The 56,697-nt window shown below is 65.4% G+C and carries 51 protein-coding genes, 1 pseudogene and 1 riboswitch; of the genes and pseudogenes, 31 read left to right on the top strand and 21 right to left on the bottom strand.

The window, feature by feature from the left end; translation table 11 throughout:
- The first annotated feature begins 59 nt into the window (after positions 1-59).
- Positions 60-281 carry a hypothetical protein gene (locus VE092_RS00970; RefSeq protein WP_324872920.1) on the top strand — a complete coding sequence of 74 codons (222 nt, stop codon included), beginning with the start codon at positions 60-62 and terminating at the stop codon, positions 279-281.
- 145 nt (positions 282-426) lie between these two features.
- On the opposite strand, the gene VE092_RS00965 is transcribed toward VE092_RS00970, so the two are convergent.
- The 4 genes from VE092_RS00965 to VE092_RS00950 all read right to left on the bottom strand — a co-directional run bounded on the left by VE092_RS00965 (position 427) and on the right by VE092_RS00950 (position 2,869).
- Positions 427-657, bottom strand: coding sequence for a hypothetical protein (locus tag VE092_RS00965; RefSeq protein ID WP_324872918.1), 231 nt, complete (start codon positions 655-657; stop codon positions 427-429).
- Positions 658-921: 264 nt separating this feature from the next.
- Positions 922-1,350 carry a DUF4399 domain-containing protein gene (locus VE092_RS00960; RefSeq protein WP_324872916.1) on the bottom strand — a complete coding sequence of 143 codons (429 nt, stop codon included), beginning with the start codon at positions 1,348-1,350 and terminating at the stop codon, positions 922-924.
- A gap of 91 nt (positions 1,351-1,441) precedes the next feature.
- Complete coding sequence (locus VE092_RS00955; protein ID WP_324872914.1) at positions 1,442-2,026, bottom strand: hypothetical protein; 585 nt, start codon at positions 2,024-2,026, stop codon at positions 1,442-1,444.
- A 9-nt stretch (positions 2,027-2,035) separates the two neighbouring features.
- Entirely contained in the window at positions 2,036-2,869 is an 834-nt protein-coding gene (locus VE092_RS00950; protein WP_414653380.1) for a ZIP family metal transporter, read from the bottom strand.
- A gap of 511 nt (positions 2,870-3,380) precedes the next feature.
- Between VE092_RS00950 and VE092_RS00945 the strand changes: the two genes are divergently transcribed.
- The 3 genes from VE092_RS00945 (at position 3,381) to VE092_RS00935 (ending at position 5,291) form a co-directional block, all read left to right on the top strand.
- Positions 3,381-4,283 carry a manganese catalase family protein gene (locus VE092_RS00945; RefSeq protein WP_324872911.1) on the top strand — a complete coding sequence of 301 codons (903 nt, stop codon included), beginning with the start codon at positions 3,381-3,383 and terminating at the stop codon, positions 4,281-4,283.
- An 88-nt stretch (positions 4,284-4,371) separates the two neighbouring features.
- Positions 4,372-4,884 carry a ferritin-like domain-containing protein gene (locus tag VE092_RS00940; protein WP_324872909.1) on the top strand — a complete coding sequence of 171 codons (513 nt, stop codon included), beginning with the start codon at positions 4,372-4,374 and terminating at the stop codon, positions 4,882-4,884.
- 29 nt (positions 4,885-4,913) lie between these two features.
- The gene (locus VE092_RS00935; RefSeq protein ID WP_324872907.1) at positions 4,914-5,291 is read left to right on the top strand and encodes a hypothetical protein; all 378 of its coding nucleotides are present in this window, start codon (positions 4,914-4,916) and stop codon (positions 5,289-5,291) included.
- 27 nt (positions 5,292-5,318) lie between these two features.
- On the opposite strand, the gene VE092_RS00930 is transcribed toward VE092_RS00935, so the two are convergent.
- Positions 5,319-7,259: a putative bifunctional diguanylate cyclase/phosphodiesterase gene (locus tag VE092_RS00930; RefSeq protein WP_324872905.1), complete on the bottom strand. Its 1,941-nt coding sequence runs from the start codon at positions 7,257-7,259 to the stop codon at positions 5,319-5,321.
- A 317-nt stretch (positions 7,260-7,576) separates the two neighbouring features.
- Between VE092_RS00930 and VE092_RS00925 the strand changes: the two genes are divergently transcribed.
- The gene (locus VE092_RS00925; RefSeq protein ID WP_324872903.1) at positions 7,577-10,537 is read left to right on the top strand and encodes a PAS domain-containing hybrid sensor histidine kinase/response regulator; all 2,961 of its coding nucleotides are present in this window, start codon (positions 7,577-7,579) and stop codon (positions 10,535-10,537) included.
- A gap of 12 nt (positions 10,538-10,549) precedes the next feature.
- On the opposite strand, the gene VE092_RS00920 is transcribed toward VE092_RS00925, so the two are convergent.
- Positions 10,550-11,410, bottom strand: a complete 861-nt coding sequence (locus VE092_RS00920) for an IclR family transcriptional regulator (RefSeq protein ID WP_324872901.1) — start codon at positions 11,408-11,410, stop codon at positions 10,550-10,552.
- The gene (locus VE092_RS00915) at positions 11,407-12,192 is read right to left on the bottom strand and encodes an IclR family transcriptional regulator (RefSeq protein ID WP_324872899.1); all 786 of its coding nucleotides are present in this window, start codon (positions 12,190-12,192) and stop codon (positions 11,407-11,409) included. The genes VE092_RS00920 and VE092_RS00915 overlap by 4 nt, the downstream gene beginning before the upstream one ends.
- Before the next feature lie 366 nt (positions 12,193-12,558).
- Here VE092_RS00915 and VE092_RS00910 point away from each other — a divergent pair, with 366 nt between their 5' ends.
- The 6 genes from VE092_RS00910 (at position 12,559) to VE092_RS00885 (ending at position 20,351) form a co-directional block, all read left to right on the top strand.
- Entirely contained in the window at positions 12,559-13,518 is a 960-nt protein-coding gene (locus tag VE092_RS00910) for an MBL fold metallo-hydrolase (RefSeq protein WP_324872897.1), read from the top strand.
- Between the two features lie 23 nt (positions 13,519-13,541).
- Complete coding sequence (locus VE092_RS00905) at positions 13,542-15,305, top strand: FAD-dependent oxidoreductase (RefSeq protein WP_324872895.1); 1,764 nt, start codon at positions 13,542-13,544, stop codon at positions 15,303-15,305.
- A 47-nt stretch (positions 15,306-15,352) separates the two neighbouring features.
- Positions 15,353-15,565 (top strand): DUF2783 domain-containing protein, encoded by a 213-nt coding sequence (locus VE092_RS00900; RefSeq protein WP_324872893.1) that lies wholly within the window; start codon positions 15,353-15,355, stop codon positions 15,563-15,565.
- Positions 15,566-15,627: 62 nt separating this feature from the next.
- Positions 15,628-16,986 carry an MFS transporter gene (locus VE092_RS00895; protein WP_324872891.1) on the top strand — a complete coding sequence of 453 codons (1,359 nt, stop codon included), beginning with the start codon at positions 15,628-15,630 and terminating at the stop codon, positions 16,984-16,986.
- Positions 16,987-17,247: 261 nt separating this feature from the next.
- Positions 17,248-18,993 (top strand): ABC transporter permease, encoded by a 1,746-nt coding sequence (locus VE092_RS00890; RefSeq protein ID WP_414653379.1) that lies wholly within the window; start codon positions 17,248-17,250, stop codon positions 18,991-18,993.
- 14 nt (positions 18,994-19,007) lie between these two features.
- Positions 19,008-20,351 (top strand): nitrate/sulfonate/bicarbonate ABC transporter ATP-binding protein, encoded by a 1,344-nt coding sequence (locus VE092_RS00885; RefSeq protein ID WP_324872887.1) that lies wholly within the window; start codon positions 19,008-19,010, stop codon positions 20,349-20,351.
- Between the two features lie 67 nt (positions 20,352-20,418).
- On the opposite strand, the gene VE092_RS00880 is transcribed toward VE092_RS00885, so the two are convergent.
- Positions 20,419-22,050 (bottom strand): methyl-accepting chemotaxis protein, encoded by a 1,632-nt coding sequence (locus VE092_RS00880; protein ID WP_324872885.1) that lies wholly within the window; start codon positions 22,048-22,050, stop codon positions 20,419-20,421.
- Positions 22,051-22,373: 323 nt separating this feature from the next.
- Entirely contained in the window at positions 22,374-23,834 is a 1,461-nt protein-coding gene (locus VE092_RS00875; protein ID WP_324872883.1) for an MFS transporter, read from the bottom strand.
- Positions 23,835-23,963: 129 nt separating this feature from the next.
- On the opposite strand from VE092_RS00875, the gene VE092_RS00870 reads away from it, so the two are divergent.
- The 3 genes from VE092_RS00870 to VE092_RS00860 are packed head-to-tail and all read left to right on the top strand — an operon-like array spanning position 23,964 to position 27,255.
- On the top strand, positions 23,964-24,905 hold the full coding sequence (locus VE092_RS00870) for a LysR family transcriptional regulator (protein ID WP_324872881.1): 942 nt from the start codon (positions 23,964-23,966) through the stop codon (positions 24,903-24,905).
- A gap of 35 nt (positions 24,906-24,940) precedes the next feature.
- The gene (locus VE092_RS00865) at positions 24,941-25,351 is read left to right on the top strand and encodes a VOC family protein (protein ID WP_324872879.1); all 411 of its coding nucleotides are present in this window, start codon (positions 24,941-24,943) and stop codon (positions 25,349-25,351) included.
- Positions 25,352-25,368: 17 nt separating this feature from the next.
- Positions 25,369-27,255 carry an AI-2E family transporter gene (locus VE092_RS00860; RefSeq protein WP_324872877.1) on the top strand — a complete coding sequence of 629 codons (1,887 nt, stop codon included), beginning with the start codon at positions 25,369-25,371 and terminating at the stop codon, positions 27,253-27,255.
- A gap of 131 nt (positions 27,256-27,386) precedes the next feature.
- On the opposite strand, the gene ilvD is transcribed toward VE092_RS00860, so the two are convergent.
- The 3 genes from ilvD to VE092_RS00845 form a co-directional block, all read right to left on the bottom strand.
- Positions 27,387-29,249, bottom strand: a complete 1,863-nt coding sequence (gene ilvD / locus VE092_RS00855; protein WP_324872874.1) for a dihydroxy-acid dehydratase — start codon at positions 29,247-29,249, stop codon at positions 27,387-27,389.
- 168 nt (positions 29,250-29,417) lie between these two features.
- A complete protein-coding gene (locus VE092_RS00850) occupies positions 29,418-30,872 on the bottom strand; it encodes an MFS transporter (protein ID WP_324872872.1) in 1,455 nt (484 codons plus the stop codon).
- Positions 30,873-30,907: 35 nt separating this feature from the next.
- The gene (locus VE092_RS00845; RefSeq protein WP_324872871.1) at positions 30,908-31,297 is read right to left on the bottom strand and encodes a hypothetical protein; all 390 of its coding nucleotides are present in this window, start codon (positions 31,295-31,297) and stop codon (positions 30,908-30,910) included.
- On the opposite strand from VE092_RS00845, the gene VE092_RS00840 reads away from it, so the two are divergent.
- Both VE092_RS00840 and VE092_RS00835 read left to right on the top strand, forming a co-directional pair.
- Positions 31,277-32,230 (top strand): 2-hydroxyacid dehydrogenase, encoded by a 954-nt coding sequence (locus tag VE092_RS00840; RefSeq protein ID WP_324872869.1) that lies wholly within the window; start codon positions 31,277-31,279, stop codon positions 32,228-32,230. The genes VE092_RS00845 and VE092_RS00840 overlap by 21 nt on opposite strands.
- Before the next feature lie 64 nt (positions 32,231-32,294).
- Positions 32,295-33,224, top strand: a complete 930-nt coding sequence (locus tag VE092_RS00835) for a LysR family transcriptional regulator (protein WP_324872867.1) — start codon at positions 32,295-32,297, stop codon at positions 33,222-33,224.
- 2 nt (positions 33,225-33,226) lie between these two features.
- Here VE092_RS00835 and mntP read toward each other — a convergent pair whose 3' ends face one another.
- From mntP to VE092_RS00815, 4 genes are all read right to left on the bottom strand, one after another.
- Entirely contained in the window at positions 33,227-33,799 is a 573-nt protein-coding gene (gene mntP / locus VE092_RS00830; protein ID WP_324872865.1) for a manganese efflux pump MntP, read from the bottom strand.
- An 11-nt stretch (positions 33,800-33,810) separates the two neighbouring features.
- Positions 33,811-33,984, bottom strand: a riboswitch (yybP-ykoY riboswitch).
- 102 nt (positions 33,985-34,086) lie between these two features.
- Positions 34,087-35,481 carry a hypothetical protein gene (locus VE092_RS00825; protein WP_324872863.1) on the bottom strand — a complete coding sequence of 465 codons (1,395 nt, stop codon included), beginning with the start codon at positions 35,479-35,481 and terminating at the stop codon, positions 34,087-34,089.
- Between the two features lie 320 nt (positions 35,482-35,801).
- Positions 35,802-36,764: a cation diffusion facilitator family transporter gene (locus VE092_RS00820; RefSeq protein ID WP_324872861.1), complete on the bottom strand. Its 963-nt coding sequence runs from the start codon at positions 36,762-36,764 to the stop codon at positions 35,802-35,804.
- Positions 36,765-36,847: 83 nt separating this feature from the next.
- Positions 36,848-37,048, bottom strand: coding sequence for a hypothetical protein (locus VE092_RS00815; protein WP_324872859.1), 201 nt, complete (start codon positions 37,046-37,048; stop codon positions 36,848-36,850).
- Between VE092_RS00815 and VE092_RS00810 the strand changes: the two genes are divergently transcribed.
- Positions 37,047-38,684: a FapA family protein gene (locus VE092_RS00810; RefSeq protein ID WP_324872858.1), complete on the top strand. Its 1,638-nt coding sequence runs from the start codon at positions 37,047-37,049 to the stop codon at positions 38,682-38,684. The two genes, VE092_RS00815 and VE092_RS00810, sit on opposite strands and share 2 nt — an antisense overlap.
- Before the next feature lie 79 nt (positions 38,685-38,763).
- Positions 38,764-39,162, top strand: coding sequence for a hypothetical protein (locus VE092_RS00805; protein WP_324872856.1), 399 nt, complete (start codon positions 38,764-38,766; stop codon positions 39,160-39,162).
- Between the two features lie 12 nt (positions 39,163-39,174).
- Here VE092_RS00805 and VE092_RS00800 read toward each other — a convergent pair whose 3' ends face one another.
- Positions 39,175-40,023 (bottom strand): LysR family transcriptional regulator, encoded by an 849-nt coding sequence (locus VE092_RS00800; protein ID WP_324872853.1) that lies wholly within the window; start codon positions 40,021-40,023, stop codon positions 39,175-39,177.
- 112 nt (positions 40,024-40,135) lie between these two features.
- Here VE092_RS00800 and VE092_RS00795 point away from each other — a divergent pair, with 112 nt between their 5' ends.
- The 5 genes from VE092_RS00795 (at position 40,136) to VE092_RS00775 (ending at position 43,691) form a co-directional block, all read left to right on the top strand.
- A complete protein-coding gene (locus VE092_RS00795; protein WP_324872851.1) occupies positions 40,136-41,164 on the top strand; it encodes a bile acid:sodium symporter family protein in 1,029 nt (342 codons plus the stop codon).
- A 136-nt stretch (positions 41,165-41,300) separates the two neighbouring features.
- Positions 41,301-41,672, top strand: a complete 372-nt coding sequence (locus VE092_RS00790; protein ID WP_324872849.1) for a VOC family protein — start codon at positions 41,301-41,303, stop codon at positions 41,670-41,672.
- 119 nt (positions 41,673-41,791) lie between these two features.
- Complete coding sequence (locus VE092_RS00785) at positions 41,792-42,490, top strand: YafY family protein (RefSeq protein WP_324872847.1); 699 nt, start codon at positions 41,792-41,794, stop codon at positions 42,488-42,490.
- Positions 42,491-42,612: 122 nt separating this feature from the next.
- Positions 42,613-43,059 (top strand): DUF2325 domain-containing protein, encoded by a 447-nt coding sequence (locus VE092_RS00780; protein ID WP_324872845.1) that lies wholly within the window; start codon positions 42,613-42,615, stop codon positions 43,057-43,059.
- Positions 43,060-43,187: 128 nt separating this feature from the next.
- Positions 43,188-43,691, top strand: coding sequence for a hypothetical protein (locus VE092_RS00775; protein ID WP_324872843.1), 504 nt, complete (start codon positions 43,188-43,190; stop codon positions 43,689-43,691).
- A gap of 96 nt (positions 43,692-43,787) precedes the next feature.
- Here the strand turns inward: VE092_RS00775 and VE092_RS00770 are convergent, their stop codons facing one another.
- The 3 genes from VE092_RS00770 to VE092_RS00760 all read right to left on the bottom strand — a co-directional run bounded on the left by VE092_RS00770 (position 43,788) and on the right by VE092_RS00760 (position 46,889).
- A complete protein-coding gene (locus tag VE092_RS00770) occupies positions 43,788-44,612 on the bottom strand; it encodes a diguanylate cyclase (protein WP_324872841.1) in 825 nt (274 codons plus the stop codon).
- Positions 44,613-44,829: 217 nt separating this feature from the next.
- The gene (locus VE092_RS00765; RefSeq protein ID WP_324872839.1) at positions 44,830-46,398 is read right to left on the bottom strand and encodes a methyltransferase regulatory domain-containing protein; all 1,569 of its coding nucleotides are present in this window, start codon (positions 46,396-46,398) and stop codon (positions 44,830-44,832) included.
- A gap of 47 nt (positions 46,399-46,445) precedes the next feature.
- Entirely contained in the window at positions 46,446-46,889 is a 444-nt protein-coding gene (locus VE092_RS00760) for a nucleotide pyrophosphohydrolase (RefSeq protein WP_324872837.1), read from the bottom strand.
- A gap of 155 nt (positions 46,890-47,044) precedes the next feature.
- Between VE092_RS00760 and VE092_RS00755 the strand changes: the two genes are divergently transcribed.
- The 4 genes from VE092_RS00755 to VE092_RS00740 all read left to right on the top strand — a co-directional run bounded on the left by VE092_RS00755 (position 47,045) and on the right by VE092_RS00740 (position 50,772).
- Positions 47,045-47,644 carry an attG domain containing protein gene (locus VE092_RS00755; protein ID WP_324872835.1) on the top strand — a complete coding sequence of 200 codons (600 nt, stop codon included), beginning with the start codon at positions 47,045-47,047 and terminating at the stop codon, positions 47,642-47,644.
- A gap of 365 nt (positions 47,645-48,009) precedes the next feature.
- Positions 48,010-49,653, top strand: coding sequence for a methyl-accepting chemotaxis protein (locus VE092_RS00750; RefSeq protein WP_324872833.1), 1,644 nt, complete (start codon positions 48,010-48,012; stop codon positions 49,651-49,653).
- A 179-nt stretch (positions 49,654-49,832) separates the two neighbouring features.
- A complete protein-coding gene (locus tag VE092_RS00745; protein ID WP_324872831.1) occupies positions 49,833-50,042 on the top strand; it encodes a protamine P1 domain containing protein in 210 nt (69 codons plus the stop codon).
- A gap of 103 nt (positions 50,043-50,145) precedes the next feature.
- A complete protein-coding gene (locus VE092_RS00740; protein ID WP_324872829.1) occupies positions 50,146-50,772 on the top strand; it encodes a trimeric intracellular cation channel family protein in 627 nt (208 codons plus the stop codon).
- A 572-nt stretch (positions 50,773-51,344) separates the two neighbouring features.
- On the opposite strand, the gene VE092_RS00735 is transcribed toward VE092_RS00740, so the two are convergent.
- The gene (locus VE092_RS00735; RefSeq protein WP_006461922.1) at positions 51,345-51,554 is read right to left on the bottom strand and encodes a cold-shock protein; all 210 of its coding nucleotides are present in this window, start codon (positions 51,552-51,554) and stop codon (positions 51,345-51,347) included.
- 449 nt (positions 51,555-52,003) lie between these two features.
- On the opposite strand from VE092_RS00735, the gene VE092_RS00730 reads away from it, so the two are divergent.
- The 4 genes and pseudogenes from VE092_RS00730 to VE092_RS00715 form a co-directional block, all read left to right on the top strand.
- Entirely contained in the window at positions 52,004-54,925 is a 2,922-nt protein-coding gene (locus tag VE092_RS00730) for an HD domain-containing phosphohydrolase (protein WP_324872824.1), read from the top strand.
- A 120-nt stretch (positions 54,926-55,045) separates the two neighbouring features.
- Positions 55,046-55,702, top strand: a complete 657-nt coding sequence (locus tag VE092_RS00725) for an alanyl-tRNA editing protein (RefSeq protein ID WP_324872822.1) — start codon at positions 55,046-55,048, stop codon at positions 55,700-55,702.
- 26 nt (positions 55,703-55,728) lie between these two features.
- Positions 55,729-56,124: an alternative ribosome rescue aminoacyl-tRNA hydrolase ArfB gene (arfB, locus tag VE092_RS00720; RefSeq protein ID WP_324872820.1), complete on the top strand. Its 396-nt coding sequence runs from the start codon at positions 55,729-55,731 to the stop codon at positions 56,122-56,124.
- 145 nt (positions 56,125-56,269) lie between these two features.
- A pseudogene (locus tag VE092_RS00715) lies at positions 56,270-56,697 on the top strand (exopolyphosphatase); the annotation flags it as partial.

The raw sequence follows: 56,697 nt of genomic DNA, 5'->3' as shown, positions 1-56,697 counted from the left end.
CAGGTGGCGCGGCCAAGCCCGCGTCGCCTTCCCGACTTCATCCCTGACAGGAGACCACCATGACCGATGCCCTCAACCCCCACACCCATCCGGCCGACACCTCCGGCCCGCAAGACCTCAAAGGCCAGCGCAATCCGCGCAGCGGCACCAACGAGCGTGACATGCTCGACAGCGGCAAGCAGCACGCCCCCGGCGACAGCGACGACTATGCCTCGAAGAACAAGCCGGAAGGGGGCAACTATTCCGACCAGGACATGCGGGAAAACAGCCCGCAGCTGTAGGCAGCTGCAAGCGCCCGCCGCAGACCGCTCACCCGGACAAGCACAAGAAGGCCGCCGCACTCCCATGCGGCGGCCTTCTTCACAGTGTGCGCAGGTGAATCACCCTGCGATGGATCGATGCAGGCGCATCGATCAACGGCAACGCTCACTCTTCACGGTCGAACTCGGCCAGCACCATTTCCACCTGCAGGCACTGCAACTTCAATTCCTTGATCGCACGTCGGTAACGGCGAAAATCCTTGCGCTCGGGCAGCGCATCGCCGCCCTTGCTCATGCGTACCGCGTCATGCACGATGGCCTGCAGGATGCCGGCCGCCTGTTCATGCGAGGCCTTGAGCCGATTCACCCCTTCAATCAGCGCCTGTCTCTTCTTCATCTGACTTCCCTGTTCTGCTGTCATCTCGAGCCGCCCTGTACCGGTCTACACCATGTCGGTCCGCCGGCGCGGACAGGCAATGGAGTGCGTGGCGCTGCATTTGTTCCGTGCCGGCCATGGCCGGGCATCGGCTCTTCTTCAGGGAGGCTGGCATCGCTGACAGCCCTCGCCACCCTCGCGTCGGGCGCTACGCCGATATCGTGGCGGGGGCGGCTTGCCTAAGATGGGGACTTTTTCATGACGCCCTTGCGCAAGGCGCATTGCTCACTTGCTGTCCTTGACGGTGATGTTGATGCCATGCGCCATCATGTGGCCATAGGAATGGTCTTCGCCGTCGGCAAACTGGGCGGTGATCTTGTACTTGCCGGGTGGCAGGGTCAGCATGGTCTCGGTCTGGCCCTGGTCCAGATGCAGATGAGTGTCGTCATGGGGAATCACTTCGCCCTTGCCGATCGGTGCATGGTTGATCAGGATATGGTGATGTCCGCTGCCCTCGACCAGCTTGCCAGCCGGGCGGGTAGTCATCGCGTGGGCCGCCAGCCGGATGCGGAAGGGGCTGGTGACGGTCTCGCCGCTCTTGGGTTCGAGGATGCTCAGGGTCGGTTCATCGGCATGCGCGGCCACGCTGCCGAGCGAGAACACGAGGAAGGCGAGGCAGGAAGCGGCGAGGCCGCGGCGACGGTGATGGAACATGGAAACTCCTTGGTCGTTGGTAGTCAATGAGCTGTGCCAGTGCACAGGCGCCGGGGCGCATCGCCGCCGCCGGCACAGAAAAAATCCCGCGTCAGATCGATAGCGGTCCGCGTCCGTCCGCGGGCAGACGGGCATGCAGCTTGCCCAGCAGCAGGCGCAGCTGGGCGCGATAGTCCAGCACTACATTGCGCCGGCAATACGCGGCCCAGGCCGGAGCGGGCGGCGTATTGCCGGCGCCTCTTATGGCCTTGCCCTGCGGCAGTCGCAACTGCGTGGCCTGACCCAGGCTGGCGCGCAGTTCCAGCAGGGTCAGCGCCACGGTGCGATAGGTATGCCGGGCTTCCAGCTGCACACCACAGGCGGCGCACACCAGGGTCAAGCGGAGCTTGGCATCCTTGGCGGCATGCGCGGCCTTGCCCTCGCGCCAGGCGGCTCCGAACAACAGCGGACCGGCATGGTCCAGATACGCCTCCAGGCAGAAGGACAACATCAGCAGCGCCGACAGGAATACCCAGCGCGAACCGCTGACTTCCTCGCCTGCCTTCCTGATCAGGATCTCGGCGCCGTTCCACAGCTCCACATAGGTCAGGGTCTGTGGATCCGGCGGCAGCGGCGGCAGCCCGACATCGCGGTCTGCACCGGGGTCACTGGCGGATGGATGATCATGGCCACTCATGGTCACACCTCAGGAAAGCGCGGTATCCATCACCATCATCAGCACGAAGCCGATGATGAGGCAGCAGGTCGCCGGCAAGGCGTGGCGCCGCCTGTGCGGGTCAGGAATGACCTCGTGCGCCAGGACAAACAGCATGGCACCGGCAGCGGCCCCCAGCGCCCACGGCAGCAGGGTCGAGGACCAGGCCACCAGCGCCGCGCCGGCCACCGCCGCCAGCGGTTCGACCAGCCCCGAGAGAATGCCGCAGCCAATGGCGTCGGCGCGGGAATAGCCGATACCACGCAGCGCGGTGGCCACGATCATGCCCTCGGGGATATCCTGAAGGGCGATACCGAAGGTCAGCACCGAGGCCTGTTCCGGCGCCACGCCACCATAGGCCACACCGACCGCCATACCTTCCGGCAGGTTGTGCAGGCCCACGGTGAGCACGAACAGCCACACGCGACGCAGGGCCGCCTGCCGGGCCAGTTCATCATGCCCCTGTCCGGCCCGCTGCAGCAGCAGCACCAGGGCGGCACCGCCCAGCACGCTGGCACCGGCGACCAGACTGGCCTGGGTCTGGCCGGCGCCGCCCTGTTGCAGCGTATGCAGTGCCGGCAGGATCAGCGAGAAGACCGACGCCGCCAGCATCACGCCGGCACCGAAGCCGGTGCAGCAATCTGCCAGACGGGGAGAAAAGCGGCGCGAGAACAGCAGCGGCAAGGTACCGGCAGCCGTCGCCGCGGCCGCTGCCATGCCACCGCAATAGGCCAGCCAGATGCGCTCATCCCGCGCGGCCCACCAGCCCATGGCGGTCGCCGTCAGCAACACCATCAACATCACCAGCGGCCAGCTCAGGCGCATCGCCTGAAGCTGTGCCGCGGCAGCCTCTTCAGGCGCGAGCGCTGGCGCAGTCGCCGCCGAGAGCGGCGAAGCGGGCGGCGGCAGGGGATACTCCACTTTCTTGAGCATGCATGTCCTTCGGTATCCGGTAGGGAAAGAGGTGCCGGGAGGCCGGGGCGGTCCGGGGTCACGGCACCGCGCGATGATGGATGAAGTCTAGCGGGACCCGCCCGCTGCTCCCATCGGACGAACACTGAATCGACACCCTGTAGTCGTCCGACGCCGGCCGTCTCCCTGCCCCCGCCTCCACTGGAAACATCAAGCATGAATCCTCCCGCACCTCGTCCATGGCGCTGTCGCGCTAAGGATGTCCGACACCGTTGAGCGTGAGCGATCACCGCATGTTTTCCGCTCCACCCGATGGTATGGCTGAGCACCCCGCTCTTAGCATCGGGTTGTGTCGTTCGATTTCTCTCGACTCTCGAGCGATTCCCATCCCTCTCGTTCAACCCGGACCCACAAGGAGACCGATATGTTTGCCCACAACAAGCGCCTGCAATACACGGTACGCGTCGCCGGACCCAATCCCGGCCTGGCCAATCTGATGCTGGAACAGTTCGGCGGCCCGCAAGGCGAACTGGCGGCGGCCTGCCGCTACTTCACCCAGGCCATCGCCGAAGACGATCCCGGTCGCAAGGACATGCTGTTCGACATCGCCACCGAAGAACTGAGCCACCTCGAAGTGATCGGCAATATCGTGGTCATGCTCAACAAGGGTGCCAAGGGCAAGCTGGCCGAAGGCGTGGAAGAGGAAGGCCTGCTCTATAAGGAAATCACTGGCGCCGGCAACGACAGTCACATCACCCAGGTGTTGTACGGAGCGGGCGCTCCGCTGGTCAATTCGGCCGGGGTGCCATGGAGCGCGGCCTATGTCGATACCATCGGCGAGCCGACGGCCGACCTGCGGTCCAATATCGCCGCCGAGGCGCGCGCCAAGATTGTCTATGAGCGGCTGATCAACCTGACCGACGATCCGGGCGTGAAGGAAGCACTGGGCTTCCTGATGACGCGTGAGATCGCGCATCAGAAGTCCTTCGAAAAGGCGCTCTATTCGATCCGCCCAAACTTCCCGCCTGGCAAGCTGCCTGGCGATCCGCGCTTCTCCAAGGTCTATGTCAACCTGTCGCAAGGCCTGGGTGAACAGACCGGCCCCTGGAATGACGGCAAGCAGTGGGAACGTCTGGACGGGGCCGACGCTCTGACCCCGGTCGATGGTGGCGATGGTCAGGCCAGCGTAGAGCTGAGCGCCGATGACCAGGCCGTGCTGGATCAGATGGCCGCGCGTACCGCCTCGGCCCAGGATGGCGAGCCGCTGACCGGGGCCGAGATCGGCTCGGCCGATCCGGACATGAACCTCAAGGCCAAGCGCCCCTGACCGACCCTGTCTGCCCTCTCTGGCCCGTGACCGCCAAGCCGGTCGCGGGCCCTCGTGCCCCCCACCCTGCGACAATCAGGAGAACGCCATGACGACCGACCTCAACGACAACCTGCTGGCCTGGCTCAAGGATGCCCACGCGATGGAACAGCAGGCTGAACAGATGCTCAAGGCCCAAGCCAGTCGTATCGAACACTATCCCGAATTGAAGGCGCGACTGGAGTCACACCTGCAGGAAACCCTGGGCCAGCAGTCGCAGATCGAGAGCTGCATCCAGCGTAGGGATGGCAGCACCTCTACGCTCAAGGACATGGCCGGCCGCATGATGGCCTTCGCCCAGGCAGCCGGCGGCATGACCCAGCATGACGAAGTGGTCAAGGGCGCCATCGCCGGCTATGTCTTCGAGAACCTGGAGATCGCTTGCTACACCGCGCTGATCTCGGCCGCGCGCGAAGCCGGCGATGCCGAGACCGAGCGTATCTGTATGGGCATCCTGGAACAGGAAAAGGCCATGAGCAGCTGGATGCTCAATCATCTGCCGACGGTGACGCGTGACTTCCTGTTGCGCTCGGCCACGCCGGGCCAGAAGGCCAAGGTCTGAGCGCGCCCATCGATGAGGAGCACGCCAAGATGACGACACAGCAAGCGACGGTAGCGGCTTTTCCCTTTCCCACGCTGGTGCTGGCGCAGCAGGCCTATGACGCCCTGCGCGAGCGCGGCCTGACGGCCGAACAGATGGAATTGCGGGTGATCGACGACGAGGCGGGACCGTCCAGCGGCAACTTCATCCTCGAATACAAGGAAACCGATGTCCATTTCGACAGCAGCTGGATGGACAGGCTGACCCAGCGCGATGATCCGAACGTGGGCGCCGGCCGGCAGGAGGTGTTCTGGTCCTGCGAAGCGCTGCTGCTGGTGAACACCTCCGATCCGCATCTGCTCGATGCCCTGCGGGAAATCTACCGCGCCAGCGGCATGGACTTCGACGCCGCGCGGCGACCAGGCTAGCACCCTTGCGCGAGTGAACCTGCCCGCTCAGGCCGGGCGCGGCTGCTGCAGCCAGGTCTCGACCTGGGCCGCCGGCAGCGGCATGGCGAACAGGTAGCCCTGGCCATACAGCGCCCCCAGTTCGCGCAGGCGCTGCAGGTGCTGCGGCGTTTCTATGCCTTCCACCACGCAGGCCAGCTGCATGTCATGTGTGAGCGCCAGCAGGGATTTGACGATCTTGTAGCTGACCTGGTTATGCTCGATATCGGCCACGAAGCTCTTGTCGATCTTGATGCGGGTCAGCGGCAGCGCATGCAGGTGGCTCAAGCTGGCATAGCCGGTGCCGAAGTCGTCCAGTGTGATGCCGCAGCCCAGCGCACGCAGGGCCGAGACCAGCTGCCGCGATTTCTGCAGATCCTGCAGGACGGCGGTCTCGGTGATTTCGAGGTCGAGCCGGCTGGGGCTGAAGCCGGAGTGCGTGATGACCTTCACGATCTCGGCCATGCCTTCGCTGGTGTTGACGTCGTTGGCTGAGAGATTGAAGGACAGGCGCAGCGTGTCGGGCCACGCGACAGCGGCCTGCAGCGCTTTCTTCAGCAGGGTCACGCTCAACTGGTTGATGATGCCCATGCGTTCGGCCGCGGGAATGAATTCCGACGGTGCAACCGCGCCCTTGACGGCGCTGTGCCAGCGCGCCAGTGCCTCGAAGCCGATCGGCTGGCAGTCACCGAGACGGACGATGGGCTGGAAGAAGACCGACAGTTCGCGCTCGAAATCGGCCAGGCGCAGGGCCTGCTCGATATTGGCATTGCGCTGGATCTGCGCCTTGTCGCGTTCGGAAAACAACGTGATGGTGCCGCGCCGTTCGCGCTTGCCCTGGTAGAGCGCATAGTCGGCGTGCTCATAGAGCGAAGTGGCATCAACGGCCATGTCCGGAAAGCTGGCCACCCCGACCGAGGCGGCGATCTGCACGGTGGCCTTGTAGAGCACGAAGGGGCGGCGTAGTGCGGCACAGATGCGGGTGCCGAAGGCCTGCAAGGCCTGGTCGCCGAGGTCGGCATCAATGATGACGGCAAACTCGTCGCCGCCCAGGCGCGCCAGGTGGAAGCACTCGTCCTGGCACTGCGCCGACAGGCGCTGTCCGACTTCCTTCAATAACTGGTCGCCGTGGGTGTGGCCGTAGAGATCGTTGACAGCCTTGAAACCGTCGAGGTCGAGAATGGCCAGCGAGAAACGCTGGCCGTCTGCGGTGGCGCGGCTGCAGATTTGGTGGAGCTGAGCGAAGAACTTGCGACGGTTGGGAATCTGGGTCAGAGAATCCAGGTTGGCCAGGCGCAGGTTTTCATTGCTCAGCAGGGCGGTCTTGACCTGGGCATCGATGAGCCGGGTGAAATCGCTGTAGTGGCTGTTGACGATGGCCAGCATGCCCACCGTCACCAGGACCACGTTGAGCGCGGCCGCCACGAATACCGGGATGTGGGTGGAGATGAAAAAGAGCGTGAAGATGCCGTTGACGATCAAGGCCACCGACAGTGCGGCCGAGCGCAGATACATCAGGCAAAAGATGCAGCAGATGACGGTGATGCCCATGTAGAAGGCCACATGCGCCTGGGCATAGCTGTCGCCATAGGGAAACAGCATGATCGACCACAGCGAGAAGCTCAAGGCGATCGGCGCGGCCAGGATATTGGTACGCTGCAGCGCCCGGGCGGCCATGCCCGGCGTGGGATCGACATGGCGTCCGCGCCACCAGAAGCTCAGGCGCGTGGCGCACAGCACCGTCAGCAGGGCCGGGAAGTACAGGCCCAGCCAGTGCGGCGCCAGGTCCAGATAGGTGTACGCCAGCGCCCAGCTGTTGATGAGCAGGATGAGGTACATCATGGGCATCTTTCCGGAAAATGCCCGGTATTGCGCGACCACCAGTTCGGGCTGGTCGTAGTCCACGCGCCAGTAGCGGCGCAATATGCTCATCAATGAGGAAGGAGCCATCCTGTGCCCTGTCGGGTTCACCCTGCATCGCGCCGCGCACCTGGAGGCGGGCGCGCGGGGTGCTGGCCGCGGTTGTGTTGTCATTCGGTCAGCTATTATAGCGGCGAGCGGCCTCTGCCAAGATCAGGAAATGCCTGATATGACGCGGCTTTCCGGCTCGCAACAATACTCGGCGGCAAGCACGTGCACTTCGCGCGCTGCCCGATGACGGCCGTACTTCGATATCCGGGGCCCCAGGCGCAAGTCTGCCTGTTGTCCTACAGCATCCGGCGCATGGCTCATCTACAATCTGGCGTAACCAGAAATCAAGGTGCGCCATGTTCAAGCTGTCCTCCAGGCTTCCCACTCCGCTGCTTTGCCCTGCCGATACGGCGTCCTCCTGCGCAGGATCGCCGCTGCCCGTGGCCCGCATACCGGCGGCCTTTCTGGCCGTGGATAAGGACTGGCAGGTGGTCTTCGCCGACGATGCCGCCCTGGCCCTGCTGGCACCGGTCACCCACCCGCTCAATGGTGCCCTGCTCTGGCAGGCCTGCCCGGCGCTGGCGGGGAGTGTGCTGGAAGCGCCGCTGCGCGCCACCGCGGCAGACGGACTGAGCCGGCAATTCCTGTTCACCCCGCCCGGCCAGCCGCAATCCTACGAAGTGATCTGCTGTAGCGGCGCGCAAGGGCTGTCGGTCAGCCTGCGCGCCGGCACGCGGCAGCAACGGCAGGAGCAACAGCAGCAACAACAGCAATCGGAACGCCGGCTGCATGAAAGCGAGACCCGCTTCCAGCTGATGACCAGCGCCATCCCCCAGATCGTCTGGATCACCGACGCCGAGGGCGACCTAGAGTTCGTCAACGACCAGTGGCGTACGTATGTGGGCCAGGCCGACCAGGAGACTGGCCTCGGCAGTTTCGCTGCCCTGGTAGAGCAACACGTACATCCGGATGATCACGCCCTGACAGTGGAGGCCTGGCAGCAGGCCCGCGCCGACTGCCGTGAACTGGCGGTGGAACATCGCATCCGCGATGCCCAGGGCCGCTACCGCTGGTTCCTCACGCGCGGCAAGCCGCAGCTGGGCGCGGACGGCCCGCCCATCCTGCACTGGTATGGCACCTCCACCGACATCCATGCACAGAAGGAAGCCGTGGCCGAACTGGCGCGCCTGACGCGCGACTCCGAGCGGCGGCGCCGCTTCTACGAGAGCTTCCTCTCCACTACCCCCGACCTGGCCTATGCCTGGGACCTGAACCATCGCTTCACCTACGCCAACCGGGTCTTGCTGCAGATGTGGGGCAAGACCTGGGACGAGGCCATCGGCAAGAACTGCCTGGAACTGGGCTACGAGCCCTGGCATGCCGAGATGCACAGCCGCGAGATCGAACAGGTGCGCGCCACCAAGCGTCCGGTGCGCGGCGACGTGCCCTTCAACGGTACCTTCGGACGGCGCATCTATGACTACATCATCTTCCCCGTGCTGGGTCCGGATGGCGAAGTCGAGGCGGTGGCCGGCACCACCCGCGATGTCACCGAACGCAAGAACAGCGAAGCCCGCCAGCATGCCCTGTTCCGCCTGGCCGAGGCGATCCGCGCCGCCACATCGTTGGAGAGCATCGCCGCCGCGACCGCCCAGATCATCGGCGAAACCCTGACGGTGCGCTGGGCCAGTTACCAGGGACTGGGCCCGGCGCAACAGGTACAGGTGGAAGGACACTGGAGTTTCCAGCACGACGCCCAGGCCCGCCAGGCGCTGACGCTGCACGACCAGCGGCGCATCCGGCGCGCGCTGCGCAGCGGCAGCGTGGTGCTGGTGGGCGATGTCGGACGCGATGCCCGCACCACGGAAATTGCCGACGAACACCTGGCGCTGGGCGTGGCGGCCTTCATGGACGTCCCCATCATCGAACAGGGCGAACTGGTGGGCATGGTCTATGTCAGCAGTCATACACCGCGCACCTGGACCGACAACGAACTGGCCATCGTGCGCGAGGTCTGCCAGCAGACGCGCGCGGCCTTCGACCGCATCCGCGATCAACAGGCGCTGGCAGCCAGCGAGGCGCGCCTGCGCGAGATCAACGAATCACTGGAGGCCGAGGTCAGCGCCCGTACGCGGGAACTGATGGCCACCGAAGAGGCGCTGCGTCACTCGCAGAAGATCGAAGCCATCGGCCAGCTCACCGGTGGCCTGGCGCATGACTTCAATAACCTGCTGGGCGGCATTTCCGGCAGCCTGGACCTGATGCGTGTGCGCCTGGTCCAGGGGCGCGGCGAGGAACTGTTCCGCTACATCGACCTGGCCGCGCGCAGCGCACAACGTGCCGCCTCGCTGACGCAACGGCTGCTGGCCTTTGCCCGGCGGCAGACGCTGGCGCCACGGCCGACCAACGTCAATGCCCTCATCGGTGGCATGGAAGAACTGATCCGCCGCACCATCGGCCCGGCCATCACGCTGGAAGTGGTGGGTGCGGCAGGCCTGTGGCCGACCTTCGTGGATGGACCACAACTGGAAAGCGCCCTGCTGAACCTGTGCATCAATGCGCGCGATGCCATGCCCGATGGTGGCCGCCTCACCATCGAGACCGCCAACAAGTGGCTGGACGACAAGTGGGCCCAGGAACGCGACCTGCCGGTGGGCCAGTATGTCTGCATCGCGGTGACCGACAATGGCAGCGGCATGCCGCCGGATGTGCTGGCGCGCGCCTTCGACCCCTTCTTCACCACCAAGCCCATCGGCGAAGGTACCGGCCTGGGGCTGTCGATGGTGTATGGCTTTGCACGCCAGTCGGGTGGCCAGGTGCGGCTGTATTCGGAAGTCGGCCAGGGCAGCACGGTGTCGCTCTACCTGCCGCGCCATGACCTGGATGCCGAAAACGAGGAGCCCGAGGTCCACGAGCCGCCGCATACGGCCGGCAGCGGCGAAGTGGTGCTGGTGGTGGATGACGAGGCTTCGATCCGCATGCTTGCGGTGGAAGTCCTGGACGAGGCCGGCTACACCACGCTTCAGGCCGAGGATGGCCCGACGGCGCTGCGCATCCTGCAGTCGGCCGCGCGCATCGATCTGCTGATCACCGACGTCGGCCTGCCAGGCGGACTCAATGGCCGCCAGGTCGCCGATGCGGCGCGGGCGGCACGGCCTGATCTGCAGGTGCTGTTCATTACCGGTTACGCGGAAAATGCGGCCTTTGGCAATGGCCATCTGCAACCTGGCATGCAGCTGCTGACCAAACCCTTCAAGATGGAAACCCTGATGCGGCGCGTCCAGGCCATCCTGGAAAACCGCAGCCCCTCCTCCTGAACAGCGCCGGCCTCAACGCCCGGCCGCAGCCCCTGATCCGGCCTTGATCGCGCCCAGGCGCCACGACACCCTGCCTGCCGAGGTGCCCAGCAGTTGCGCCACCTCGCCTGCCAGGTCCGTATCGTAGCTGCCGCTGCTGCCCATCACCGCCATCACCAGCGCCAGCTGGCCGGCATGGTTGAACACCGGTGCGGCCAGTGTATTGATGCCCGGCACCGGTCGGCCCAGCGCCTGGTCCATGCCGTCCGCCCGGATCTGGCGCAGGCGCACCGCGTAGTCGTGACGCAGGCCGCCGTCGGTGTGGAGGACGGTGTCGACCTGCGCACCTTCCATGCGGATCGCATCCATCGCCAGCGCGCCGGCCAGCATGTCGGCCGGCAGATGGGCTGCGCAGACGCGACCGATGGCGGTATGCACCATCGATAGCACGGTACCGATGCGCAGGCTGACGTGCTGCGGGCGCGAGGATTCTTCCAGCCGCACCACGGTCGGCCCCAGCGGGCCGAATACCGCCAGCGCCACCGACAGGCCGGTCGCCTCGACCAGCGGCGCCACTTCGGCCTCGGCCTCGCGCAGCGGCGAGAGTCGCTGCAGGGCCGCCAGACCCAGTTCCAGGCTCAATGGCCCGGGAAAGAAATTGCCCTGGGCATCACGCGCCAGCAGGCCGATCTTCTGCAGGCTCACCAGATGCGGGAAGGCCTTGGCCGCCGGCATGCCAGCCAGTCGCGCCAGGTCGCCCAGCGGCAGCGGACGGGCCGCTTCCAGCAGGGCTTCCAGCAGGGCACCGGTGCTGTCCAGCGACTGGATGCCGCGCTGGGCCTGCGCTTTGGCGCCGTCATCGGATTCGTCGGGCATGTCTTGCAGGCGCGTCATGCGGTGGACTCCCCGCCGACGCCAGCCAGCGTGTGGCCGATGGCCCCGATGCAGGTGCGCAACTGCCGCGCCACGGCACCGCGCCAGCCGGCATCGATGACGCCGCTGGTGCCGATCACGGTCAGCAGCAACTGCAATTGGCCGGCGGCATCCAGCAAGGGCATGCACAGGCTGGTCACGCCCGGGCTGGGGACATCGACGGCGCGTTCCATGCCGCGCTTGCGGATGGCATCCAGCGTTTCGAGGAATTGCTTCAATTGCGACCTGGGCGCGCCGGGGTGCTGGGCCTCCCATTGCGCCTGCCATGCAGTCACCGGCTGGAAGGCGCAGCAGGTGCGACCGGTGGCGGTATCGGCCAGCGCCATCACGGTGCCCACATGCAGGTTCACGTGCAGCGGCTTGCCGGCATGGGCGTAGTGGACGATGGTCGGGCCTTCCGGCGTAGGCAGGGTGAGCGCCACGCTCAGGCCGGTGTCTTCGCTCAGCTGCTGCACCTGTGGCAAGGCCAGCTGGTAGGCCGGCTCCTGGGCCAGGCGGGCCATGCCCAGACGCAGCGCCAGCGGGCCGGCCTCGTAACGACCATCTGCCGGGGTGCGCTTGATCAGTCCCAGCCGCAACAGGCTGACCAGGTAGGTGTGGGCTTGTGCCGAGGACAGCGCAGCCGCGCTCGCCAGTTCGACCAGCGGCATGGGCTGGCGCGTCTGTGCCAGGGCCTGCAACAGCCGACCGGCCACTTCCACGCTCTGGATGCCGCGCTGGGGCTTGACGGGGGTTGCACTCATCGGGGATTGCGTTGGCTCATGGGAAAAATCGAATACTGAAAAAGCATACGGGCACAGCGGCAGGGAAGCCCAAATCGGGCCGGACATCAGCGCCCCCGCCACACTAGGCCAGGTCGGGATTCTAATCCATGTCGCCATGGCAAGAACGTCAGATGTCGGCGAGCAAACAAAAATGTCATTAACTCATAACAAGTCCATTTGATATTGACTAATTAAATCGCCATGACTAAGATGCCATCAACCTGCTCACACCAGGCAACAACAAGAACGTTTGACCCCCATTGATCCATGACGACGTGGACGGAGACATCCCCTGATGGCGCAAGCCATGTCCATGCACGTCCCACCCATTTGAACGAGGCAGACATGGCCAAGGCATTTGCATCCCAGGCGGATCTTGACGCCAAGAAAATCACTTTTGAACGCATCTCGGAAAACGCCTACGCGTACACCGCCGAGGGCGATCCCAACTCCGGCGTCATCATCGGCGACGACAGCGTCATGGTGATCGACACCACCGCCACACCGGCCATGGCGCAGGACCTGATCGCCCGCATCCGCAGCATCACCGACCTGCCCATCAAGTACGTGGTGCTGTCGCACTATCACGCGGTGCGGGTGCTGGGGGCATCGGCCTACCGGCAGGAAGGCGGCGAGCAGATCATCGCCAGCCGCGGCACCTACGAGATGATCGTCGAGCGCGGCGAGGCCGACATGAAATCCGAAATCGAACGCTTCCCGCGCCTGTTCGCCGGGGTGGAGACGGTACCCGGTCTGACCTGGCCGACCATGGTCTTCGAACGCGAGATGAGCATCTTCATGGGCAAGCTGGAAGTGAAGATCGCCCACCTGGGCGCGGGCCATACCAAGGGCGATACGGTGGTCTGGATTCCCGGGCAGAAGGTGTTGTTCTCGGGCGACCTGGTGGAGTACGACGCCGCCTGCTATTGCGGCGACGCCCAGCTGGAACAATGGCCGGCCACCCTCGATGCACTCACGGCGCTGCAGGCCGAGGCGCTGGTCCCGGGACGCGGCCCGGCACTGCGTGGGCGCGAACAGGTCGAGCAGGGCATCGCCTATACCCGCGACTTCGTTTCCACCCTGCTGCGCGCCGGGCGCGAAGCAGTGGCCGCGAAGATGGGCCTGAAAGAAGCCATGGCCCACGCCCGTTCGCTGATGGACCCCAAGTTCGGCCAGGTCTTCATCTACGAACACTGCCTGCCCTTCGACGTCACCCGGGCCTATGACGAAGCCTCCGGCATCGTGCATCCGCGCATCTGGACCGCCGCGCGCGACAAGGAGATGTGGACGGCGCTGCAGGCCTGAGCAGAGGGAGAGAGGAGACAGACATGAACAATATCACTAGCCTCGACACTGCGGCCATCGACTACCAGCAACAACGCTTCCCCTATCAACCCTGCGCCGAACAGACCCGGCCCGGCCATGCTCCGATCCATCCGGTGGTGGTCGTGGGGGCCGGCCCGGTCGGCCTGGCCACCGCGATCGATCTGGCCCGCCAGGGCATCAAGGTGGTGTTGGTGGACGACGACAATACGCTCTCCACCGGCTCAAGAGCGATCTGCTTCGCCCAGCGCACGCTGGACATCTTCGACCGTCTGGGCTGCGGCCAGCGCATGGTGGACAAGGGCGTGGGCTGGAATCGCGGCAAGGTCTTCCTGCGCGACCAATCGGTCTACGAATTCGACCTGCTGCCCGAACGCGGCCATGCCCGCCCGGCCTTCATCAACCTGCAGCAGTATTACGTCGAGGGCTATCTGCTGGAACAGGCACAAACCCTGCCCGACATCGACATCCGCTGGAGCAGCAGGGTCAGCGCGATCGAACACCACGCCGACCACGAAACCCTGACCATGGACAGCCCCACGGGCAGCTACCGTCTCAAGGCGCGCTACGTGGTGGCCGCCGATGGTTCGCGCAGCCCGCTGCGCCGGATGATGGACCTGGAAAGCGTGGGACATACCTTCCGCGACCGCTTCCTGATCGCCGATGTCCGGATGGACGCACCCTTCCCGGCCGAACGCTGGTTCTGGTTCGATCCCCCCTTCCATCCCAACCAGTCGGTGCTGCTGCACCGTCAGCCGGACGATGTCTGGCGCATCGACTTCCAGCTCGGCTGGGATGCCGACCCGGTACTGGAAAAGACGCCCGAAAAGGTGATCCCCCGGGTACGCGCCCTGCTGGGGCCGGAGGTACAGTTCTCGCTGGAATGGGTGAGCGTCTATACCTTTTCCTGCGTGCGCATGGAGCGCTTCCGCCATGGCCGCGTGCTGTTCGCCGGCGACGCCGCGCACTGCGTCTCGCCCTTCGGCGCGCGCGGTGCCAACAGCGGCATCCAGGATGCCGAGAACCTGGCCTGGAAGCTGGCCTGCGTGCTGCAGGGCCAGGCGCCGGACAGCCTGCTGGACAGCTATGCCGACGAACGCGAATTCGCAGCTGATGAAAACCTGCTCAACTCCACCCGCTCCACCGATTTCATCACCCCCAAGAGCGCCGTGAGCCGGTGCTTCCGCGACGCCGTGCTGGACCTGGCCCGCCAGCACGGCTTTGCACGCAGGCTGGTCAACAGCGGCCGGCTATCGCTACCGGCCACGCTGCACACCTCCTCGCTCAATACCACGGACAGTACGTCCTTCACTGCCAGCATGCAGCCAGGCGCGCCCTGCTGCGATGCCCCGCTGGGCGGCACCGACTGGCTGTTGCAACACCTGGGCGACGGCTTCGTGCTGATGATCTTCGGTTCCGCTGCAAGCCTGGCGCCGTCATCACTGCAGGAACTGGCCGGCATGACGCAAGGGCGGCTCCCGCTGCGTCTGCTGTTCGTCAGCGCGACCCCGGCCACGCTGCCGGATCGGCTGGCCTTGGACGACATGGGCGCGGCCGCCAGCCAGGTCCATGATATCGAAGGACTGGCCGCCCGCCGCTACGACATGCACCAGAGCGCCGGCGGACCCGGCTGCTACCTGATCCGTCCCGACCAGCACGTCTGCGCGCGCTGGCGCGCCATCGATGCGCTCGCCATCCTCCAGGCCCTGTGGCGAGCGACCGGCCATGCCGACGGCGGCGAAGTCATCGCCGTCAAGGACGCCGCCTGAAGCCATTCCATCCGAACCCCGACCACCCATCGACCAAGGAGAACACCATGATGCTGAACACCTCGCCCAACCTGGCGCGTCCGGACGATTTCTACGAAGCGCTGATCGCCATGCACCGCGACCTGGACGACGCCGCCAGCCAGTCCGTCAATGCTCGCCTGATCCTGCTGCTGTGCAATCACATCGGCGGCCACGAAGTCCTGCTGGAAGCCATGCAGCGCGCCCGCACCAGCGTGGCACCGGCGACCGCCGCAGCCTGAGCCTCTCTTCCCTTCCACATCATCAAGAGCGCCGGCACAGGCGCCTGACAACGGAGACAACCATGATCCACCCATCCCAGGGCGCCGGCACGCTGGCCGCCCAGCCCGCCTTCGACCTCGGCGAAGCGGCCGAAGATGCGGTCTACCGCAAGGTCTGGCTACGCATCATTCCCTTCCTCTTCATCTGCTATGTGGTTTCCTTCCTGGACCGTATCAACATCGGCTTCGCGCAATTGCAGATGAAGCAGGACCTGGGCTTCAGCGACGCCATGTATGGCCTGGGCGCGGCCGTGTTCTACGTCGGCTATGTGCTGTGCGAAGTGCCCAGCAACATGGCGCTGGCGCGCTTCGGTGCGCGCCGCACCTTCAGCCGCATCATGATCCTGTGGGGGCTGGCTTCGGTGGGCATGATGGCCGTCACCGATGCCACCCATTTCTACGCACTGCGCTTCCTGCTGGGGGTGTTCGAGGCCGGCTTCTTCCCCGGCATCGTGCTGTACCTGAGCTACTGGTTCCCGGCGCGGCGACGTGCGGCGGTGATGGCGATCTTCTTTGCCGGGGTGGCGGTGGCCGGGGTCCTGGGCGGGCTGGTCTCGGGCTGGATCATGCGCGACATGGCCGGCGTCATGGGAATGTATGGCTGGCAGTGGATGTTTGCCATCGAGGGGGCGCCGGCGGTGTTGCTGGGGCTGCTGGCCATCGTCTGGCTGGCCGACGGTCCGGCGCAGGCAGGCTGGCTCACTGCCGAGGAGCGCGGATTCCTGCTGGCCCGGCATGCTCAGGAAGTGCATCGTAGCCAGCACGTCAGCGCGCATTCGTTGATGGCCTTGCGGCAGGCACTGTCGCATCCGCCGACCTACCTGTTCGCCTTCATCTACTTCGCTCTGACCTGCGGCTCGCTGACGCTGAACTTCTGGATGCCGCTGATGATCCGCGACTTCGGCATCAAGGATGTGGTGCAGGTCTCGCTCTACAGCGTGATCCCCAATGCCATCGGCGCGGTCGGGCTGCTGCTGATCGCGCGCCACTCGGACCGGCGCAACGAACGGCACGGCCACTTCCTGCTCTGCACCACCGGCGGCGCGCTGGCACTGGCGGCGCTGACGCTGCATCCGTCCAGCCTGGCTGTCTCGCTGGCGCTGCTGTCGCTGGCGGCGGTCCTGATCTTCGCGGCCCTGCCGATCTTCTGGTCGCTGCCGCCGGGTCTGTTGCCGGCCCAGGCCATCGCCCCGGGCATTGCCTTCATCTCCAGCGTGGGCATCACCAGCGGCATCGTCAGCCCCTGGCTGATCGGCCTGGTCAAGACCCGGACCGGCAACATGGATATCGCCCTCTATATCCTGGCGGGCTTGCTGTTGCTCAGCGGATTGACGATGTGGCACCTGATCCCGAGAAAGCCGGCAACCGCAGAACTGGCCTGAGGTGCGGGCCGATATCGCCGCACGGAGGTAATGCGAGGATGTGGCAGGAACCGGCGCCGGAGCTGATCGCTCCGGCGCCGGTTGTCGTTTGTGCATGCGAGCATTTGCACGGTCGTTGGCAAGCTGGTCAAGAAACTGTCAGACTCCTTTGCTAAAGTGGCGCCGCCCGTCCTTGGGGGCGTGATCGAAGCCGATCGCGCACGACCGGCATCCGCGAACCTGACCACTCCTTGCAGCGCTATCCGCCTCATCGCCATGAAAATGAAGACCACCTCGCCGCAACTGACGGCCTATGAAGAAGTCAAGCCTGGCTTCGGCTGGATCGATGCGCTGGTGCTGGCGGTGCTGTTCGGACTACTGTGGAGCGCCTTGCACTTCGGCAAGGGGATGCTGGTGCATTTCGACCCGTCCGACCAACTGGAGGTGGACAGCTCGCCGGCCATGATCCCCTATTACGCCGGCCGCACGCTGCTGCGCATGTGGATCGCCTTCGCCTTTTCCCTGTTCTTCGCCATCGGCACCGGCTACCTGGCGGCCAAAAGCCGGCGGGCGCGGGCGCTGATCCTGCCGGCGCTGGACATCCTGCAGTCGGTGCCGGTACTGGGCTTTCTCTCGGCCACGGTGGCCGGCTTCATGGCGCTGTTCCCGGGCAGCCTGATGGGGGTGGAATGCGCGGCCATCTTCGCCATCTTCACCGGCCAGGTGTGGAACATGGCCTTCGGCTTCTATCACTCCATGGTCACCATCCCGACCGACATGCAGGAAGCCGCCACCACCTACCGCCTCACCGCCTGGCAGCGCTTCCGCACCGTGGAGTTGCCAGCCTCGGCGCACAGCCTGATCTGGAACTCGATGATGTCCTTCGGGGGCGGCTGGTTCTTCGTGGCGCAGAGCGAGGCCATCAGCGTCATGAACAAGGATCTCAAGCTGCCCGGCCTGGGCTCCTACATGGCGCAGGCCATCGACCAGGGCGACCACACGGCGGCGCTGTGGGCGGTGATCGCCATGCTGGCGCTGATCCTCATCAGCGATCAGCTGGTATGGCGGCCGCTGCTGGCCTGGGCCGACAAGTTCAAGATCGAACTGACCGAATCGGGATCGGCGCCGACGTCCTGGGTCTTCGACCTGCTGCGCGGCTCCTATGTCTTTACCTGGCTCGACGAGAAATGCTGGCAGCCGCTGGGCGACTGGCTGGCGCGCCATCGTCCGGCCACTGCGGCGGCACCGACGCCGACGCGCATCAGCCGCCAGCGCTGGACCAGGCGTGTACTCACCGGACTGCTCTGCGGCCTCCTGATCTTCGAGGCGCTGCGCGGGCTGGTGGCCGCCATCGACGCCCTGCACGGGGCGATGAGCTGGAGCCTGTTCGGGCATATCGTGTGGCTGGGTTTCCTGACCATGCTGCGGGTGCTGGCCATGACCGTGATCGCCACCCTGATCTGGACCCCGGTGGGGGTCTGGATCGGCTCCAAGCCGCACATCGCCCGCTTCGCCCAGCCGCTGGCGCAGATCGGTGCGTCCTTCCCGGTCAACATGACCTTCCCGCTGGTGGTGGGCTGGTTCGTCGCCGGTAACGTCAGCATGAACTGGGGCAGCATCCTGCTCATCGCCATGGGTACGCAGTGGTACATCCTGTTCAACGTCATCGCCGGCGCCATGGCCATTCCCAATGACCTGAAGGAAGCGGCCCGCATGTACGGCCTGTCGCGCTGTAACCTGTGGAAGACCCTGATCCTGCCGGCCATCTTCCCGTTCTGGGTGACCGGGGCCTGCACCGCCGCCGGGGGCGCCTGGAACGCCTCCATCGTGGCCGAACTGGCCAGCTGGGGCGACGTCTCGCTCAAGGCCGACGGCCTGGGCGCCTATATCTCGGCGGTCACCAAGGCTGGTGACACGCCGCTCATCATCGCCAGCATCGGCGTGATGTCGATGTTCGTCGTGCTGATGAACAAGTTTGTCTGGCGTCGCCTGTATGCCTTCGCCGAACGCCGTTTCCGCCTCGATTGATCCTGAGCCCAGCCATGACCATGACTTCTCCGCAACAACGCCCTGCCGTCGCCGAACTGTGCGCCGTCAGCAAATCCTATAACACCGCCGGTGGCCACGAACTGAAGGTGCTGGACAACATCGACCTGGCCGTGCACGAGGGGGAACTGCTGGCCCTGCTGGGCCAGTCCGGCTCGGGCAAGTCGACCATCCTGCGCTGCCTGACCGGACTGGTTGAACCCAGCTCGGGCCACACCATGGCCGGCGGCAAGCCGCTGTACGGCGTCAATCGCGATGCCTCGGTGGTGTTCCAGACCTTCGCGCTCTATCCCTGGCTGACGGTGGAACAGAACGTGGCGGTAGGCCTGATGTCGCACAACCCGACCCGCGAGGAGCGCGACGCGGCGGTCGATCGCGCCATCGAACTGATCGGCCTGGGCAACTACCACAGCGCCTATCCGCGCGAACTCTCGGGCGGCATGCGCCAGCGCGTGGGCATTGCACGCGCGCTGGTTTCCAAGCCCAAGCTGCTGTGCCTGGACGAAGCCTTCAGCGCCCTGGACGTGCTGACCGCGGAAAACCTGCGGCAGGAACTGATCAGCCTGTGGCGCGCACCGGACAGCGGCCTGACCTCGATCTTCATGGTCACCCACAACATCGAGGAAGCGGTGGAGATGGCCACCCGCATCGTGGTGGTGTTCCCGCGACCGGGCCGCCTGGGGCTGGTACTGGAGAACCCGCTGCCTTATCCGCGCGATAGCAAGAGCCCGGAATTCCAGCGTCTGGTGCACATCATCCACGAAGCCATCACCACCCTGACCCTGCCCGACCTGCCGCCGGAAGTACATATGCCGGGCGAGCCGATCTCGCGTGGCCGCAAGCGCATGGAGTCGATCCCGCTGATCCCGGTGGGCCAGATCCTGGGCCTGATGAGCCTGCTGCACGACGAGCCGGAGTTGAACAACATCTACGATATCTCGGATGAGATCGGCAAGGAATTCGGCGAGACCATCGCCACCGTCAAGGCCGCCGAGATCCTGGAGCTGGTCGATACGCCCAAGCAGGAAGTCTTCCTCACCGACCTGGGCCGCCGCTTCGTGGCCGCCGACCGCCTGGGCCAACGCGCCATCTTCGCCGAACAGGTCTACAAGCTGCGCATCTTCCACATCATCCTGGCGGTGCTGGGCGAGGCCGAGGAAATCGAGGCCGAGCGTGTGTTGAAGGACATCGGCAGCGCCCTGCCCTACGACAATCCCGAAAAGACCTTCGAGACCATGATCGCCTGGGGCCGCTATGCCGGCCTGATGGATTACAACGCCAAGACCGGCATGGTGTTCGTGCCCAAGGACGAGGACGACGACGACACTGCCTCCACCTGAGCCGGCGCAGACCGGCCCCGGGAGGGCCGACCGCTGATCAGCCCCTGCGCCCCACTCTCCGCCGATCTCAGTGCAGGGCCGCCAGCGGAGCTGCTGCGCCCATGGCCGGCGCTTCCTGCTGGCTCAGCGAGCTGTCCTGGCGGATCTTGAAGATCGACACCACCTTCAGCAGGCTGCTGGCCTGTTGCGCCAGCGACTGGGCGGCGGCGCTGGCCTCTTCCACCAGTGCCGCGTTCTGCTGGGTGACCTGGTCCATCTGCACCATGGCGGTATTGATCTGCTCGATTCCGCTCCCCTGTTCCTGGGTGGCAGTGGCGATCTGATTCATGATCTCGCCGAAGCGCTGCACCGAAGAGACGATCTCGCCCATCTGCTGGCCGGCGCTGGCCACCAGTTGCGAGCCGGCGCCCACGTGCGCCACCGATTCTCCGATCAGGTCCTTGATCTCCTTGGCCGCGACCGCACTGCGCTGGGCCAGCGAACGCACTTCCGACGCCACCACCGCAAACCCGCGGCCCTGCTCGCCGGCACGGGCTGCTTCCACCGCCGCGTTCAGGGCCAGGATATTGGTCTGGAAGGCGATGCCTTCGATGACGCTGATGATGTCGGCCATCTTGCCGGAGCTGGAGGAAATCCGGTCCATCGTCTGCACCACGCGGTCGAAGGCCTGGTTGCCGGCGGTGGCGGTCTGCGAGGCACCGCTGGCCAGGCGCAGCGCCTCGCCGGCATGCTGGGTATTCTGGCGCACGGTGGTGGTCAGCTCTTCCATGCTGGCGGCGGTCTCTTCCAGCGAGGCCGCCTGTTCTTCGGTGCGTTGCGACAGATCGAAGTTACCCTGCGCGATCTGTCCGCTGGCCACCGAAATCGTCTCGGCCGCCGACTTGATGCCATGGGCGATCACGTTCAACTGGTAACGCATCTGTTCGATCGAGGCCATCAGGCTGGACCCGTCACCGGCACGCAGGCGTACCGTGGCGGTCAGATCTCCGCTGGCGATATCGCGCGCGATGGACTGCGCTTCGGACGGCTCGGCGCCCAGCTGGCGCAGGATGCTGCGGGCGATCATCGCCGAGGCCGCCACGCCCACCAGCAAGGCCAGTGCCACGGCGCTCAGCATGATGCCGCGCAGCCATTCATAGGTAGCGCGGGCGCTGACGGCGGCTTCGTCATTGAGCTGGTCTTCGAATTCGGCCAGTTCGGTGAGCGACTTGATCCAGCCCTGCTGGCGTGGACGCACTTCGGTAATGAGTACCTTCACGGCGTCGGCCGGCTGGTTGGCCAGTCCCAGTTGCAAGGCCTTGGCCATCAGCGGCACGGTGGCCGCCTCGTCGGCTTTGACCTGCGCCAGCAGTTGACGCTCACGGTCGGTGGTGGCGGCCTCGGTGCTGAACATGCGCTCCAGCGACTGCAGCGCGTCGGCGTAGATCTTTTCCTGGCGTGCCAGCGTCTGCGCTTCCACCCGCATGCCCTCCTGGTCGTCCAGCAGGGCGATATTGCGGATGGCGATGGCGCGCTGGCTCAGCGCGTTGCGCAAGGTGGTGACCAGCTTGGTCTCGGCGTTGTTGACGGCGGTGATGTCGGTGAGGGCCGCATTGATGCGTGCCATGCCCGCCATGCCCAACACGGAAATACCCAGCAGAAATACGAGAATCAGGCCGAAGCCCAATGCCAGCCTGGTCACGACTTTCAACTTGCCCATGGTTATTGCCCCTTTTGCGTATCCCCCGGCCGGTCTCGGATGGGTCGGGGAGAGTGTTGACGGAGCTTGTCGCAGGTCAGGCTGCGACGCCAGGTCGCGTGAACCTGGCGGCAAGGGATGAGCTGTTGTGATTGTTGATGGACATCCGCAGCAACCGGCTGAGCGGCAAGCAGGAACAGTCTAAGCCCCCATGCCGTGGGACAAAGCGAGGATCAACGAGGATTTATCCAGTCACTAAAAAGTTAGATTTTTACGTACCTTTCAGTTTTGTCCATATCAAGGTTCGGTCCAGCTGTTCTCCACCATGGGCGCTCTCTGCCAGATCAGGCCGGCGATTGCGCCTTGCGGCGCAGGCGGCTGGCACTGACCACGGTGGCCAGCGCGGTGGCGAGGGCGGCCACCCACAGGGCGATACGGATCGCATCGCCATCCTGCGCCGGGCTCATGTGCAATTCGCCCTGGGCGATGGCGCCGGCGGTGTGTACCGCCAGGATCATGCCCAGCAGCGCCGCGCCCAGGCACTGGCCGAAGGTACGCATGATAGCCAGCACACCGGAGGCATTGCCGCTGCGCTCGCGCGAGACATTGCCCAGCATCTCGCGGTTGTTGGGACTCTGAAAGAAACCGAAGCCCATGCCGCACACCAGGGCGCGCCAGCCGATATCCCAGGCCTGGGCATGGTCCGGCAGCAAGGCCAGCAGCATCAGGCCGACGGTAAACACCGCCAGCCCCAGGCTGGACAGCAGGGCCGGTGAGTGACGGTCGGCCAGACGCCCGGCATGTGGCGCCACCAGCACGATCCCCAGCGGCCACGGGGTAAACAGGGCGGCCGATTCGAAGGCGCTATAGGCATAGGCGTTCTGGAACAGGAAGGGCAAGGCCACAAAGGCGATCCCCTGTCCCACGAAGGAGGCCAGCGAGGTCAGCGCCGCCAGCGAAAAACGCGCATTGGCGAAGATGTCCAGCGGCAACAGGGGTTCGCGCGCACGGCGCTGCACACGCACGAAGGCCAGCGCGGAGACCAGTGCCAGCAACGCATAGGCGCCGGCCGTGAACGCGGCATGGGCGCCCTGGCCAGGCTCGGCGAAATGGGCGCAGGTATCGGCGGCCATGATGACCGCGCCCATGGCCAGCGCCGACCACGCCGCCCCGGCCAGGTCGAAGGGGGCACGCAGGCGTGCGCGCTGGCGCGTGTCGGGAATGGCACCCCATGACAGCCACACCGCCACCAGGCCCAGCGGCAGATTGATCAGGAAGATCCACTGCCAGCTCAGCGCGGCCAGCAGGGTGCCGCCCAGCACCGGTCCGATGGCGGTGCCGGCCGCCACCAGTACCGCATTGAGGCCGAGGATGCGGCCCAGCAGGCGGTTGGGAAATACGGTGCGGTGGATGGCCGGCGCAATGCTGAGCATGGCCGCGCCGCCCAGACCCTGCAGCACCCGCATGGCGATCAGCCATTCCACCGTGGGCGACAGGGCGCAGCCCAGCGAGGCCAGGGTAAACACCGCCAGCCCCACCGTGAACTGGTTGCGAAAGCCCAACCGCGACGACAGCGCGGCGAAAGCCGCCAGCGTCATGGCGGTGGCCAGCAGGTAGGCATTGGCCACCCAGACCGAAGCCGCGGCCGAGGTCAGCAGGGCCTGGCTGATCTGCGGCAGAGCGACATTGATGATGGTGCCGTCGAACACCGCCATGGTGGTGGCGCTCATGACGGCCAGCATGGCGCGGCGGCGCCGCACGCCCGGCAGGCCTTCGTCGCCGGGCAGGTCGGAAAACAGTTCCATGGGAGATTTCCTGGGGGATAGGTTCAGGGCTTCACTATAGCCACCCGCGAGACAAGGCGGAAGACGCACGGCTTGCATTGGATCATTGCATGCGACGCCATATCACTGCGGCCATGCTAGGATGCCGGCATGACCGAAACCGACCTCAACCTGCTCATTGCGCTCGATGCCCTCATCGCCGAGGCCAGCGTGGCCGGGGCCGCGCGCCGCCTGGGCCTGAGCGCCTCGGCCATGAGTCGCACGCTGACCCGGCTACGCCAGGCTACGGGCGACCACCTGCTGGTGCGCGCCGGCCGGCAGATGGTGCTTACCCCCTGCGCCGAGGCACTGCGCGAGCGGGTCCGCAATGTGGTGCACGAAGCCCGTTCGGTATTGCGCCCGTCGGTGCCGGAGCTGGACCTGGCGCGCCTGGAACGTGACTTTACGGTGCGCGCCAACGAGGGCTTCATCGAGGCTTGCGGGGCCGCCCTGATCAGCGCGGTGGCGGCCGAAGCGCCGCTGGTACGGCTGCGCTTCGCGCCCAAGGTGGAACGCAGTCCGCTGCCGCTGCGCGAAGGCAGCGCCGACCTCGAGATCGGGGTGGCCAGCGAGATGGGACCGGAAGTGCGCCTGCAGACCCTGTTCCGCGACCGCTTCGTGGGCGCGGTACGGCTCGGCCATCCGCTGGCGGCACTGCGCCGCGTGAGCGCGGAACGCTATTGCAGCTACGAGCATGTCAGCGCGTCGCCGCGCGGCGACCGCAGCAGTCCCCTGGATGCGGCACTGGCCGCACGCGGACTGGTGCGCAAGGTGGTGGCCATCGTGCCCAGCTTCCCCGGTGCGCTGGCGGTGGTGCGCTCGTCGGACCTGGTGACGATGGTGCCCTATTCCTTCCTGACCGCGGCCGGCACGCCGCGCAAGGATGGCAGCGCTTCCGGCATCCACCTGTTCGAATTGCCGGTGAGTACCGATCCCATCGTGGTATCGCTGATGTGGCATCCACGGGTGGAGCTGGACCCGGCCCATCGCTGGTTGCGCGACAAGGTGCGCGCAGTCTGCGCCGGTCTGGCGCAACGCGGCCCGCGCGCCTGATGGCCGGCGCCCCTTCTTCCGTCCGAAAGGTCTCCATGCAACTGCAAGGCATGCATCACGTCGCCATCATCTGTTCCGATTACGCGCGGTCGCGGTCCTTCTATGTGGACCTGCTGGGCCTGCAGGTGATCGCCGAGCACTATCGCCAGGCGCGCGATTCCTGGAAGCTGGACCTGGGCCTGCCTGACGGCACCCAGATCGAGCTGTTCTCCTTCCCGGCGCCACCTTCACGGCCGTCTCGTCCGGAAGCCTGCGGCCTGCGCCACCTGTCCTTCGCGGTGGCCGATGTGCAGCGATGCAAGCAGCAGCTGGAAAGCCAGGGCGTGGCGGTGGAAGACATCCGCGTGGATGAATACACCGGCCGCCGCTTCACCTTCTTCGCCGACCCCGACGGCCTGCCGCTGGAACTCTACGAAGTCCCCGACCAAATGCGGCCGCGCCGCTGACGCCCCTTCCTTCTCCCATGCCAAACCTCAAGACTTCCGCCTTCTCGCGCCTGAGTTCCACCACCCTGCTGGGGGCGGCCGTGATACTGGGCATGCTCTACTTCGGCCGCGACATCCTGGCGCCGCTGGCGGTAGCCGGCATCGCCAGCCTGATCATCCTGCCGCTGGTACGCAAGCTGGACGCGCTGGGTCTGAACCGGGCCGCCGCCGCCATGGTATCGGTACTGCTGGTCGGCGCCTGCCTGGTGGCACTGGCGGTGGTGCTGGCATTCCAGCTGGCCAGCGTCACCGGCGACCTGCCGCAATACCGCGAGGCCATCCAGGAAAAGGTGGAGAGCGTGCGGGCCATCACCGAGCGCCCCTTCGCCCGGCTGGAAGCCGAATTGAGCGCGGTCATCCCGCAGCCGGTACCGGAGGTCAGCCGTAGCGGCAAGAAGAACAGCCATGCCGCTGCGGCCAGCGCCGCCAGCGCCACGCCTGCGCCGGAAGCCGATACCCGCATGTCGGTGCGCGGCGCCGTGCGCCGGCTGTTCGCGCTGGCCTGGGGACCGATCGGCCAGGCCGGCATCGTGCTGGTGCTGCTGGTGTTCATCCTGCTGGAGCAGGAGTCGCTGCGCGAGCGCCTGATCCGCCTGGCCGGCCTGACCGAGATGAGCCGTACCATGCAGGCCCTGGGCGATGCGGCCGAGGGCGTCTCGCGCTTCTTCTTTTCGCAATTCCTGGTCAACCTGGTGTTCGGCCTGATCATGGGCGCCGTGCTGGCCGCCGGCGGCGTGCCGCATGCAGTGCTGTGGGGAACCCTGGCCGGGGTGCTGCGCTTCGTGCCCTATCTGGGCGCGCTGGCCTCGGGTCTGATGATCTCGGTGTTCATCGCTGCCATCGATCCCGGCTGGTGGCTGGCCCTGTCCTTCCTGGCCTTCTATGTCGGGCTGGAAGTGATCGTGGCCAACTTCATCGAGCCCCGCATCTACGGCCACAGTTCGGGCCTGTCACCGCTGGCGGTGATCGTCTCGGCGCTGTTCTGGGGCACGCTGTGGGGACCGATCGGACTGCTGCTGTCGACCCCGCTGACGCTCTGCCTGGTGGTGGCCGGCCGGCACGTGGCAGCACTGGAGCCGATCACCATCCTGCTGGGCGAGGCGCCCGACATGAGCCATGCAGAGCGCTTCTACCAGCGCGCGCTGGCCGGCGAATCCGACGCCATCATCCGCGACGCCCGCAGCCATCTGCAAAAACAGAGCTTCGCCAAGTACTGCGACCAGATCCTGCTGCCGGGCCTGGCCCTGGCCGCGCTGGACCTGCGCCACGGGCGCATCGAGGCGGCCCAGCAGGAGCGGCTGCGCGGCTCCATTTCGCAATTGACCGAGGTGCTTACGCAAACCCCCGGCGCGCCGCGCAGCTTGCGGCGCCGGCGCGAAGTCCCCTTGCTCAACAGCGGCGTGGGCGCGCATCTGCGCGAACTGCGCCTGGCGCGACTGGGGCGCTGGCAGGGCTCGCTGGACGTGCCACTGGGATCGGTGGTGTTGTGCGGCGGTCTCAGCGGCGAGCGCGACGACCTGTTGTCGGAACTGCTGGTGCATGCCTTGCGCGTGTCCGGCATCGATGCCCGCAGCATCACGCTGGATCAGCCGGAAGACGAACGCCCGGACAGCAGCAAGGCCGAACTGGTATCCATCGTGTTCCTGGTCTATCCCACCCGCGAACGGCTGGAGGCGTGGATGGAGGTAATCGGCACGCTGCGCGAGAACCTGCCGCAGGCCTTGCTGGTGACGATCCGCCCCTCCTTCTTCAATGAGGAAGTGGACGCGGCCACCGTGAAGGAACAGGTGGACATGGTGCTGTCTTCCTTCGAGGAAGGGCTGGCGCTGGCGTCTACCCATATGCGCCCGGCCATCAAGGTCTGAGCGGCGCGAAAAGTCTCCGGGGCTGGAGCAGAAAATCCTGGCGTAAAAAAAATGCCGCCCGCTTGAAAGCGGGCGGCATTGTCGTCTGGTGTTGCCGCCAATCAGCGGCATCAGCAGGACGTGGACACTTCTCAGCGCTTCAGTTGCGACAGGTCGCGCACTGCACCGCGATCGGCCGAGGTGGTCAGCGCGGCATAGGCCTGCAGCGCCTGCGACACCACGCGGGTGCGCTCGGCCGGCTTCCAGGCTGCATCGCCACGGGCCTCCATGGCAGCGCGGCGCTTGGCCAGGTCGTCCGCCGTCACGCGCAGGTTGATACTGCGGTTGGGAATGTCGATGTCGATCAGGTCTCCCTCTTCCACCAGGCCGATGGCGCCGCCTTCGGCCGCTTCCGGCGAGGCGTGGCCGATCACCAGGCCCGAGGAGCCGCCGGAGAAGCGGCCATCGGTGAACAGGGCGCAAGCCTTGCCCAGGCCCTTGGACTTGATGTACGAGGTGGGGTACAGCATTTCCTGCATGCCGGGGCCGCCCTTGGGACCTTCGTAGCGCACGATGACCACGTCGCCGGCCTTGACCTTGTCACCCAGGATGCCTTCGACGGCGGCGTCCTGGCTTTCGAACACGCGGGCCGTGCCGGAGAACTTGAGGATGCTTTCATCCACGCCGGCGGTCTTGACGATGCAACCCTTCTCGGCGATGTTGCCGTACAGGACGGCCAGGCCGCCATCCTGCGAGTAGGCGTGCTCGCGGTCACGGATGCAGCCGTTGGCGCGGTCCAGGTCGTTGTCGGCGAAACGCTCTTCCTGCGAGAACGCCACCTGGGTGGGAACGCCACCGGGTGCTGCGCGGAACAGCTTGTGCACGGCGGGATCGCTGGAGACGCGGATGTCGTATTTCTCGATGGCTTCGCCCAGGGTCTTGCTGTGCACGGTGGGGCGCGAGGTATCCAGCAGACCGGCGCGGGCCAGTTCGCCCAGGATGGAGATGATGCCGCCGGCGCGGTGCACGTCTTCGATGTGGTACTTGTTGGTCATCGGCGCGACCTTGCACAGGCAAGGGACCTTGCGCGAGATGCGGTCGATGTCGGCCATGGTGAATTCGACCTTGGCCTCGTGCGCGGCCGCCAGCAGGTGCAGCACGGTATTGGTGGAACCGCCCATGGACACGTCCAGGGTCATGGCGTTTTCCCAGGTTTCCTTGGTGGCGATGTTGCGCGGCAGGATGGAATAGTCGTCCTGCTCGTAGTGGCGCTTGGCCAGTTCGACGATCAGGCGGCCGGCGCGCAGGAACAGTTCCTTGCGGTCGGCGTGGGTGGCGACGATGGTGCCATTGCCCGGCAGCGACAGGCCCAGCACTTCGGTCAGGCAGTTCATCGAGTTGGCGGTGAACATGCCCGAGCAGGAACCGCAGGTCGGACAGGCCGAGCGTTCCACTTCGGCCACGTCGGCGTCCGAGATGTTCTGGTCGCCAGCCTGGATCATGGCGTCCACCAGGTCCAGCTTGATGACCTTCTTGTCGGTGTTGACGGTCTTGATGACCTTGCCGGCTTCCATCGGGCCGCCGGAGACGAAGACCACGGGGATGTTCAGGCGCATGGCGGCCATCAGCATGCCCGGGGTGATCTTGTCGCAGTTGGAGATGCACACCATGGCGTCAGCGCAGTGGGCATTGACCATGTATTCGACCGAGTCGGCGATCAGGTCGCGCGAGGGCAGCGAGTACAGCATGCCGTCGTGGCCCATGGCGATGCCGTCATCGACGGCGATGGTGTTGAATTCCTTGGCCACACCACCGGCCGCCTCGATCTCGCGGGCCACCAGCTGGCCCAGGTCCTTCAGGTGCACGTGACCGGGCACGAACTGGGTGAAGGAGTTGACCACGGCGATGATGGGCTTGGTGAAATCGCCATCCTTCATGCCGGTGGCGCGCCACAGCGCGCGCGCGCCGGCCATGTTGCGGCCCTGGGTGGTGGTATAGGAACGATAGGTCGGCATGATGGGTGTCTCCTCAGGGCTGCTTAGGGAAAATGGGAGGCTAAGAGTGCCTCGGGTGCTACCATTTGTCCAATATATAATTCGACTCGAATTAATATCCTATGGATATTTATCCCGCATGAAAAAGCCCGCGCGATGGCGGGCCCGGGTAAGGTGCCGAAGCAAGGCTCAGGCTTCCTCCCCTACCTTTCTCACCGTGATCGGCTCGACCACGCTCAAGAGCAGCACCAGGCACAGCAACGAGGTGCCGACCATGTAGAGGAATACGCTGGTCCAGTCATAGCGGTCCAGCAACATGCCCACCGCCAGCGGCGCGCAGGCGCCACCGATCTGGCCCAGCGAATTGACGATGCCAAAGGCGGTCGGATAGGTGGCCTTGGTGGCCAGCCCCATGGGATAGGCGGAATAACCGGCAAAGCCGATGCCCAGCATCAGGCCGGAGAGCATCAGCATGGCGCCCAGGTAGAGCACGCTGTCGGGCGCTTCCACCAGCAGCAGCGTCATCGCCGCAGTACCCAGTGCACCGAGCAGCATCATGGGCTTGCGGCGGCCACCGAGGAGACGGTCCGAGATGATGCCGCCCAGCATGTTGCCGGCCACCGCGCCAATGAAGGGTGCCGATGCCAGGAAGCCCATCTTGACCGAGGCGAAGCCCTTGACCGTGACCAGGTAGGTCGGAATCCAGGACATGAAGATATTGCTGATGCCGATCATGCACCCGTAACCCAGGGCCACGCCGATCACGTTCCAGGAGGTGAAGACCTGGCGCAGTGTTTCCAGGCGCGGCACGCGGCGGGTGCGGTTGATGCCGTCCAGCCAGGGTATGGGCGTGACCTGGGCACCCACCAGGGGCTTGCTGCCGGCGGCGTTGGTGTTCGCATTGCTGGCGGGAGCATCCTGGCTGATGTAGCGGCGTTCGGCTTCGTTGCAGAAACGGTTGTCGCCCGGGGAATTGGTCACCAGGAACAGCCACAGGATGGCCAGGAAAATGCCCGGCACGGCAAAGACGTAGAAGATTTCACGCCAGCCCCAGAGCTGGATGACGATGATGCACACGGTGGGCACGATCAGCGGTCCCAGCTTGGAGGCGGCGATCCAGAGCCCGGTGGCAGTTCCCTTTTCTTCCGGCGGGAACCAGCGATTGATGACATTGGTACAGCCGATGCCCAACGGGCCTTCCGATAGGCCCAGGCCGACCCGGTAGAGCTGCAGCAGCAGTACCGAGGAGGTGGTCCCCATCAGGCCGGTAAACAGCGAGGTCAGCAGCATGAACACCGAAAACAGGATGCCGGTGGTCTTTTCGCTCAGCCGCTTGTACATCAGGCCGACCGGAATCTGCACGAAACCATAGGCGAAGGAGAACAGGCTCACGATGAGGCCGGCCTCGGTGTTGGAAATGCCGTACTCCTTTTTCATGTAAGGCAGGGCGATGCCGAAGTTGGCGCGGTCGGCACAGGCGATGGCCCAGATCAGGAAGATCAGGCCCATCACCACCCAGCGGTAGCGGGTAGGCTTTTGCAGGGTGGCAGCGGCAGAGGTGGCTGAAGTTGCAGATGCGGCGGATGCGGCGGATACGGCTGAACGGTGGCGGCCGACCTGGTCGGCGGCGTCGACATGATTCATCGTCGGACTCCTTGTGGCGTGTCTCGTGGTTATCGTTATTGGCGGCGGGAAGATGACGGTGCCGCCTTCAGGGCGGCAGCGCCCTGCCCGTCCGGTGCGATCGCAGGTGCATGCTTGTCTCCATTGCGGGTGGCGGGCTTTGTTGTGCTTCCCGGCAAAGGGAGATATTGGCGCCCGACGTTCTCGGCGGCCGTCTCGGGATGGCCGACGCTGGGAATCATGGCCGTGCACTGCAATACCGTCCAATCTTTTCTGGCTATCAGGTGATGTGCAGATTGAATCGATGCTGATACCTGATCGCTCACCAATTCCTGAATCAATTGATAGCCTTTTCGGATTGGACGCGCTCCCCGAATGACCGCATCATCCGCCGGCATTGCCATCGAACGAGAAGGAGTCTCCCCATGAAACGCCACGTGCTGCAACTCAATCCCATCCTGGTCCCGGCCATCAACGACAAGCTGGAAAGCCTGTACCACATGCATCGCCTGTTCGAGCAGGAGGACAAGGAAGCCTATATCGCCCGTCACGCCGCGGTCATCGAAGGTGTGATCACGGGCGGTCACACCGGCATCAGCAATACGCTGATGGATCAGCTGCCGGCATTGAAGGTGGTGGCCGTCAATGGCGTAGGTACCGATGCCGTGGATCTGAACCATGCGCGCAGCAAAGGCTTGCCGGTGACCGGTACCTTCGGCGCGCTCACCGAAGACGTGGCCGACCTGGCGCTGGGCCTGATGCTGGCGGTGTGCCGCCAGATCTGTCCCGGCCATGCCTTCGTCCAGCGTGGCGACTGGGTGCGTCATCCCTCGCCGGCGGCGATCCCGCTGGCACGACGCCTGAGTGGCAAGCGCGTGGGCATCGTCGGCATGGGCAAGGTGGGGCGCGCCATCGCGAAGCGCGCCACTGCATTCGGCTGCCCGATTGCCTATACCGACCTGCGTGCCATGGACGACCTGCCGCACCGTTTCATTGCTGACCTGCTGCAACTGGCGCGCGAGAGCGATGTGCTGGTGCTGGCCGCCGCCGCCGACAAGGCGCAGGGCATCGTCAATGCCGCGGTGCTCGACGCACTGGGGCGCGAGGGCGTGCTCATCAACATCGCACGCGGCAAGCTGGTGGTGGAAGAGGATCTGGTCGATGCCCTGCAGCGCAGGGTCATCGCCGGGGCCGGTCTGGATGTATTCGTGGATGAACCCAACGTGCCGGCCGCCCTGCTGCAGATGGACCAGGTGGTGCTGCAGGCGCACCGCGCCAGCGCCACGGTGGAGTCGCGTACTGCCATGGGCGAAATGGTCCTGGCCAGCCTGGAACAGGGCCTGGCCGGCCTGCGCCCGGAAGGCAGCCTGACCACCTGAGGCCAGCCGGCCGCAACAGGGAGTGCGCCTATAATGCAGGCGCACTCTTCACAGGCGAATCCCCATGCTCGATCTGGCTCAAGTCCGTTGTTTCGTGGTCGCTGCGACCGAACTCAACTTCCGTCGCGCAGCGGCCCTGCTGAACATGACACAGCCACCGCTGTCGCGCCAGATCCATCTGCTGGAGCACAAGCTGGGCGTGCAATTGTTTGAACGGGTTGGCCGCACGGTGCGGCTGACTACCGAAGGGCGTGTGTTCCTGGCCGACGCCTCGCGCCTGCTGCAGCTCTCCGAACAGGCCGAGAGCACGGTGCGCCGCGCCAGCGAGGGCAAGACCGGGCGCGTGCGGGTGGGCTTCACCGGCGCCGCCGGCTATGAATTGATCCCGGAACTGCTGATGCAGGCGCGCCAGCAATTGCCGGAGATCGACGTGGTGCTGTTCGAACTGATCTCGGTGGCGCAGCTGGAGGCCTTCACCGCCAATACCATCGACATCGGTTTTCTGCGGCCCCTGTCGTCGCGCCAGCCGCTGGAGCTGGCCCTGGTGGACGACGAGCCGCTGGTACTGGCCATGCCCAAGGGCCATGCGCTGGCACGCCATGCGGAGGTGGCCACGGCGCAACTGGACGGCCAGCCCTTCATCATGCATTCACCCACGCATGGCAAGTATTTCTACGAACGTATCATGGCCATGCTCGGCGCGGCCGATGTCAAACCCGACTTCACCCAATACATCGACCAGAGCCACACCATCCTCTCGCTGGTCAGGGCCGGCCTGGGCGTAGGCATCCTGCCGGCCTCGGCCCAGCGCTTCCATTACGACCGGGTGGAGTTCCGCCCGCTGGCCGGCGAGGTGCCGCGAGCGGAAATGAGCATGGCCTGGCGCGCCGACCAGGACAATCCGGCGGTGACCGCGTTTCGCCTGATGGCCGCCGACTACTGTGCGGCCAGGGCCGCGAAGGCCGCCCCCGGCGCAGATGTCGCGCCGGACTGAATTCAACCGCCTGCGCGGCTAAGGTGTTCATACAGAATCGCCGCGCCGACACCGATCAGCACCACCCCACCGATGATCTCGGCGCGCTTGCCGATGAGGTGACCGAGCACGCGACCGACCATCACGCCGATGGTGACCATGGTGGTGGTGGCCAGGCCAATCAGTAAGGCCGCTTCCAGGATGTTGACGTCGATGAAGGCCAGGCCCACGCCTACGGCCATGGCATCGATGCTGGTGGCGACCGCGGTGAGGGCCAGCATCACCACCGATTGCTTTTGCGGGGCGGCGTCGGCTTCATCGTCCTCGCTCAGGCCTTCGCGGATCATGCGCGCGCCCAGCACCAGCAGCAGCGTGAAGGCGATCCAGTGATCCCATTCCGACACCCATTTGGTGGCGACCGAACCGGCGAACCAGCCGATCAGCGGGGTGATGGCCTCGATCACACCAAACAGAAGACCGATGCGCAGGGCTTGCAGGAAGCGCGGCTTCTGCATGGCGGCACCCTTGCCGATGGCTGCCGCAAAGGCGTCAGTAGACATCGCAAGTGCGAGGAGAAGAAGTGCGGGGAAATTCATGAAGGGGATTCCTTGGCCGGGCGAAGTCCATGGACGTGCCTGCGCGCCCAGCCTGGCCGCAGGATACGTCTATGGTCTCGCCTACCTGATTGGCTACCCGCGCCACGGCAAGATGTTGCCGAGAATGTTGACACGGGCTCTTCCGGATGACCCGGAAGCTGGCTACTCCCCAAAGAGAAGTCCGGATTCTAAACGAAGACGGTTGGGCTAGACAAGTTGTTGTGGCGGTCGCTGCAACAGAAAGAATGGCGGCACGCCTCGTCTCGCTCCGGGCCTCTATGCGCCGCTCATTCGGCGAGCAGCTGCGTGCCGTTGCGACGGACCTGGTCCGGATCGGCCTGCAGCAGACCCAGCGCACTGATGCCGTCGAGCAGCCGGCTGCGCCGGTAGGCCCCATCGGCGGCACGGGCCTCCTTGCCGTCCTGCAACTGGGCGGCAAAGTCGCGCACGATCTGGGCCTGCAAGGGGGTGTGGCTCTGGCTAACCAGCTGACCGAGTACGTACTTGCTGACACGACTGTCCTGGCTGGCTGATTGCTGCAGGCGGGCCTGCGTCATGTAACCGAGGCGGTAGCCGATCTCCAGCCGGCTGTCGGCCTGGTCGTCGATCTGGTGGTAGGTGTAGTTCTGCGATTGACGATCGGTCCCCAGCCGCAACGGCAGGTCGGCTTGCAGGGATTGGTGGTAGGACGCCTTGAGCCGGGCCTGCACCTGCTGCACGATGGATCGGTCAGCCTGGCGCGCACCGGACAGGCTGGTGTGCTGCGAGACCTGATAATCGAAACCATCCACCTCGTCGCGCCGCAGGGGATTGGGTGCCGCGCTGGCGCCGGTGATGGAGGCCGTGAAATCGGCCAGTCCCGACAACATACGACGATCGTTGAGATCGGCGACCAGCGCCGGTGCCGATAGATCGCCGGGACGCGTCGGCGTCGTGCTGCCGCCATGCAACTGGGCGAAGGCATCCTTGAACAAGTCGGCAAGGGCGGCATCGCCATGGCCGCGACGGGTGGCGGCATCGAACTGCTGCAGGTAACTGGCGATGGCACGCTGGCGTTGCTGCGCGCTGCCAGCGAGGGTCTCGCTGGTGGCATCGACGGCGACCTTCATGGTGCCGGCGGCACTGGTGGCAGTGACACTGCGCTGGCTGGCATCGGCATGCAGTTGCACCTGCAGAGCGTCCCCCAGCGTGGCGTTGAGGTCGATGGCGGCCAGATGCTGCTGGTCCAGGTGCATCAGGCCATCCAGGGCCAGCGTGGGCGGCTGGGCAGCCAGCCCCTTGAGCGCCTGCTCGAAGGCATCGCCCAGCGCGCTCATGGCAGCGCGATCGTCATCGTCCAGCGTACCCTGGGCCAGCTTGAAATCGACGGCGATGCCGTCGGCGTTGGCAGCGAGATGGAGCTCGATGCGCGCCCCCGATTGGGTGGTCAACGAAAGATCGACGCGCTGGCTGGCGAATCGATGCAGTTGATCACGCAGGACCGCCTGCACATCGCTGTTGCCCTGAGTCGCCGTGGTCGACAGCAACACCGACTGCGAGTAGCTGCCGCCCCCCAGGCTGGCCTGGTCCAGCAGGGCCTTGCCCAGACCGGTCCAGCGCTCGCTCATCTGGCCGGCGCCGATGTTGCGCGCCATCAGGGTCGAGAGCGTGTCGCCCTGACGGCTCTCCCATATCGGCGGCATGGATGCAGGCGCCTCACTCAACCGTCCGGACGCCGAATAGAGGGGGAGCACGGGCGCCGGGGGACGGGCGCTGGCGCCGGAAGTGGCAGTAGCGGTCGGGGCCGAGGTCGACGACGCCGTGCCGACGGTGGGCGAGTTGCTACTGGTGAATGCGGCGACCGCTGCAGGAGTGGTGGATGTGTAGACCGGCGACGGCGACACGGAGGTCAGTGGGCTCATGAGCGCAGAGGGGCTGGCGACGATACGCTAGCTAACGGCCCCCTGCTGCGATTCTTTAGATGAGCGTACGCGGCGTATCGGCACGCCACATCTAGCGTGGTCTAGCGGAGTCCGGCCTGGCCTGGCGCATCAAGGCTGCTAAGCGGTGAGGCCGCTTCTCCCGGGGTTTCGATCGGGTCCACGTGGGTCATCACATCCAGCACATGATGCGCATCCAGCACCCGGCGCCGGGCATCGGTGGCAATCGCGTGGCCTTGCGTGACGCTCAGCGCCCCGTTGATTTCCAGGTGCACGTCCACCAGCGTCATGTCGCCCATGCGCCGGGTGCGCAAGTCGTGCAGGCCGTGCACGCCCGGGGTGGCGAGGATGGTGGCGCGGATTGCCTCTGCCTCTTCGGTCGAGACGGCACGGTCCATCAGGTCGTGCAGGGCGCTCCAGAAGAAGCCCCAGCCGGTGCGCACCACCATCAGGCCGACCACGGCTGCGGCCACCGGATCGAGCAGGGTGAAACCGGCCAGGCTGCCGACGATGCCCAGCGCTACCACCAGCGAGGATGCGGCGTCCGAACGCGCATGCCAGGCATTGGCCACCAGCATGCTGGAGCGCACACGCTCGGCGATGCGCAGCATGTAGCGGAACAGCAGTTCCTTGGCCAGCAGGGCCACCAGCGCCACCCACAGGGCCGTAATGTGCACCGGCGGGGTGTGCCCGTAATGCTGGATCTTCTGCGCCGCCGAGACCAGCATGCCCAGGCCGACGGCCAGCAGCAAGGCCCCCAGCGCCAGGGAGGCGGCATTCTCGTAACGCTGGTGACCATACTGGTGATCGTCGTCGGCCTGCTTGCGGCTGTGGTGCCCGGCCAGCAGCACCACGAAATCCGAGACCAGATCCGACAGCGAATGGATGCCATCGGCGATCAGCGCCTGCGAACCGGTGAACACGCCGGCCGTGACCTGCAGCATCACCAGTACGATATTGACCACGATGCTGACCAGCGTGCTGACACGTCCGGCGCGGTGGCGGGCGTGGTCACCCTTGAAGTCTTCTATTTGGGTACTTAACATAAAACCAACGATAAGAGCCTAATCTAGAGCCAAAGTCGGCAAAACTTGTGCTATCAGTCAAATTACTGGATCATCTTGCCACATTACAATGTCAGCTGTATTGCGCCAGGGGGTGGCGTCACCGCTTTTTTGCGGTCCGGCGTACGCAGGAATGCGCAGATGAAGCGACGATGCCATGCGCCCCCCTTCGCATGAAAAGACACCACGGCGGACACCACGGCGTCCCAGGCGACCTGTGCACATCCGTGGCAGACCCGGTGCAGCCATTCATCGAGGAACAGCATGAACCAAGCAACTCCGCAACCGCTGTCGTTTGCGTTCGACAGGGCCAGCGGCGAACTGAGCGCAACATTTACCCCGACGGCGGGCTTTCCACCGCTGACCCTGGCCTTCCTGAAGCAGGCCATGACCGATCATGGCCTGACCAAGCTGTTCTTCCAGGACTCGGTGCTCAATGCCTTCGTACGCAAGGCAGAAGACGCCAAGGAGTCGGTCACCCAGGTCATCGCCGAGCGACGTGACGGCGAGTTTTCGCTGGAAGTGGCGGACGACCTGATGACGGCCTCGCTGACCCTGGTGCCGCCCTACGGCGGTCGCGCCAAGAGCGTGGAAGTGGTCAATGCGATCCGCGCCGCCGGCATCACCTATGGCATCCTGCACGAGCAGTTGCGCGGGGCACTGTCGGCCGGCTTCTGCAACAAGCTGGTGGTGGCCGAGGGCCTGATGCCCACACCCGCCGAGCCGGCCCGTTTCGAAAGCTTGCTGGAAGAAAAGGAAGAGGAACTGGCCGACATCGACGAAGATGCCGTGGTCTCCTACGCCGACATGGGTCATATCCTGCTGGTGAAGGTGGGCGATCCACTGATGCGCCGCATTCCTCCGGTGCCTGGCAAGGATGGCATCGACATCCGCGGCGGCAAGGTGCCGGCGCGACCGATCGCCGATGTGGGCTTCGCCAAGGAAAGCATCGGCGCCGAACCCAGCGAGGACGATCCCAATCTGCTGGTGGCGCTCGTGCCGGGCCAGCCGACGGTGATCAAGAACGGCGTGAAGGTCAATCCGGTGCTGGATGTGGAGAACGTCGACCTGTCCACCGGCAACCTGACGTTCGAGGGCACGGTGCGTGTCTCCGGTGACGTGCTGACCGGCATGAAGCTGCACGTGGGCGGCGACGTGGTGGTCAACGGCACGGTGGAGGCGGCCGAGATCGTCGCTGGCGGCAGCGTCACCGTCAAGGGCGGCGTGATCGGCCACAGCGAAGGCGTGACGGCCCAGGCCGGCACCACCGCCATCGCCTCGCGCATCAGTTCGCAGAAATCGGTGCAGGTGATGTTTGCCGAGAGCGCCCACATCGAGGCGGCCGAAGATATCCTGGTGCTGGGCAATGCGCGCCATTGCGAGCTGCTGGCCGGTAACGAAATCACGGTGGGCAAGGGTAATCCGCGCACCGGCCACATCATCGGCGGCCGCGTGGAAGCCACCAACATCATCCGCGCCAACGTGATCGGCGCCTCCACCACCACCCATACCCGCATCCAGGTGGGTCTGGACCCCTACCTCGAAGAAAAGATCGCTATCAAGGAACAGGAATACACCCGCAAGGTGGCTGAACTGGACCGTACCATCAAACAGCAGAGCTACTACAAGCTCAATCCCGAGAAGGCCACCCCTGAGCTGCTGCACGAGACCAGCGACAAGCGCAAGGCGCTGGCCTACGAGGTCAAGGTGCTGCTGGAAGAAGTGGGGCAGATGAAGGAAGACATGGTGGCCGCCGAAGATGCCCGCATCATCGTGGCCAAGGCGATATACGAAGGCACCGAGCTGCGCATCGGGCATGAAGTATGGCCGGTGCAGTCCGACCTCGGCGGTGGTACCGCGCAGCTGTTCGAGGGCGACATCCGCTACAACCCGAAAAAATGATGCCGCGGCATCGCGCCTGTGGATAAATCATTTATACCGTTACACTTGCATTTATCCACAGGCCCGACCTTTCTCTCCCATGCAAGATCTGCTTCCCCATGCCGCGCCCCCGCTGTTGCGCGAACTTGCCGAACGTAGCGCCGGCATTACCGAGGACTGCAATTGCCGCGCGGTCGACAGCAGCGGCTGGATCAGCCTGCCGCTGTCCCTGCCGGAGACCCAGCTGGTCGACGTTGCCACGCTGATCACCGATCCCTACGCCGAACCTACCTTTACCGAATATCACCCCGAGGGCACCCGCTACGATTCGCCGACGGCGCCCATCGCGCCGGCCTGGTATCCCTACAACCGCTGCAACATCGCCCGCTGCAGCCGATGCGCGCGCCACTACCTGCGCTACATGGAAGCTGGCGGCTACTTCGTGGACCGCCGCATCCGCGCCCTGGACCAGCCGGCGCTGGTGGTCGAGGCGGACTGAAGCGCCGGGCGCTCAGCCGCGGCTGAGGCGGCTCGACATCAGGATCTGGTACAGCGTATCGGCCGGCCGCGACAGGCGGCGTGCGGTCAGCGCCACATATTCCACATCGGGCAGGCGCGGTAGCGCCGCATGATTGATCGGCGTGACCAGGTCACGCGAGGCAAGGTGCTGCGGCAAGGCCGCCAGCCCCAGCCCGCCGCGCGCGGCGGCCATGCAGCCGGCGTGACTGCCGCTGGTGCAGACGATGCGCCAGTGATGACCGGACTTTCCCAGCGCCTGCAGGGTGGCGGCGCGGGTGATGCTGGGTTCCGGCAGCAATATCAGGGGTAGCGGCTCGGACAGGTCCACCAGGGTGTCGGGCCGGGTCAGCCACTGCATGGGCGTGGAAAACATGCTGTGGCCGCGCGATTCGCCGGCCCGACGCTTGCCCACCAGCAAATCCAGCTTGCCCTGGTCCAGCGAGGCATAGAGATCGCTGGTCAGGCCGATGGTGATCTCCAGTTCCACTTCGGGATGCTGGCTGCGGAACGCCGCCAGCATGTCCGGCAACGGCCCCATGGCGAGATCGTCGGAAGTACCGAAACGGACCCGACCGCGCAGGCGCGGGGCGCTGAACTGGGCTTCGGCACGGGCATGTGCCTGCAGGATCAGGCGCGCATGCACCAGCAGGCTCTCGCCGTCTGCCGTCAGCGCCAGGGAGTGGGTATCGCGCACGAACAGGCGCCGGCCCAGGCTTTCTTCCAGCCGGCGGATGTGATCGCTCACGGTCGACTGGGTCAGCCCGAGCTGGCGCCCGGCCTCGGTGAAGCTGGCCGAGGCGGCGGCGGTGGAAAAGGTCTGGAGCCAGAGCGGATTGAGCATGGGGCATTATCATCGGACTTTCCGATGACAGTCAACGTGATCAGAGGGGTTCCCGATGGCAGCGGGATTTCCTATCATGGCGACAAACCCTCCATCCCTTCGCGAGAATGCCATGAACCGCTTCCTCCCCGACCGCTTCACCCAGTTGCTCATCGGCACCGTGCTGCTGGCCACGCTGTTCCCGGCCACCGGGAGTTTCGAGCATTTCATGCACCTGGCCAGCAATGCAGCCATCTCGCTGCTGTTCTTCCTGCACGGGGCCAAGCTCTCGCGCGAGGCGGCGCTGTCAGGTCTGAAGCAGCCGCGCCTACACCTCCTGACGCTGGCGTCGACCTTCATCCTGTTCCCGCTGCTGGGCCTGGCGCTCAAGAGCGCGGTGCCGGACCTGCTGACACCGCAACTGTGGATGGGGGTGCTGTTCGTCTGCACGCTCTCGTCGACGGTGCAGTCCTCGATCGGCTTCACCTCCATCGCCCGTGGCAACGTGCCGGCAGCGATCTGCGGCGCCACGGCGTCCAACCTGCTGGGCATCGTGATCACCCCGCTGCTGGTAACGCTGCTGCTGCATCGTCATCACGAGGGCAACGGTTTCTCGCAGGTGCTGAGCATCCTGCTGCAACTGCTGCTGCCCTTCGTGCTGGGCAACCTGATGCGGCGCTGGATCGGTGAGTGGATCAACCGGCACAAGGTGATCGTCAACGTGGTCGATCGCGGCGGCATCCTGCTGTCGGTCTATGCCGCCTTCAGCGTGGCGGTGGCACAGGGCGTGTGGCACCTGTTCCCGCCGGGCCAGCTGGCCTTGCTGGTGCTGGTCAATGCGGTGCTGCTGGGCGCGGTCCTGTTGATCACCACCTTCGGCGCACGCGCCCTGAAGATGCCGCGCGGCGACGAGATCGTGCTGGTCTTCTGCGGATCCAAGAAGTCGCTGGCCTCCGGCATCCCCATCGCCTCGGTGCTGTTTGCCGGCAGCGGTGCAGCGGTGGTGCTGTTGCCCATCATGCTGTTCCACCAGATGCAGCTGATGCTGTGTGCCGTGCTGGCGCGGCGCTATGCGGCGCAGTTGGAAGGCGTGGAGGCTGCCGAGACTGCCGAGACTGCGGCAGCTGGCAAGGCCGGCGCACCGCTGGCGACCTCCCGCTGAAGCAACTCGATTCTTCTCATTTCTTCTTCCCTGGCGAGGGCTACTGACAGAACGGTGTCAGTAGCCCTCGCGCATGATGCGTCGCATGCCACACGGCATGACAAATCCCTCATCAACGACGCAAAGGAAGAAGAACATGCAAACCCAAGTCAACTGGTTCGAGATCGCCACCAAGGATCTGCAGCGCGCCACCCGTTTCTACGAAGCCGTGTTCGCCACGCAACTGCGCCAGGAGCAGATCAGCGATAGCGGTCCGATGGCCATCTTCGTAAGTGACGACGGCGACTCGGTCGGCTGCCTGACCGGTCCGGGGTGGCTGGAGCCGTCCCGCCAGGGGACCCTGATCTACCTCGATGCCGGCCCTTCGATCCAGGCCGTGCTCGACCGCGTGAGCGCCGCCGGCGGTGAGATCAGCATGGGACGTACCCAGTTGCCCAATGACATCGGCTACATCGCCCAATTCATCGATACCGAGGGCAACCGTATGGCGCTGCATGCCATGAACTGACGCCGGGCGACCGCCCCGCTGCCCCTCATGCGCGCATCTTGCATAGCAGCATCGATGTCTGTGGCGAGCCCGCTGCGTGCGTGCCAGAATGGCGCGCATCCCATTTCCGCCTGCCCTCCATGCGCCGAGCCGACCGTCTGTTCCAGATCACCCAGTACCTGCGTGGCCGCCGCCTCACCACGGCGCGCCAGCTGGCGCAATGGCTGGCGGTCTCGGAACGCACGGTCTATCGCGACATCCGCGATCTGTCGCTGTCGGGCGTGCCGGTCGATGGCGAGGCCGGCGTCGGTTATCGCATCAAGCCGGGCTATGACCTGCCGCCGCTGATGTTCAATGCCGATGAAATCGATGCCCTGGTGATCGGCATGCGCATGGTGCAAGCCTGGGGTGGCCCGCAGTTGGGCGCCTCGGCCGCGTCCGCGCTGGCCAAGGTGGTGCTGGCACTGCCCAAGGAAAAACGCGACTTCGTCGAAGCCACACCGCTGTTTGCACCGACCGCACCAGATGCCGATGGCCAGGGCGAGCGGCTGGAGGCGATCCGCCAGGCCATCGGCAGCCGGCACAAGCTGCTGCTGCACTATAGCGACGCCCAGCAGCGCGCCAGCCAGCGTGTGGTGTGGCCGCTGGCGCTGGCCTTCTTCGGCGGCACCTGGCTGCTGGCGGCATGGTGCGAACGGCGCGAGGACTTCCGCTCCTTCCGCCTGGACCGGGTTCAGCAGATGACCGAACAGGGCCACTACCCGGACCGCAACGGCCGGCGCCTGCCCGACTTCGTACGTGCCATGCAGCGCCAGGCGCGCAGCCAGCCAGGCGAGTGAGCCGGGCGCTTCGCGCCGCCCCGATCAACGCAAAGCGCATATGCAGCTGCGGATTGATTCGTTCGCATTGCTGGACCTGCCGGTTAGGCTGATACCGTCATCCACTACCGACGAGTCCGCCCATGCGTGCCGCCCCCTCCTTCGCCGCTGCCGTCCGCTCCGCCGGCCCTGTGCATCCTGCCGGCACCGCCGTATCCCTGAGCGACCGCTGTGTGCTCTGCGTGGGAGGCCTGACCGGTGCCCGCAATCATTACCGGGCCGAGATCGAACTGCGCGATGGTCGCTTCCTGCATCACGACGGCGGCCGCGAAGACAACCTGCATCGGCTCACGCCCATGCTGGCGGCGGCCGACATCGTCATCTGCGCCTCCGGCAATATCAGTCATAACGCGTATCACCTGGTCAAGAGCACCTGCAAGAAGCTGGGCAAACCCTGCGTCCTGGTCAAGGGCACCGGGATCGCGTCCTTCCTCGACGGACTAGGCCACCTGGCCAGCGAAGACGGGCTTCCTGGCGGCCCATCGGCGCGCGGCGACCGGATCCTGCGACGCAAGCCTCAGGGGAGGTGAGCGCGGAAAAATGCGGCAATGCAGCGCCGATTGGAAAAATCGGCAAAAGCCCCCTACAATCGACTCCCTGGCCTGCACTGTCTGACCGAACAGACAACACGCCAACACCGCAATTTCCGGGAGTCCGTTTGAAGATCGCATCTCGCCTGACCACCCGCCTTCTGGCGCTGGCGCTGGCCGGCGCCGCGGCCAGCGCGCCGCCGGCGCAGGCTGCGCCGCAACCCAGCTTCGGCATCGAGGTCGGCAACGCCCTGCTGTGCCTGAACCAGCTCAACAGCAAGTATTTCTACGATTACCTGGTGGCCGCCTTCGGGCCGCCGTACAAGACCGAGGGCGGCGCCTACTGGTTCAAGGCCACCAATGTCTCGCTGTGGGGCATGCAGGCCACCGATTTCCTGGTCAACGACAGCAGCAGCCAGGCCGACTTCATCGGCGCCTACTTCAACACCACGCCGGTCAAGCTGACCGATGCCATCAAGGCGGCACTGGGCATCCGCTTCACCGCCGAGGACGAATCGGCCTATCCGGTGCGGCAGTCGCAGGCCGGCAGCAAGATCGTCTACAACGACACCAATGCCAAGATGTATTGCGCCAAGTCCAAGTTCCTGGTGCCGGGACCGGAACAACCCTGACGCCCGGATCTCCCGCTGCGGGACCCGCCCATGAAAAATGCCGCGCGCTGCTCATTGCAACGCGCGGCATTGATTTTACCGAAGGTGGCGTGCGCCCTAGGCCTTGCGCAGGTCTTCGGTAGTACGGATGCAGTCGCGGCCGGAAGCCTTGGCCAGCGCCAGGGCCTGCTCGGATTCGCGCAGGACGGTCTCCGGTTCGTCGACCTGACGCTGCGGCGTCACCGAGGCAATGCCGATGCTGATGGTCACGCGTCCGGTCGGGCTGGCGCTGTGGGCGATGTCGAGTTGCTCGATCGACTTGCGGATGCGCTCGGCGACGATGAGCGCACCGTCCAGCCTGGAACCGGGCAGCAGGACCGCGATTTCCTGGGTACCGAAGCGCGACAGCAGGTCTTCCGGTCGCACGTTGGTATCGCGGATGGCGCTGCCCACGCGGCGCAGCACCTTGTCGCCGGCCATGCGCCCGTACGCGGCGTTGTATTCGTCGAACAGGTCGATGTCGATCATGATCACCGCCAGCGAAAGATTGGTGCGGGCGGCACGGTTGAATTCTTCCAGCAGGCCGCGCTCGAACTGGCGCCGGTTGGCCAGGCCGGTGAGGGCGTCCTCCAGACCGACACGGGCCAGGGTCTTTTCCATTTCTTCCAGATGCACGCGCGCGTCGTCGCGCTGTTCCACCAGCTGCGCACGCTCGCTCTGCAGGTTCTGCAGCGTGTCCTCCAGCTTGCCCAGCGGTTGCAGCAGCTGACGCAGCAGCAGCCAGGACAGCAGCGCCGACAGCAGCACCAGCACCACGGCCGCGCCGGCCAGGCCCTGGGTGCTGCCGCCCCAGGCCATGGCGGTCAGGACGGCGGCAGTGACGAACGCGGCGCCGGTGGCGGCCAGGGTCAGGCGTGTTTGAAGTGTTCGGGACAGGGACATAGGCAGAAAACCGACTTTCCTTAAAAGAATTCCGGCGCCGGGGCTGCAAGCGCGGCAGTGACGGCCGGCAATGCGGCCACGCGAAATGCTACAGGCTCGGGCGCTGCGACGCAACGCACAGATGTCGCAAGGGCTTCCGTTTCAGCGGAGCGTCAGGAAGACGTGCACACGGCGTGAGGATGGGTGAGGAAGACGGATCGCGCGCCACCGCCCATCCTCATGCCACCTGCAGGGCCTGCAGCAGCGGCAAGCGGGTACGGGCGAACAGGCGCGCCTGGGTCGCCAGCTCGGCCAGGTTTTCCTGCTCGCCTTCCAGCCTTACGCCATCCCTCACCAGGCGCTTGCCCTGGGCCGCCACATGGCGCCAGACCTGGGCCGGCCAGGCATCCACGTCGTCGCCGCAATGCTGGCGCGCCAGCAGGAACAGCTGCTCGACCCGGTCCACCCGCACGCCCCCCCCGGTCAGCGGACTGACCAGGTGGCTGATGTCGCCCTCGTCGCTGGCACCCGGCGCCAGGGCGGCGCGCTGCACCAGCCAGGCGTTCAGATCGCCGGTACGGCGCGCGATCTGGGCCTGGGTGGGGGCATCGAGTTCAGCCGGCAGCGGTGCCGCATGGCCGGTGCCGATCAGCATCAGGGCCGAGTCGATCACCTGTGCCAGGTTCAGGTTGCGATGCGCCAGCGTGGCCGCCAGGTCAACCAGGGTGTGGGGCTGGTAATCCGACAGGGCTTGCAGGATGGGCTCGTAGATCAGGCGGTTGAGGGTAATCTCGGAGGCGACGTTCTGGATGGTCAGCGGTATCTTGTCCGGCTCGGTCAGCAGGACCACGCTCTGCAGCGCCAGCGCCTGGACCCGCTGGCGCTCATCGAGCGCTTCCCCGCCGCGCACCCAGTAGTCGCGGCGGAAGGTCTGGTTGACCATGAAGTCGCGCACGCTCTGGTACAGCACCGGATCCTCGATCCCGGCCAGGCACTGGCGCTGGGACGGGGTCAGGTTGGCCATGTCGAGATGGTCGATGTAATGCGCCGGGCAGGCGAACTGCAGGCCGGCGCGCGCCAGGCAGCGATGGATGTCGGCGAAGGCTTCGGCATGCCAGTCGCGGTTGAAATACTCGTGTGCCAGGTAGCTGCGCGGCTGTTGCTGCAGGATCTTGAGGCGATCTCGCATGAAGGGGTTGGCCTGGGCGTAGACCGGATCGGTCTCGAACATCTGCGCGGCGAAGGCCAGCGCGGCATCGATGCGGGCCGCCGTCGGCAGGCCCTGCTCGTCATTGCCCACCTGCTGGGTGTGCTGCACCAGCAGGTCGCGCAGCGGCATGAATGCCGACCAGCCGGGCTGGGTGTTGTAGCTCAGGTAGAGCACGCCACCGGGCTTGAGCTTGCGGTCGATGAAGTCGAAGATGATCTCGCGGTTGTCCTGCGAGACCCAGCTCCAGATGCCGTGCAGGGCGATGAAGTCGAAATCGGGCAGGTCATCGCGCCGGCAGAAATGCGAAAAGCTGGAATCCTCCAGCTGCGCACCGCTGCCGCTGGCGGCGGCCAGTTCGCGCGCAAAGGCGGCCTGCAGCGGATTGAAATCATTGCCCCACCAGCGGGTGGTGGAGGCGGCGGCATGGAAGTTGGTTGACAGGCCCTGGCCGAAGCCCAGTTCGCAGGCGGTCTGGATCGTCGGTGCGCGCAAGCCGTGGAAGGCGAAGGCCAGCGGTAGCCGCGCCGGGTTCATGCCCGGGTAATAGCCGTAGGTGTAGGCGATGTCGACGACGTAACCGTCATTCCAGTTGTTCAAGGCGGACTCCGTGCGGCAGGAAGGGGGAGGCGGGCAAAACGGGCCGATCAGCGCGGCTGCCCGGGCAGCGCCGGCGCATCAGGCGGTACCGCCAGGGCGTCGTATTTGCGGGCATGGCCGCGGGCCAGCTCGACCGGGTACTTGCGGCGGTTCAGCTCCATCTTTTCCAGCACGGCGCTGCGCAGGTCGATGCCGGTGTGGTCGGCCAGCTGGATCAGGTAGACCAGCACGTCGGCCATCTCGTGCCGCACGCCCTCGCGCGCAGCCTCGTCCAGTTCGTGCATGGCGCCGGTGGGAAGCCACTGGAAATGCTCCATCAGCTCGGCCACCTCCACCGACAGCGCCATGACCAGGTTCTTGGGCGTGTGGAAACGCAGCCAGTCGCGCTCGTCGCAAAAGCGGCGGATGATGTCGCGCAGTTCGTGCAGGTCGGAAGCCGGGGTGGCAGTGGTGGTCGTGGGCGCCGGGGATGGGGCGGAGTGGGAAGTCATGGCGTCTTGTCCGGGAGTTGCGCTGATGCGCTCTGGCCTGTGATCAGTCCGACACTTTATCACCAACCCACACGGGGGCAGGCAGGACGATTGATCTGGGACAGGTTGCATGTCGCCGGAATGATGCACAATGTACTAAAACAAGTGACATTTCAATGACCATGCTGCCCATCCCACGCTCCCCGCTGCGTCTCCTGTCCTGCGTCATGCTGACGCTGGCCCTGCTGGGTGCGGGCTGCGACCGCCACGTCGACCAGGAACTGGCCGCGCATGAAGCCGCCCAGACCACGCTGGGCGTCACTCCCAAGGAATTCGCGACGCGCTTCAACCAGCGCTTGCCGGAAGTGCTCAAGGACATGGCGGTGGAAGAGCCCGAGCATATGGCCCGACTCTACATGCTGGACGCGGCGCGCCTGCATCCCGGCCAGTACGACTACGTGCTCGACACCCGGGTTGGACCGGCCCAGACCACCATCATCGGCACGCTCAACAAGAAGGGCGAGCTGCGCAACGTGGGCGTGATGCTGACCAACAAGAGCCAGGGTGCACGTGACGAATTCCTCATCTGCGCCTCCAGTGCCGCCCGCAGCTTCATCGGCTCCGGCCAGGACAAGCTGCTGCCCCTGATCACCCGCCTGACCAGCGTCGCCCTGGACAATCCCGGACAGCGCATGACCGAGGTCGTGGCCGATCAATTGCTGTCGGTCGAACTGGTGCCGCAAGGCGTGCTGTTCCAGGTGCAGCCGCGCCAGTAAGGCCGGCCGCGCACGATGGAGGACGCCGGGGAAAGCCCACCTGCCCGGCAGGAGCGTGCGCCGGTTTGAGGTTTCGATGGGAAATGCCTGCCTTTTCGCCGGATCAAAAAAGCGGGCCTGCGTTTAGATTCAGAACTTCGTGGTGTCCGCGGTTCCCCGATCAAGCCGGGACAGGCTGACGGGAAGCCTCCATTGCGGAACCGCCATGGATCGCCTTCACCGACTCGGAATTCCACGCCAGGCCTGGGAGGGCCTGTCTTGAAAAACGGCTGCGGCGCTTGGGGAAGAATCGCTGCAGCTTCCTATAACAGCGGCAGGACCGGGGCCTGGGCAGGGTCAGGCGGTCCAGGGCAACGGGGGCCAGCATGCGCACGAATCTACCTATTACCACCACCGAACGGTTGCTGGAGGATGGCAAGTCCATCGTCTCCAAGACCGACCTGCAGGGCAACATCCTCTACGTCAATCCTTACTTCGTGGAAATCAGCGGCTTCGACGAGAGCGAGCTGATCGGCGCGCCACAGAATATCGTGCGCCATCCGGAAATGCCGCGTGAAGCGTTCGCCGACATGTGGGCCACGCTCAAGGCCGGGTTGCCCTGGAACGGTCTGGTCAAGAATCGCTGCAAGAACGGCGACTACTACTGGGTGCAGGCCAATGTGACGCCGGTGCGCGAAAACGGCCGCGCCGTGGGCTACATGTCGGTGCGCACCCGCCCCTCGCGGGAACAGGTGCAGGCCGCCGATGCCGCCTATCGTCGCTTCTCCGCTGGTCAGGCGCGTGGCGTGCGGATCCGTCGCGGTGCCGTGGTGCGCACCGGGCTGATGGGCTGGCTGCAGGGATTGCGCGAGCTGTCGGTAGCGCGGCGGCTGGGATGGACCATGGGTGTGCTGACGCTGATGTTCCTGCTGGGCGGCATCGTCGCCGGTGCCGCCGTCCGAGGTGCCGGCGGCAGTCCGTATGCGGTATGGCTGGGCACGGCCGCCGGCGTGCTGCTGCTGCTGGCCTCGTGGGCGCTGCTGCACGCCAGTATCGTGGCGCCGTTGCAGCGTGCCATCAAGACCGTGCATGGCCTGGCCGGGGGCGACCTCGACCTGCGTATCGATACCGATGCCAGGGGCGACATGGGGCTGCTGCTGCAGGCATTGCAGCAACTCAACGTCAATCTGCGCGCCATCATCGGCGACGTGCGACGCAATGTGGAATCGATGACCCTCTCCACCGGCGAGATCGCCAGCGGCAACATGGATCTCTCCGGCCGCACCGAATCGCAGGCCTCGGCGCTGGAGGAGACCGCCTCCAGCGTCGAGCAGTTCGCCGCCACCGTGCGCCAGAATGCCGACTCCGCCGCCAATGCCGACCGTCAGGCGCAGTCGGCCTCGGCCATTGCCCAGCGTGGCAGCCAGTCGGTGCAGCGCATGGGCAAGACCATGGACGAGATCGATTCGGCCTCGCACAAGATCGTGGACATCATCGGCCTGATCGACGGCATTTCCTTCCAGACCAATATCCTGGCGCTCAATGCCGCCGTCGAGGCCGCCCGTGCCGGCGAGCAGGGACGCGGCTTCGCGGTGGTCGCGGCCGAGGTCCGCACGCTGGCGCAGCGTTCGGCCGCCGCCGCCAAGGACATCAAGGGGCTGATCGACGACTCGCGCGCGAAGGTGGAAAGCGGCAACCAGCTGGTGCGGGAAACCGCGCAGGCCATGGGCGACCTCGGTGGCGCAGTGGAAAACATGGCGGTCACCATGGCCGAGATCACCGTGGCGAGCAATGAGCAGAGTGGCGGCATCGAGCAACTGAACCAGGCCGTCAACGCCATCGACGAAACCACACAGCAGAACGCGGCGCTGGTGGAACAGGCGGCGGCCGCCGCCGAAAACCTGCGCGACCAGGCCGTCAAGCTCAGCCAGGCGGTGTCGGTATTCAAGATCAGCTACGACCTTGCCTCTGCGACGGGGACAGCGCGCTCGCCGCGCGCGCAGGATCCCGCGTTGATGCTGGCGCAGTGAGATCGCACCCGCCGGGCTTTACACAGCATTGCATATCTTTACGCGCGCGGCGGGGTCTGCTCCCTTTGCAGGGATGCTGCGCTTGCTTATGATGAATTCCCGCCTGGCTGCGCCGCGTGCGCGATGCGCTGCGACGTGACGCGCCCGGCTCCTCCGATCTCACAACCAGGGAGTTCCACATGAGCGTATCTTCTGTTTCCTCCGGCAACGGCGGCTTCTACAACACCGTCATCCAACCGATCAAGAAGGTCGCAGCCGAGGTCGGCGACGAGATCGAAGGTGCCTACGACAGCACCGCCGATGCCGTTTCCTCGGCCGTGCACACGGTGGCCGACAGCGTCAGTTCGGGGATCAAGGCGATCGGCAACATCATCGACACCTCGGCCTGAGGCACCGCTGCCGCAGCATGCGCCGGCGCCAGACAGCCGCCGGCCGGGCAGCCATGCAATAATCCGGGCAATCCGACTTCACCGGCTTGCCCGCCCTCCTGCCATGCTGCTGCATACCATCTACCTGATCGCCATCTGCGCCGAAGCCATTTCCGGCGCGCTCATGGGTATCCGCAAGGATATGGACATCTTCGGCATCTGCCTCATCGGCACGGTAGCCGCGCTCGGTGGCGGCACCGTGCGCGATATCCTGATCGGTCACTATCCGCTGGGGTGGGTGGCGCATCCGGAATACCTGGCCTTCACCGTCTGCGCAGCGATTGTGGCGGCGGTAGCGGCGCGCGCGCTGCATCACTTCAAGTCGGCCTTCCTGGTGGTCGATGCGCTGGGACTGGTGGCCTTCACGATCATCGGTTGCGACATCGCCCGCAGCTTCGGCAACTTCCATCCGGCCATCGTGGTGATGCTGGGGATGGTCACCGGCGTCTTCGGTGGCCTGTTGCGCGACGTGCTGTGCAACGAAATCCCGCTGGTGTTGCGGCGGGAGATCTACGCCAGCGTATCGCTGCTGACCGGCGCCCTGTATGTGCTGATCCTGCACCTGCAGATCGACAGCCGCATCGCCACCCTGAGTTCGCTGCTGCTGGGCTTTTCGGTACGCCTGCTGGCCATCCGCTTCCATTGGGAACTGCCGCGCATGGACAAGGAGCGGGTGCGCGGTTTCGATTGAACTTGCGCTGCCGTAAACGCAAAAAGCCCGCCTGGGATCAGGCGGGCCGTTCATTGATTAACGCTGGATTCCCCCCGACCCGGGCTATCTGCCAGGTGCCGCGGATCTGACCGGCCCGGCCTATCTGGCCGGTGCGGTCGTGCTCCAGGTGTTCGTCTTGTCTGTCCTGGCGCCGCCATCTCGGGCGACCCAGTCACTTCATCTACGAGCGCTTAATTAACTATTTGCTCCACGGGACCGGCCCGTGATCGACCGACGGTGTGCTGTGCCAGCTGCATGCCCGCGCTATCTGCACGGCCGCATGCGGCGAGCGGCTGCGACCATCGGCCGCGCCTGCGCATCGTGGGCGCAACATCGTGTTGCGTCCCTGATGCTGGCAGGGCTGGCATCGCCCTCTTCCGGACCAGGACCGACCCGGGCTATCTGCCTGGTGCCGATCCGAGGAAGCCCTCATCCGGGGCGAGGGTGATGCCTTCGTGCTGCCTGCCTGGCCATCGGAACGTATGGAATACCTTGGCGTTCAGGCGCGGGCAGCGAGGATGTTCGGGTTCGCTTGCGCGAAGATCGAGGTCTTAGATGACCTTGATGTTGGTGGCCTTTTCACCCTTGGGGCCGACGCCACGGTCGAAGGACACGCGCTGGTTTTCCGACAGGCTGCGGAAGCCATTGGACTGGATGTCCTGGAAGTGCGCGAAGACGTCGGCGCCGCCGGCATCAGGAGTGATGAAGCCGAAGCCCTTGGCATCGTTGAACCATTTGACTACGCCGGTTTGAGTGCTCATGTTGATTCCTTTGGAAAAGTTTGGGACGAATGAAGGCGACATGCCTGAAAGGCACTTGAAACCAAGAACTGAAACCGAAGGAAAGAAAACAGAACGACCGAGGAGGGAACGACAGTCAGGCGGAATTGGAACCAACAAGAATACAACTTGATGCAAGTACAGGACGTATTGTACACCACATCCGAAGAATAGCTCCAACTTGTTGACATCTGTGTGGTTTTTATGTCCTCCCCCGCCTGGAAAAGCCTGCTCCTGGGCGCCTGCCGCTTGCCTGGCACGCTGCCTAGAAATCTCGGTCAGCGGGAAGAAAAACCGCTTAACTGCTTTTTGCCGCCCCCACGTAATTCCGGTATATTCGACCGCATGGCCGTGTCCCGTTTGCGCCGGTATGTGGCGCTGCAAACGGCATCGCGGGTTTCGCTGCATGTCACCCGGTTCCTGTGTGCTCAATGCCTGTTCCCGAACGCCCTTTGTCCGACACGGCCGCTGACGAGGCCACCCTGCCCGGCCTGCCGGTGCGCTTCGGCATCTCCGCGCTGGTGATGGCCGGCATGATCCTGCTGGCGGTGGTGCTGGTCTCCCTGGGCTGGTGGGGGGCGCGCCAGGTGCTGCTGGACATGGCCGAACGCTCGGCCGAGGATTCCGGCCGCATCATGACCGAACGCTCGCGTCGCATCATCGATCCGGCGGTTGCCACGCTGCGCCAGCTGGCCTTCGATCCGATCACCCAGGCCACCCATCTGGATGAGCGCCTCACGCGCATCGCCGCCTTCTCCATCGACATGGTCGCCAATCCGCTGGTCTCGGCGGTGTACGTCGGCTATCCGAATGGCGACTTCCTGCTGGTGCGCGCATTACGCGGCGCCGAGCAGCGCGCCTTCTTCAGCGCGCCGGCGGCAGCGGCGTTCCTGGTTCAGACGATCACCCACAATGCGGCCGGTCAGCAGCAGGGCCAATACCGCTTCTACAGCGCCGAACTGAAACTGCTGGCCCTGCAAGACCAGCCGGGCTACCTCTTCGATCCCCGCACCCGCCCTTGGTATGCGCGCGCCGACCGCTCGCTGGCGCCCTCGATCTCGGCACCCTACGTCTTCTTCACCACCCGGCAGATCGGCATCAGCCTGTCGCAGCGCGCGCGCAACAGCGATGCCGTCGTGGCCATCGACATGACGCTCGACGACCTGGCCGCCAGCCTGGGCAACCTGCGCCTGACCACGCACAGCGAACTGGCGCTGGTGGATGAAGAGCAAAAGGTGATCGCCTACAGCGACATGGGCCGGGTGCTTGAACAGGACGGCGACAACTTCCGCTTCCGCAGTCTGGCCGAGCTGGATGTGCCGAGCCTGTCGCAACTCTCGTTGCGGGCCAGGGCCGGCGAGCAGCGCGCCGTCTACGACGTCAACGGCAGGGAATGGCTGGGCCTGTCGCTGCCGTTCAACGTCATCGACGGCCATACCCTGCACCTGCTCATCGCCGCACCCGGTGACGAACTGCTGGGCGAACTGGACCGCAACCGCAAGACCATGGTCCTGGTGGCCTTGCTGCTGGTGATCGCCTTCCTGCCGCTAGGTTGGTGGGCCGGCCGCGCCATCGGCCGCAGCATGGAACGGCTGGCGCAACAGGCCGGGCGCATGTCGCGCTTCGACTTCCGCACCCAGGACAGGAAGCGCAGCACCCTGCGCGAAATCAACATGCTCACCGAGATGGTGGACCACGTCAGCCTGACGGTGGAAGCCTTCCTCGACATCAGCGCCATTCTCAGTACCGAGATCCACGTCGAGGAAATGCTGCAGCAGGTACTGGAAAAGTTCGTGCAGGCCACCCGCTGCGACGGCGGCGCGGTCTATCTGTGGCAGCGTGAGGAGCGCCAGATGCAACGTGCCGCGGCCTATGGCCAGCAGTGCGGACTGGCCGATACCATGGCCTACGACGAGCACGGCCCGGCCGCTGGCATGGCCCGCGAGACCGACGACGACCGGCTGCGCGTGGAACTGGACCTGCGCGGCCGCAATGGCTCCCTGGAAGGACTGCTGGTGCTCATGCATGCGCATGACAGCGCCCATGAGGACCCGCGCTTCCTGGCCTTCGCGCGGCGGCTGTCGGGCATGCTGGCCGTGGCCATCGAGACGCGCCAGCTGATCGCCTCGCAAAAGGCCCTGCTGGAATCCCTGATCCGCCTGATGGCCGACGCCATCGACGCCAAGAGTCCCTATACCGGCGGCCACTGCGAGCGCGTGCCGCACCTGGCCATCATGCTGGTGGAAAGCCTGGCGCAGGAACGCGAAGGTCGCTACGCCGACTTCCGCCTGAACGAGGACGAACGCTACGCCTTCCAGCTGGCCGCCCTGCTGCACGACTGCGGCAAGGTCACCAGCCCCGAGCACATCGTCGACAAGGCCACCAAGCTGGAAGTGATCCACAATCGCATCCATGAAGTGCGCATGCGCTTCGAGGTATTGTGGCGCGACGCCGAGCTGGAACTGCTGCACGCCTGGCTGCCGACCCTGCCGCCGGCGCAGGCCGAAGCGCTGCGCGCCCGGCTGGATGAACACCGCAATCGACTGCGCGACGACTTCGCCTTCGTCGCACAATGCAATGTCGGCAGCGAAGCCATGTCGGAACAGGCCATCGCCCGGCTGCAGCAGATCGCCGCCCAGACCTGGCAACGCCATTTCGACGACAGCCTGGGCCTGGCCGATGAGGAAGCCCGGCGCCTGGCGGCCGCCCGTGCCGACCAGCCGGCGCAAACCCTGCCGAGTACCGAGCAGCTGCTGGCCGACCGTCCGGAACATCGGGTGGTCTGGGACGACGAACATCGTCCGGCGGTCGAACCCGGCGACCCGCGCAACACGCTGGGTTTCAACATGAAGCTGCCGCGCTACCGGCAGAACATGGGAGAACTGCACAACCTGACCGTGCGGCGTGGCACGCTGACCGAGGAAGACCGCTTCGCCATCAACAATCACATCGTGCAGACGCTGGTGATGCTCAAGAGCCTGCCCTGGCCCGAGTCGCTCAAGAGCGTGCCCGACACGGCGGCCAACCATCACGAGAAAATGGATGGCAGCGGCTATCCGCGCGGACTGCGGGCGGGCAGCCTGCCACTGCAGGATCGGGTCATGGCCCTAGCCGACGTATTCGAGGCATTGACCGCGGCGGACCGTCCCTACAAGCCGGCCAAGACACTCTCCGAATCCCTGCGCATCATGGCCATGATGTGCCGCGACCGCCACCTCGATACCGAGCTGTTCCGCTACTTCCTGCACAGCCGGCTATGGCAGACCTATGCGGACGAACTGCTGCGGCCGGCGCAGCGCGACGAGGTCGATATCGCAAGTATCGAAGCGCTGCTGCAGCAGGCGCCGGCCTGAACGGCCTTGCCTGCCCGGGTGAGCCTGCGATTTTCGTCTGTAATTTGGGCCTGCAGTTCCGGCGTAGAATCTCCTGCTGCCGCATGCGGCGATCCCTTGTTTTCCTTATTTCCGTAATCCATGACACACAAGATCTTCTGGTCGGCCCCCTACCAGACCAAACTCGATACCGTGATCACCGCGGTCGATGGTGATCAGGTCCAGGTGGCCGAGACCATCTTCTTCGCCTTTTCCGGCGGCCAGGAAAGCGACACCGGCAAGCTCGCCGGCCATCCCGTCCTGCGCGCGGACAAGCGCGACCTGGACATCGTCTACACGCTGCCCACCGGACATGGCCTGCAGCTGGGCGATGCAGTGACGATGCAGATCGACTGGGAGCGCCGCTACCGCCTGATGCGACTGCACTTTGCCGCCGAGATGGTGTTGCAGCTGGTGTACCAATTGCGTCCCGGCATCGAACGCATCGGTGCGCATATCGCGCCGGACAAGGCGCGCGTGGATTTCGCCAGCGAGACCAGCCTGGCGCCGCTGTTTGCCGAAATCGAAGCGGCAACGCGGGATCTGGTCGCCGCTGGCCATCCGATCCGCACCGCCTTCAGCGACGAACAGGCCGGGCGCCGCTATTGGGAAGTCGAAGGATTCGCGCGCATGGCTTGCGGCGGTACGCACCCGCGCACCACCGCCGAAGTGGGCGTGATCCGGCTCAAGCGCAAGAATACGGGGAAAGGCAAGGAGCGTATCGAGATCGTGCTCGACACCAGTCCCCATCCCGCCTGAGTTCCAGCAGAGGCCCTGTTATCGCCATGCATTTGATCCCGGAAGAAGAGGTGGAATTGACGGCCATCCGCGCGCAAGGTGCGGGCGGACAGAACGTCAACAAGGTATCGAGTGCGATCCACCTGCGCTTCGACATCCACGCCTCTTCCTTGCCGGAGGAGGTCAAGCAGCGGCTGCTGGCCGCGTCAGATCAGCGCATCAGCAAGGATGGGATCGTCATCATCAAGGCGCAGACGCACCGCAGCCAGGAAAAGAACAAGGCGGAAGCCTTGCAACGCCTACAGGACTTATTGGCATTGGCATCTACGGTAGCGGTGCCACGCCGACCGACCCGCCCTACCCGCAGCTCACAGCGCAAACGACTGCAGAGCAAGACCCAACGCAGCGCGATCAAGTCGATGCGGGGAAAGGTGCGCGACTGAGGTCCGCACCAGCCGGCGGAATCGGAGACGGCGACCTGCAAGAATTCACTCCCGCGTCCAGACGAACGCGGTAACATTGCTCGTCGCATCGCCATGCCCGCGCCAGGGCGATGCAGCCTGACTTTCATCAACGGAGGGGGAAATCATGTCGGAAGCAAGAAAATATCGTCTGGTCACACGTAGCGATTTCGATGGTCTGGTCTGTGCAGTCTTGTTGAAGCATCTGGACATGATCGACGAGATCCTGTTCGTCCACCCCAAGGACATGCAGGATGGCAAGATCGCCATCAGCGACAACGACATCACCACCAACCTGCCCTTCGTTGCGGGCGTGCATCTGGCCTTCGATCACCATCTGTCCGAAACCATCCGCAACACCGGTGAACGCAAGAACCACGTGATCCATCCGGAGGCGCCGTCGGCTGCGCGCGTGGTGTATGACTACTACGGTGGCGACAAGACTTTCCCGGCGGCATGGGCCGACATGATGGCCGCCGTCGACAAGGGCGACTCCGCCCGCTTCAACGAGGAGGAAGTGCTCAATCCGCAAGGCTGGGACCTGCTGAACTTCCT

This window comes from Herbaspirillum sp., from assembly GCF_035644555.1.
Taxonomy (GTDB): domain Bacteria; phylum Pseudomonadota; class Gammaproteobacteria; order Burkholderiales; family Burkholderiaceae_D; genus Herbaspirillum.
The sequence above is the reverse complement of the archived record's forward strand: the minus strand, read 5'-3'. Positions and strand labels throughout refer to the sequence as shown.

Bases quoted from the DNA above. Each gene is read 5' to 3' on its own strand.
- VE092_RS00925 (WP_324872903.1), top strand. From the start codon at position 7,577: ATGTTCAAGCTGTCCTCCAGGCTTCCCACTCCGCTGCTTTGCCCTGCC.
- VE092_RS00885 (WP_324872887.1), top strand. From the start codon at position 19,008: ATGACCATGACTTCTCCGCAACAACGCCCTGCCGTCGCCGAACTGTGC.
- VE092_RS00875 (WP_324872883.1), bottom strand. From the start codon at position 23,834: ATGGAACTGTTTTCCGACCTGCCCGGCGACGAAGGCCTGCCGGGCGTG.
- mntP (WP_324872865.1), bottom strand. From the start codon at position 33,799: ATGAATTTCCCCGCACTTCTTCTCCTCGCACTTGCGATGTCTACTGAC.
- VE092_RS00865 (WP_324872879.1), top strand. From the start codon at position 24,941: ATGCAACTGCAAGGCATGCATCACGTCGCCATCATCTGTTCCGATTAC.
- VE092_RS00950 (WP_414653380.1), bottom strand. From the start codon at position 2,869: ATGCGCCTGAGCTGGCCGCTGGTGATGTTGATGGTGTTGCTGACGGCG.
- VE092_RS00795 (WP_324872851.1), top strand. From the start codon at position 40,136: ATGAACCGCTTCCTCCCCGACCGCTTCACCCAGTTGCTCATCGGCACC.
- VE092_RS00790 (WP_324872849.1), top strand. From the start codon at position 41,301: ATGCAAACCCAAGTCAACTGGTTCGAGATCGCCACCAAGGATCTGCAG.
- VE092_RS00730 (WP_324872824.1), top strand. From the start codon at position 52,004: ATGCCTGTTCCCGAACGCCCTTTGTCCGACACGGCCGCTGACGAGGCC.
- VE092_RS00945 (WP_324872911.1), top strand. From the start codon at position 3,381: ATGTTTGCCCACAACAAGCGCCTGCAATACACGGTACGCGTCGCCGGA.
- VE092_RS00900 (WP_324872893.1), top strand. From the start codon at position 15,353: ATGATGCTGAACACCTCGCCCAACCTGGCGCGTCCGGACGATTTCTAC.
- VE092_RS00835 (WP_324872867.1), top strand. From the start codon at position 32,295: ATGCTCGATCTGGCTCAAGTCCGTTGTTTCGTGGTCGCTGCGACCGAA.
- VE092_RS00750 (WP_324872833.1), top strand. From the start codon at position 48,010: ATGCGCACGAATCTACCTATTACCACCACCGAACGGTTGCTGGAGGAT.
- VE092_RS00940 (WP_324872909.1), top strand. From the start codon at position 4,372: ATGACGACCGACCTCAACGACAACCTGCTGGCCTGGCTCAAGGATGCC.
- VE092_RS00915 (WP_324872899.1), bottom strand. From the start codon at position 12,192: ATGAGTGCAACCCCCGTCAAGCCCCAGCGCGGCATCCAGAGCGTGGAA.
- VE092_RS00965 (WP_324872918.1), bottom strand. From the start codon at position 657: ATGAAGAAGAGACAGGCGCTGATTGAAGGGGTGAATCGGCTCAAGGCC.
- VE092_RS00840 (WP_324872869.1), top strand. From the start codon at position 31,277: ATGAAACGCCACGTGCTGCAACTCAATCCCATCCTGGTCCCGGCCATC.
- VE092_RS00815 (WP_324872859.1), bottom strand. From the start codon at position 37,048: ATGCTGTTCCTCGATGAATGGCTGCACCGGGTCTGCCACGGATGTGCA.
- VE092_RS00920 (WP_324872901.1), bottom strand. From the start codon at position 11,410: ATGACGCGCCTGCAAGACATGCCCGACGAATCCGATGACGGCGCCAAA.
- VE092_RS00905 (WP_324872895.1), top strand. From the start codon at position 13,542: ATGAACAATATCACTAGCCTCGACACTGCGGCCATCGACTACCAGCAA.
- VE092_RS00820 (WP_324872861.1), bottom strand. From the start codon at position 36,764: ATGTTAAGTACCCAAATAGAAGACTTCAAGGGTGACCACGCCCGCCAC.
- VE092_RS00890 (WP_414653379.1), top strand. From the start codon at position 17,248: ATGAAGACCACCTCGCCGCAACTGACGGCCTATGAAGAAGTCAAGCCT.
- VE092_RS00910 (WP_324872897.1), top strand. From the start codon at position 12,559: ATGGCCAAGGCATTTGCATCCCAGGCGGATCTTGACGCCAAGAAAATC.
- VE092_RS00970 (WP_324872920.1), top strand. From the start codon at position 60: ATGACCGATGCCCTCAACCCCCACACCCATCCGGCCGACACCTCCGGC.
- VE092_RS00850 (WP_324872872.1), bottom strand. From the start codon at position 30,872: ATGAATCATGTCGACGCCGCCGACCAGGTCGGCCGCCACCGTTCAGCC.
- VE092_RS00780 (WP_324872845.1), top strand. From the start codon at position 42,613: ATGCGTGCCGCCCCCTCCTTCGCCGCTGCCGTCCGCTCCGCCGGCCCT.
- VE092_RS00770 (WP_324872841.1), bottom strand. From the start codon at position 44,612: ATGTCCCTGTCCCGAACACTTCAAACACGCCTGACCCTGGCCGCCACC.
- VE092_RS00935 (WP_324872907.1), top strand. From the start codon at position 4,914: ATGACGACACAGCAAGCGACGGTAGCGGCTTTTCCCTTTCCCACGCTG.
- VE092_RS00955 (WP_324872914.1), bottom strand. From the start codon at position 2,026: ATGAGTGGCCATGATCATCCATCCGCCAGTGACCCCGGTGCAGACCGC.
- ilvD (WP_324872874.1), bottom strand. From the start codon at position 29,249: ATGCCGACCTATCGTTCCTATACCACCACCCAGGGCCGCAACATGGCC.
- VE092_RS00825 (WP_324872863.1), bottom strand. From the start codon at position 35,481: ATGCCGCCGATATGGGAGAGCCGTCAGGGCGACACGCTCTCGACCCTG.
- VE092_RS00785 (WP_324872847.1), top strand. From the start codon at position 41,792: ATGCGCCGAGCCGACCGTCTGTTCCAGATCACCCAGTACCTGCGTGGC.
- VE092_RS00740 (WP_324872829.1), top strand. From the start codon at position 50,146: ATGCTGCTGCATACCATCTACCTGATCGCCATCTGCGCCGAAGCCATT.
- VE092_RS00725 (WP_324872822.1), top strand. From the start codon at position 55,046: ATGACACACAAGATCTTCTGGTCGGCCCCCTACCAGACCAAACTCGAT.
- VE092_RS00870 (WP_324872881.1), top strand. From the start codon at position 23,964: ATGACCGAAACCGACCTCAACCTGCTCATTGCGCTCGATGCCCTCATC.
- VE092_RS00960 (WP_324872916.1), bottom strand. From the start codon at position 1,350: ATGTTCCATCACCGTCGCCGCGGCCTCGCCGCTTCCTGCCTCGCCTTC.
- VE092_RS00735 (WP_006461922.1), bottom strand. From the start codon at position 51,554: ATGAGCACTCAAACCGGCGTAGTCAAATGGTTCAACGATGCCAAGGGC.
- VE092_RS00745 (WP_324872831.1), top strand. From the start codon at position 49,833: ATGAGCGTATCTTCTGTTTCCTCCGGCAACGGCGGCTTCTACAACACC.
- VE092_RS00810 (WP_324872858.1), top strand. From the start codon at position 37,047: ATGAACCAAGCAACTCCGCAACCGCTGTCGTTTGCGTTCGACAGGGCC.
- VE092_RS00860 (WP_324872877.1), top strand. From the start codon at position 25,369: ATGCCAAACCTCAAGACTTCCGCCTTCTCGCGCCTGAGTTCCACCACC.
- VE092_RS00800 (WP_324872853.1), bottom strand. From the start codon at position 40,023: ATGCTCAATCCGCTCTGGCTCCAGACCTTTTCCACCGCCGCCGCCTCG.
- arfB (WP_324872820.1), top strand. From the start codon at position 55,729: ATGCATTTGATCCCGGAAGAAGAGGTGGAATTGACGGCCATCCGCGCG.
- VE092_RS00755 (WP_324872835.1), top strand. From the start codon at position 47,045: ATGACCATGCTGCCCATCCCACGCTCCCCGCTGCGTCTCCTGTCCTGC.
- VE092_RS00880 (WP_324872885.1), bottom strand. From the start codon at position 22,050: ATGGGCAAGTTGAAAGTCGTGACCAGGCTGGCATTGGGCTTCGGCCTG.
- VE092_RS00930 (WP_324872905.1), bottom strand. From the start codon at position 7,259: ATGGCTCCTTCCTCATTGATGAGCATATTGCGCCGCTACTGGCGCGTG.
- VE092_RS00805 (WP_324872856.1), top strand. From the start codon at position 38,764: ATGCAAGATCTGCTTCCCCATGCCGCGCCCCCGCTGTTGCGCGAACTT.
- VE092_RS00760 (WP_324872837.1), bottom strand. From the start codon at position 46,889: ATGACTTCCCACTCCGCCCCATCCCCGGCGCCCACGACCACCACTGCC.
- VE092_RS00895 (WP_324872891.1), top strand. From the start codon at position 15,628: ATGATCCACCCATCCCAGGGCGCCGGCACGCTGGCCGCCCAGCCCGCC.